Here is a 55373-nt window from a genome sequence, read left to right on the forward strand (position 1 = left end):
GTCGGAGCGCCTCGGCCACCGGACCGTCGCATGACGGCGTACGAGGTGGCGGTGCGCGCCGAGGCCACGCTGGGCGAGGGCCCCACCTGGGACGCGGCGGCCGGGCGGCTGATCTGGATCGACATCCTGGGCGCGCGTGTGTACACGTACGACCCGGTGACCGGCCGTCGCACTGCCCGCGTCACCGACCAGCACGTGGGCGCGGCGAAGCCGAGGGCCGGCGGCGGGCTGGTCCTGAACCTCCGGGACGGAGTCGGCCTCGTCGACCCCGACGGCACCTTCCGCTGGCTGCACCACGAGGTCGTCCCCGGCCGCCGTGCCAACGACGCCGCCGTCGCCCCCGACGGCTCCCTGTGGGCCGGCACCATGCGCTACGACGAGGCGGCGGGCGGCGGCACGCTGTCCCGGATCACCGGGGACGGCGCCGTCGAGCTCGTCCTCGACGACGTGGCCGTGAGCAACGGCACCGGCTGGAGCCCCGACGGCCGCCTGATGTACTACGTCGACTCGCCGACACGGCAGATCGACGTCTTCCACCACCAGGACGGCCGGGTCGCGGACCGCCGCCGGTTCGCGCAGATCGAGGACGGTGCCGGCTTCCCCGACGGGCTGACGGTGGACGCCGACGGCTGCGTGTGGGTGGCGCTGTGGGACGGCGCCGCGGTACGCCGCTACACACCCGACGGCGAACTGGACCGCGTGATCGAACTCCCCACCCCCCGCGTGACCGCCTGCGCCTTCGGCGGCCCGGACCTCACGGACCTGTACATCACCACGGCCCGGGTGGGCCTCACGGCACCCCACCCGGTGGCGGGCTCCCTGCTGGTGGTGCCCGGCGCGGGGAAGGGGTTGGCTTCACCTCCCTTCGCGGGCTGAGCGGCCGAGCGGACCGGCGGCCGGCTCAGGGGCTAGCGCAACCCCGCCTTCTTCAACTCCTCGGCGGTCAAAGGCGGTCCGGTCAACGCAGGCTGCAACGGCCCCACCAGCGCCGCCAGCAGAACCGACGGCGTCAGCAGCACCTCCGCCCGCCGCTCCAGCGACGTCACATCCGTCACACGGCGGGCGATCCGCCCGTTCCCCGTGGCCGTGTACATGAGCCGGGACACGTACGCGGCCACGAGGCGATCCCGCACCGTCGGCCCGTCCTCGGTCGCACCCGGATAGAACACGTCCTGCCCTATGGCGAAGTCCCAGGCCGCCGAGACCGGCCGGGCGACCGCCTTCTGGACGCGCCGGGACAGGCCGGACGCACCGAAGCCGTGACGCCGCGTCAACTCCCGCAGGAGCAGAGCGCTTTGGGCGCCCACGGCGAGTCCGTGACCGTAGACGGGGTTGTACGCGGCCAGCGCGTCGCCGAGGACCGTGAAGTGGTCGGGCCAGGCCGGCATCCGTTCGTAGAAGTACCGGCGGTTGACGGTGGCGCGGGTGAAGGCGACGTCGGACAGCGGCTCGGCCCGCGCGAGCAGGTCGCCGATCAGCGGGTGGCGCAGCCGCTCGCGGGCGAACGGGAGGAAGTCGGCGTTGGCGGAGGTCGGTTCGCCCCCGCGGGTGCCGTTGAGGGTGACGATCCAGCGGCCGTTCTCGATGGGCAGCAGGAAGCCCGCCCGGCCGGGGCTGCCGTCCCGCGGGTCCGGCGCCACGTTGACCACCGGGAAACCGTCGCGGGCCCCGTCGGGCGCGAGATAGAGCCGGCTGGCGTAGGCGAGGCCGGTGTCGACCTGGCGGCGCTCCGGCGCGGGCAGTCCGAGGGCCGCGAGCCAGCGGGGCGCCCCGGAGCCGCGGCCGGTGGCGTCGACGACCATGCCCGCGTCGAGGGTCCGCTCCCGGCCGTCGCGTGCGCGTACCCGGACCCCGGTGACGGCCTTCGCGCTGCCCGCGAGCCCCAGTACCTCCGTGCCCTCCAGCACCTCGACGCGGTCGTCCGCGAGGACGTGCGCCCGTATCGTCGCGTCCAGCAGGTCCCGCCCGGCCAGGACGACATGGTGGGACTCGGGCCAGCGCCTGAACCAGCCGTGCGCCGACAGGGCGACGACGTCCGTGGTGACCGGCGCCCGGCGCGCCCCGGCGTTCAGGAGCGCCCCGGTGACGCCCGGAAGCAGTTCCTCCGCCGCCCGTACCCCGCCCGACCAGAGCATATGGGCGTGCCCGGCCTGCGGAAGTCCCTTGCGGGGCGCGGGTGTCGCGGGCAGTTCATCGCGTTCCACGATGACGACCCGGTCGGCGAGGCCGGCCAGGGCCCCGGCCGCGAGCATGCCGGTGTGGGATCCCCCGAGGACGACGGCGACTCTGGCGGGGGAGGGACGTTCAGTCATGCGTGGACATGCTCTCTGCCGGGGCGGCCGCGAGGGTGCGTACCGCCGTGATCTCGTCGGGGTGGCGCAGGGCTTCGGAAACGGCCTGGATCTCCTGGAGCAGATACGAGGTGTCGGGCCCGTCAGTGCCGCCGTCGCTGTCGCCGTCCGCAGCGTGCCGTCCGGTTCCGACGGCCTGAAGGATCGTCACGGCGGCGGCGAGGGCCTGCGCCCGGCCGCGTTCGTGGCCGAGGGCGAGAGCGGCGTCGTGGGCCCGGCCGCGCAGGTCCTCGTCGAGGAACCTCGACAACTGCAGGAGCGCGTCGCGGATGTAGGTCTCACGGCGGATCAGGCGGATCTCCGCGGTGGCGCGCAGGGCGAGCGGTTCGCGGCTGCCCACGACGGTCCGCATCAGCCGGGCGAGCGGCTTCAGCTCCCGGTGCCGCCGGCGCACCAGCCAGCGGTCCTGAAGGTACTGTCCGGCGTGCGGGACGATGAAGCCGACCGCGACGAGGGTGGCGGCTATGCAGGCGGCCGACGGCGCGATGTTGGCGTTCAGCCAGTCCAGGTCGTGACCGGTCCACCGGGCTGCCACAGCCGTGAACTTGGCCGCGCTGAAGAGCAGGTTCGTCGCGTAACCGATGCCCAGGAACCTGAGCCCCCAGCGCAGCCAGGCGTCGAGGCCGTCGGTGCGGATCCAGTTCCATACGAGCCGGGTCGTGATCGTGCAGGCCACGGTGTGCGCGGTGAGATAGAGCAGGATCTCCTCGCGCATGAACGGTGTGTTGGCGTAGTAGGTGTCCAGGTTCCGGGGCTGTTCCACGGGCACGTCGGCGAGCGCGAACAGCACCCAGAGGGTGATGACCACGGCCGCGTAGACGGAGATCACCCAGCGGGTCGCGCGCCGCGTCTGCTCCCGGCGGTCGGTGGGGCCGTTGCGCCAGTGCACGACCAGCAGGAGCCAGGACGCGGACAGCGCGGTGAGCAGGGAGTACACCCAGGGCGCGGCGATGTTCGGCACGCCGGTGACCCGGTTGGTCCAGACGATGGTGCCCGGGGCCGCGAAGGCGAACACCGCGCAGGCGAACAGCAGCAGTCCGCCGACGGCACGCAGCAGCGGGTCCCGCCACAGCTTGAGGATGCTGGGCAGCTTGATCACCAGTGCGGTGGCCAGGACGACGGCGGGGATCCAGAACGAGATGTACACCTCGCCGAGGAGGCGGGACGGTTCGAGCGCCGACTGCGTGCTCACCCCGCTGCCCTCCCGCCTCTGCGGTAGCCCAGCGAACGCTGCAGCGGGCCCGGCGGCGGGTCCGCGCCATGCCCGGTCAGCAGCGGGCGGAAGGCGCTCGCGAGCCGGTGCCCGAAGTCGTCGGCCTCCGCCTCGTCGGCGACGCGGGAGCCGTCCCGTGCGGCCACCGACAGGGCCATGCCGGTCCACTGCCGCCGGTCGGCCAGCGCCGCCCCCGCCACGTGGTGATGGCTGTGCCCGGCGTGCAGATGCCACAACTCATGGCCGAGGATGACCAGTTGCTGCACCGCCTCGGCCCGCTCCTCGACGATCACCAGGTCGAAGTCCTGGAACTCCACCCACAGCCCGGTGACTTCGATCTCGTCGGGGAACCGCTCGAAGCGCAGCTTCACCGCCCGCCCGTCGCGCAGCATGCCCATCTCCTCGCACAGCGCCCGGCACAGCTCCCGCACATCGGCCGGCGGGCGAGGTCTGGCCCGCATCGCCGCACCGAGGGACTTCGTCAGCTTCCGCATCCGAGAGACCCTCCGTGACCGTCGCAGCCCGGCCGCGATGTCCATCGTTCCCCCTTCCGACGCCGCACGACAGGCCGTCCGAGCCTACGCCGTCGTTCAACCTCGAACCGCCGCCCTGGCTGAAAGTCCTGTCCGAACCATTGACTGGCAAACGCTTCCTCTCTACGGTCCCGTTCGAAGTTACGAGCAAATTTCGAAATGCCGAACGGACCGAACGGACCCGGCCCGGGACCCGAGACGGCTGGCCCAGGGTCTTTCATCACCCACCCCGAAAGGCGCCCATGAGCACCACCGCCCGCTTCACACTCGACCCCGCCTTCACGGTCGGCAAGGTCAACCCCCGTCTCTTCGGCTCGTTCGTGGAACACCTCGGCCGCTGCGTCTACACGGGCATCTTCGAGCCAGGCCACCCCGCCGCCGACGAGGCAGGCCTCCGCACCGACGTCCTGGACCTCGTCCGCGAACTCGGCGTCACCGCCGTCCGCTACCCGGGCGGCAACTTCGTGTCGGGCTACAAGTGGGAGGACTCGGTCGGCCCCGCCGAGGACCGCCCCCGCCGACTCGACCTCGCCTGGCGCTCCACCGAGACCAACCGCTTCGGCCTCTCCGAGTACATCGCCTTCCTGAAGAAGATCGGCCCCCGGGCCGAGCCCATGATGGCCCTCAACCTCGGCACCCGGGGCGTCGCCGAGGCCCTCGAACTCCAGGAGTACGCCAACCACCCCGCCGGCACGGCCCTGTCCGACCTCCGTGCCGCGCACGGCGACAAGGACCCCTTCGGCATCAAGCTGTGGTGCCTGGGCAACGAGATGGACGGCCCCTGGCAGACCGGCCACAAGACCGCCCACGAGTACGGCCGCACCGCCGCCGAGACCGCCCGCGCGATGCGCCAGATCGATCCGGGCGTCGAACTCGTCGCCTGCGGCTCCTCCAGCCAGTCCATGCCGACCTTCGCCGCGTGGGAGGCGACGGTTCTGGAGGAGACGTACGACCTCGTCGACTACATCTCCCTGCACGCCTACTACCAGCCCGAGGACGGTGACCTCGACTCCTTCCTGGCCTCCGCCGTCGACATGGAGTCCTTCATCGAGAACGTGGTCGCCACCGCCGACCACATCGGTGCGAAGCTGAAGTCGAAGAAGAAGATCAACCTCTCCTTCGACGAGTGGAACGTCTGGTACATCTCGAAGTGGCACGAGATCGAGAACTCCGGCGCGCGGGACTGGGCGGAGGCCCCCCGCCTCCTGGAGGACAACTACAGCGTCCTGGACGCCGTGGTCTTCGGTTCCCTCCTCATCGCCCTGCTGCGGCACGCGGACCGCGTCACCGTCGCCTGTCTCGCCCAGCTCGTCAACGTCATCGCCCCGATCATGACCGAGCCCGGCGGCCCCGCCTGGCGCCAGACGACCTTCTTCCCCTTCGCGCAGGCCTCCCGGTACGGCCGCGGCCAGGTCCTCGACGTCCGGGTCGACTCACCGACGTACGAGACGAAGAAGTACGGCGAGACGGACCTCCTGCACGCCACCGCCGTGCGCGCGGGGGACGGCACCGTCACCGTCTTCGCCGTCAACCGCAGCCGGACGGACGCGCTGCCGCTCGAAGTCGCCCTGAACGGTCTGGGCCTGACGGAGGTCGTCGAGCACAGCGCCCTCGCCGACGCCGACCCGGACGCCCGCAACACCCTCGACGACCCCGAGCGGGTGGCCCCGCACACGGTCGAGGGCACCGCGCTGCGGGACGGCACCCTCACCGCCGTGCTGGAACCGCTGTCCTGGAACGTGATCAGGCTCGGCTAGCCGCCGAACGGCCGGGGGAGGGCACAGGTGCCACCGGTACTCCTCCGGCCGCCGCGCCCAGCAGCGTCAGCCGTACGTCCGAGGGTCCCGACGGTGTGGTTCCGTCGGACAGCACGGCCAGGGCGAGTGTGTTGGCGCCACGTGTGCGCAGGATCCCGTTCGGGAGCGCGAAGGTGTGCTGGGGGCCCACGTCGTTGATGTACTGGCCCATGTTCCAGCCGTTCAGGAAGATCTGGACGCGGTAGGCGCGGCCCGGGTCGTCGTCGAGGACCAGCCCCACGGAGGCGTCGGTGCCGGCGTCGACCGCGAGCCGGAAGGACGTCCGGTACCAGGTCACCCCCTGCCGCCGGTCCGCCCGCGGCAGCTGCACCGGCTCCCAGCCGCCGTCGCCGCACCCCGGCAAGTGCCAGCCGCTGCGCTCCCCGTACAGCCCGCCGTTGTTCTGCGGCCCGCGCACGGGGTCCGGCGCCGCCTCGCCCTGCAGCCGCCAGCTCAGCTGCGGGGCGGCCCCCGCGAAGGTGACCGCCGTCAGCCCGCGCGCCACCTTGTGCGTGTCCTCGGACTTGCCGTCCTGGTCGTGCTGCATACGGCGGACGAGGACCGACAGCACATGCGGCTCGTCCGTGCGCAGCTCCTCCGGTACGGAGAAGACGGCCGTGGCGGCCCAACTCCCCTTCCGTACCGTCTTGTTGTCCGGCACGGGCATCCGGTGCGTGCCCAGCGGCCGCCCGTCCAGCCAGGCCATCAGCAGCCCCTGGGTGCCCGTGCTGTAGGCGAGCGACACGGACTCGGCGCCGGTCGCGTCGGTGAAGCGCCCGCGATACCAGACGTCGCCGTAGTGGAAGGAGTAGTCGTCGGCGAAAAGGACCGGCTGTCCGGCGGGCACCGGTGTGGTGCTGTGGGTGGTGGTCCTGTCGGCGGGTGTCCAGGAGGAGTCGTCGAAGGCGGGCGCCGACTCGGGGTTCTCCGTCCTGCGCAGCCAGCCGTTGCTCAGCGCGGGCAGGGCGACCGCCCCGACACCGGCTAGCGGCTGCGCGGCGCGCAGGCTGCCTGAGGAGGTCGCGTGGGCCTTCAACTCACCTCCGTTCCAGGTGAGTTCGTGGATGCCCCGCGGCCCCCACACCTCCAGGTCCGCCGCTTCGATGGTGTCCCCGGTCAGCCGGACCGTCGCCTCGTCGACGGCCGCGGTCCGCAGCAGGGCGGGCCCGTACACGAGAACCGGGCCGGACGGCGTGTCGTGCGGCCACAGTCGTACGGACGTCTCGTCGTCGGCGAGGAGCAGCAGGAGGGGGGTGGAGGTTCCGTCGCCGCTCACCAACACGCGTGTCAGACCGTCCAGTTGGGCTTCGATCCGCAACAGCCCGTCCGCGTACGCATGCTCCGCCTCGCCTTCCAGCACGGTGACCGTCGGCTCGCTCGCGCACTCCAGTGCGGTCACCGTCTCCTCTCCCGACCGCCCGGTGAGCACGGCGATCTGCTGTCGCCCGGCGGTGAGGGCCAGCATGGGCTGGGCGTTGGAGTACCGCAGCTTCCGCAGACCCAGCCTGATCCCGGCGGCCAGCAGCCGCGCGTCCTGCGCCGGGACCGCCACCGGGACGGGGAGTCCCGCGCCGTGCAGCGGAAGTTCGGAGTCGACCGGCACCTCGCCGTCGTTGCGCAGGACGTACACATGGGCGCCGGTGTCGGGGTTGGTCAGGTGGTACACCTTCAGCCCGTCCTCCGCGGCGTCCACCTCGACGTCCTTCGCGCGGTCGAGCTTGGCGAAGTCGGGGAAGTGCCGCAGCAGATGTCCGAGCTGGTGCATCGGGATCAGCTTGGCGGTCGGCTGCCGTCCCTCGTCGATGGCCGCCCCGTAGTCGTACGACGTGTAGACGACCGGCGCGGGCAGCCAGCCCCACGAGGTGCCGCCGAAGGTCATGTAGACGCTGTGCAGGGTGATGCCGTTGGCGAGGTTGGTGAGGTAGAAGCGCCGCTCGTACGCCGCGTCCCGCAGCCGCCGCGACTCCGCGTACCCCTTCCCGTCGAACCAGGCGCCGCCCCACGGATCGAACCAGCCACCCCCGAACTCCGGTACGAAGCCAGGGGTTTGGGGGCTGGCGGTCGCGCCGCCCTGCACCCCGCCGGCCCCGAAGTGCCCCCAGTCCGGCGGGACCAGGGTCGGCGAGGGGTAGCCGTCGAAGCCGTACAGCCAGCGGCCCTGCTCGCCGCCCGTGTCGAAGGAGCCGGGGGTCCAGTACCCGTTCCTGCCCTTGTCGTTGTGGAAGAGCGGTGCGTCGATGCCGTCGGACCGGACCTTGCGGTACAGGTGGGCCATGTAGTCACGGCCGGTGGGCTCGTCGACGTACGCGTCGTACTCGTTCTCGATCTGGTAGAGCAGGACCGTGCCGCCGCCCTTGGTGTACAGGTGCCGGGCGACGATGGCGTTCACCTGGGTCAGCCACTCGTCGACGTACGCCAGATAGGCCGGGTCGGCGGTCCGCGCCCGGCCCTCGGTGGCCGTCAGCCAGCCGGGGAAGCCGCCGCCGTCGATCTCGGCGTTGATGTAGGGGCCGGGGCGGAGGATGACGTACAGGCCGGTCTCGCTCGCCGTCCGCAGGAACAGGTCCAGGTCGCGGACGCCGGTGAAGTCGTAGTGCCCGGGTGCGGGGGAGTGGTAGTTCCAGGACACATAGATGCTGACCGTGTTGTAGCCGTGGGCGCGCATCTTCTGCAGGATGTCGCGCCACAGGGACGGGCTCGGCAGCCGGAAGGGGTGCATCTCGCCCGACCAGACGACCAGCCGTCTGCCGTCGACGAGGAGCGAGTAGCGGTCGAAGCCGATCGTGTGCCGCCGTCCATCGGCGCCCGGCGTGCCGGGTGGCGGGCCGGTGGGGGCGGTCTGGGCGGCGTAGGCGCAGGTCATGGCGCCGCTGCCGCCCAGGGCCAGACCGAGGGCCGTGACGCCGGCGAGGGCGTTGAAGGTACGTCTGCTGAGCCCCAAGGGAGCCTCCCGTCGGGCCGGCCGGTCGGCGGCGCGTGTGAGGTCATTGTGCGAGGTCATTGTGTACGGCCGCACCCAGCACAATGGTCGTATGAGGATCTCGGCACGGGCGGATTACGCGGTACGGGCGGTTCTTGAACTTGCGGTCCGGCAGGACGACGGGCCCGTGAAGGCGGAGGCCATCGCCGCCACGCAGGAGATCCCGCACAAGTTCCTGGAGGGGATCCTCGGCGATCTGCGGCGCGGCGGCATCGTCGACAGCCGGCGCGGGGGAGGCGGCGGCTACCGGCTGGCCCGCGAGGCCGCGCGGATCACGGTCGCGGATGTGATCCGGGCGGTCGACGGCCCGATCGTGTCCGTGCGCGGGGAGCGGCCCACGGGGCTGGAGTACACGGGGTCCGCACAGCCGCTGCTGCCGCTGTGGATCGCGCTGCGGGCCAACGTCCGCCGCATCCTGGAGGGCGTCACCATCGCGGACATCGCGGCGGACGCCCTGCCCGAGCCGGTACGGGAACTGGCGGCGGAGCCGGCGGCCTGGGAGAACCCGTAACCGGCTCAGCTGCGCTTGATGCAGTGGGACGTCTGCTTGACGGAGGCGACCACCCGGGAGAGGTCGATCAGGGCCGCGTCGGTCTGGCTCGATCCGTCGAAGACGACCTGGGTCGCCGGGTCGCGGCCGTAGGTGACGATCACCTTTCTGGTGTCGGTGGACTGCGCCAGGTCCATCACCCAGTCCACGCCGTCGACCGCGAAACACGGGTCGCCGGTGACCCCTGGCGGCGTGACGCCGCAGCGCAGCACGATGTCCCGGTCCCCCCAGACGGCGATCCCGGGAAGACTGCTGTCCCGGCGCGACAGGCCGCCGAGGGAGGCCGGGGCGCTGTCGGCGATGCGGTGGCAGTGCGGTGCGCCGGAGAACCTGGCGGGGCGTACGCCGGCGTCGGCGTCGGTGTAGGCGAAGCCGTAGGCGGCGAGGGCTGCGCCGCCTGCGAGGACGCAGGCGCCCACGGCCAGGGTGAGGCGGGTCGGACGCAGACGTGTCGACGGCATGGACAGAACGTTAGGACAGCCCGCCACGGACCCCGGACCCGGTCCCCGGAGCGCCGGGGAGCACAATGATCGTGTGGCGGGCCGCAGTTGGGGCCCGCCGGCGAAAGGGGGAGTGACGTGACTGTCACTTGGCGGGGCGCAGTCTCGTACGCGCTCACCGTCGTCGTCCTGTCCTGGCTGGTCGGAGCCGGGGTGGACCTGGCCTGGCAGGCCGCGCCCGGCGGGAGCGTCGGGGGCTGGGCCGATTTCTGGTGGAAGAACCCCTGGCACGCGGTCTTCGTGGGCGCCGCGACCATCGCCCTGGTGCTGGCCCGGCGGCTGCTGGCACCCCTGCCGCGCTGGCGCGTGACGCTGGTCGACGCGTCCGTCTACTTGGCGGCGCTGCTGCTCTGCTGGGGGGTGTCGGCGTGGGCCGAAGACGACGGCGCACCTGCGGACTGGGCGTTCGTCATGGCGATCGTCGCGCTGTACACGCTCCAGCTGCCCGCCGCGTGGCTGCTGTGCGCCTGGCGGTCGGGAAGCCTGGAGGTCGTCCTCAGGGGGACGGGAACGGGGACGGACGAACTGCACGGGGGACTGGCCGGACGATGACGAAGACCCGGCACATGTACGTGGCGGTGGCGGCGGCCTGTGCGGCGGTCCTCGCCGGCTGCTCCTCCCCTGCGCCGATCAGCGACACCAGCCCCGGGGATCCGCTGATCAGAACCTGGAAGGAGGGCGAGCGACCCGCCGTGCCGAACCTTTCCGGGCCTTCCCTTGAGGGGGGCACGGTCAGCCTGTCCGACTTCCGGGGCAAGGTCGTCCTGATCAACGCGTGGGCCTCCTACTGCGGCCCCTGCCGGGCGGAGGCGCCCGAGCTCAAGAAGATCCAGAAGAAGTACGGAGCCCGCGGGCTGCGCGTACTCGGGCTCGACAACGACGGCGGCCGGGGTGCCGGTCTCGCCTTCCAGAAGCAGTACCGGCTGGATTACCCCTCCCTGCACGACCCCTCGGGCAAGCAGCTCCTGAGGCTGCCGCGGGGTGTGGTGACCACACAGGGGCTGCCGTTCACGATCGTCGTCGACTCGTCAGGAAAGGTGGCGGCGGTGCGGATGGGAGCGGTGACGGAAGGGCGGCTCGCGAAGATCATCGAGCCGTTGCTGTGAGCGCGGCCGGGCGGCTTTCTGTCGTGTGAAATCCCCACCTGTGAATGGCCTGAGTTCGCCCTGACGGGTTCGCGTGCGCCTCCCTACGATGCGATCGCCTCGCGCCTTCACAGGATCCCCATGGTTTCTTCAAAGGGCTCCGGGCGGGCCGGGGTGAGCCACCCCCCACTCACAGAACCGGAGAGACCATGCCTGGTGCACTCCTTCTGGGCGGCGCCGTAGCCGCTCTGCTCACCACCGCGATACCCGCGCACAACTCGTCCGGGGTGTTCGACAACCCGCCCCCGGACAAGATCGTCATCGATGTGGCGACCGTGAACGGCTCCGGCTGTCCCCAGGGCACCGCGGCCGTCGCCGTCTCCCCGGACAACACGGCCTTCACGGTGACCTACAGCCAGTACCTCGCCCAGGCCGGCGGCAACTCCGACCCCACGGCCTTCCGCAAGAACTGCCAGCTCAACCTGATCGTGCACGTCCCCCAGGGCTTCACCTACGCCATCGCCAGTGCCGACTACCGGGGCTTCCTCTCGCTCCAGCCGGGGGCGTCGGCGACGCAGAAGGCCTCGTACTACTTCCAGGGCTCCTCCAGCACGGTGCCCAAGACCCACCCGTTCAGCGGCTCGTACAACGACGACTGGCAGGCCACCGACTCCACCGACTGGGCCCAACTGGTCTGGGCGCCCTGCGGAGTTCAGCGCAACTTCAACATCAACACCGAACTCAGAGTGAGCGCGGGAACCACGAACCCGGGCAAGGTCAGCTTCATGACCATGGACTCGACCGACGGTGACATCAGCACGGTGTACCACCTGGCGTGGAAGGACTGCCCGGGCAAGTGAGCAAGCGAGTCGTCCGGGTCCCGTGGAGTCGGGACCCGGACGATCGTCCCCGTGCTGGCCGCCGGCGTGCCTTTACCCCTGCTGGATGTCCTCTTTCTGAACCAGATTCCCTGAGTCAGGCGGCCGCTTGATTTTGAGGGTGTCCGTGTAATTGCTGCCTGCGCAGGACACGACGGCCACGGCCTTTACGGTCTTGTTCTTGGGGATATTGCTGAAGGTGACCGTATACGCGCTCGCTGTCGCCACACCCGGATTTGAGTCGGTCAGGGTCACCACCGGGTTTGTCTTTGCGGTTATCGCCACCCTCTGGGGCGGCTGATTGTTGGCGCAGTCATCGAGCGACCCCGTGACCACGACCTCGCCACTTCTCGGGTCGGCCGCTGCCTGGTTCGCAGCCGCGAGCGAGGTGACGGCTGTCAGAGGAAGTATCGCTGTGACGGCGAGAATTGCGACGCGACTACGCATGACTTCTCCTAGCTTGTCGGCTCGCGCTGGGAATGGCTGCGACTGATCCGCTGAAGTTCCCTCTACCAAGGTCTGACCGCGGCCCCTGGTGGTCAAGGGAGACAACTACCCACGAGTGGCGGGGTAGGACGGCCCACAGCAGCTGCCCTCAGCAGCTCTATTCTCGGTACGTCAGCCCGTATTCGATCGCGAGCCGGGTGAGGTCGGAACGGCGCCGGTAACCTGTCTTCTCGCCGATTCGGTCGAGATGCGACTGCACGGTGTGCTTGCTGATGCACAGCTTGTCGGCGATTTCCTGGTCCGTCGCGCCACTGACGACAAGTCTCAGAATGTCCTGCTCGCGGTCCGTGAAGTGCGGGGATTCTTCCAGCAGATAGCCGGCGGGCGCGGACACGTAACTGCGGCCCGAGCCCACGACCCGAATCGCCGTGAGCAGTTCCTCGCCCTCGGCCTGCCGACTCAGATATCCGCCGGCACCCGCCCGGATCGCCTGCGCCGCGTCGATCTGCGCGGCCGACGACGTGACGATGACGGCATGCCCCCGCTCCCGCAGCTCCGCCACGGTCGCGGCGAGCCTCGGGGGCGACTGCTGCAGATCCATCAGGACCACGTCGGCGCGGTGCAGATTGCCGTCCGCGGCCTGGAGCGAGGGCACCGTGGCCACCAGGTGGAGGTCGGGCGCGGTGCCGATCAGTCGCGAGACGCCGTACCGGAAGAGCGGGCAGTCCCCGATGACCGCGACACGCATGAACCGGGTACTCACTGGCCGCGACCGGTGCTGGGCGGAGAGGCGAGCCGGGCCCGTCCGCCCGGCTCGGGCACGACCGTGACCACCGCCTCGGCGCAACCGCCCATGGACATCTCCGATCTTGCGCGGACCTCAGGGCCTGTCCGGCGGATCATGCCGGAGACGCGGGGCAGGCCCTGCCCTCAGCCTCGCCGGGACCGGGGAGTCCAGCGCGCCGGATTAGCCCGTCCGGGGTGCCGTCCAGTCACCATGCCCATGGTGGAGCCAGGTCCGCGCCCCTACGACGATCAGCCGGCTTGTCCCATGCCCGCCGCGTTGGGCCAACTCTGGGCGTTCGGCCAGCCGGTGGCCGGAGCGGGGGTGAGGCCCGGCGCGGGGCCGGTCGTACCCCGTACCTGAGCCGCCGTCAGGCCGCCGCGGGCCGGCACGCCCGGCGGGGTCGGGCCGGGGGCCGGAGGAGGTACCGGCGTGGGCATCGGTGTCGGGGCCGGTACCGGAGCCGGGGCCGGTATCGGCTGCTGCATCGGGGCCGGTGCCGGTATCGGCTGCATCGGAGCCGGTGCCGGTATGGGCTGCATCGGGGCCTGGGCCGGGAAACCGACCGGCTGGGGGGCCGCCTGGGCCGCCGCCGGCATCGGGGCCTGCGCCGCCGCCGGCATCGGGGCCTGCGCCGCCGCCGGCATCGGCATGGGCGTGGGCATGGGCATCCCGCCCCCCACCGAACCGCCGGAGGCCATCGCAGCGAGTGGCATACCGGACCCGTTGGTGGCGCTGACCAGTCGGTCCACGGCCGCCGTACCCGAGCTGTAGCTGGTCCCGGTGCCCAGCTCGGGTACGGCGGCTCCCCTCCTGGTCCCGTAGAGCACCTGTTCCAGGCCGGACACCAGGCGACGCACATCCACCTGGGGGCGCACCACGAGTCGCAGGAAGCGGCTGGACGAACCGATCTTGTTGCCGCAGTCGCGGACCAGGATCCGGTGCTCGGTGAGCATCCGGTCCCGGACCACGGTGCCTTCGGCGCCCACGGGGAGGCGCACGAAGAGGAAGTTGCCCTGGGAGGGGTAGACCGTGAGGCCGGGCAGGACCGAGAGCTGGCTGGCCATGTCCAGGCGGTCACGGCGCACCTGGTGGAGGCTCTGCGCGTACTCGGCGCCGTGCTCCTTGAGCATGAACACCACGTACTCGGCGAAGGAGTTGAGGTTCCACTTCGGGAGCATGGAGCGGACCCGTCCGGCCAGGGCCGGGTTGGCGACCAGGTAGCCGAAACGTATGCCGTGCAGGCCGAAGTTCTTGCCGAGGCTGCGCAGCACGACGACGTTCGGGCGGATCATCGCCTCCTGGACGACCGACGGTTCGGCCTCGGCCTCGGCGTCCGCGAACTCGAGGTACGACTCGTCGATGACGATCAGGTCCAGGTCGGCCATCGCGTCCATGAACTGCACGAGGGACTGCCTGGGCAGAAAGCCGCCGTCGGGGTTGTTCGGGTTGCAGACGACGGCGACGCGGGTGCCGCGGGCCCGGATGAACTCCGCGTACTTGGCGAGGTCCAGGGCGAAGCCGCTGGACTCCTGCAGCGGGAACATGTCGACCCGCTTGCCGGTCTCCATCGGCTGGTCGGTCCAGCGGCCGAAGGTGGGGACGGGGATGGCGAGGGACTCGCGGACCATCAGGTGGTCGATCCAGGTGATCAGCTCGGTCGAGCCGTTGCCCATCGCCACGCACTGCGGCGGGAGCTGCAGCAGGTTGCACAGCTCGGCGGTGATCGTGTCGGCGCTGCTCGGGTAGTACGTGACGATGTCGCGCAGGCGGGCCGACATCTCCTCGAACATGGCCGGGGTGGGGAAGTACGGATTGCAGGGGATGCAGAAGTCCACGGGGCCGGTCCCGTCGCCGCCCTGCCGCGTCAACGCCGCCATCGACGGGCTGTGTGCCGCGTCGCTGCGGAACAGCGAGGTGACGTTGTCGGCCATGGAACCTCCGTATGGGGCGGGCCCGGCAGGGACGACCGGGCCCGTCGCGTTTGGGTGGCCCGCGCGGGGGAGCACGGGCCGCCCCTTCATACGGAGACGGCTGGAGCGCTGTTCAACCAATGTGAAAACAGAGTGAGTTCGGGAACCGGAAGGCGTTGCTCATCGTCCCCATCCGGGTGCCCGGCGTCACGTCCCGAAGGTGTGCACCGTCCTCGTCCGGTACGTCTGACCCGGCCGCAGCACCGTCGACGGGAAGTTCGCCTGGTTCGGCGAGTCCGGGAAGTGCTGCGTCTCCAGGCACAGCGCGTCACCCTGGCGGTAGGTCTTGCCGCCGGTGCCGGTGAGGGTGCCGTCGAGGAAGTTGCCGGAGTAGAACTGCAGGCCCGGCTGGTCGGTGGCGATCTTCAGGGTGCGGCCGGAGCGCGGGTCGCGCAGGGTGGCGACGTGCTCGGGCGTGGACGTGACGCCCTTGTCCAGGACCCAGTTGTGGTCGTAGCCCTTGGCCTGCACCTGCTGGACGTGGCCGTCGCGGATGTCGCGGCCGATCGCCTTGGTCTTGCGGAAGTCGAAGGGGGTGCCGGCCACCGTCGCCAGTTCGCCCGTGGGGATCAGGCCCGAGTCGGTGGGCGTGTATCGGGAGGCCTCGATCGTGAGCTCGTGGTCCTCGATGGTGCCGCTGCCCTCGCCGGCCAGGTTCCAGTAGACGTGGCTGGTGAGGTTGACGACCGTGGCCTGGTCGGTGGTGGCCTCGTAGTCGATGATCCAGTCGCCGTGCTCGGTGAGGGTGTACGTCACCTTCGCCTTGAGGGTGCCGGGGTAGCCCATCTCGCCGTCGCCGCTGGTGCAGTGCAGCACCAGGCCGACGTCGGAGCCCTCGGCGAACGGCTCGACGTCCCAGATGCGCTTGTCGAAGCCCTGCTTGCCGCCGTGCAGGCTGTTGACGTCGTCGTTCACGGACAGCTGGTAGGTCTTGCCGTCCAGGGTGAACCGGCCCTTGGCCAGGCGGTTGCCGTAGCGGCCGATCAGTGCGCCGAAGTACGGGGTCTTGGTGACGTAGTCGTCGATGTTGTCGAAGCCGAGGGAGACGTTGGCGTAGTGGCCGCGCCGGTCCGGGATCTCCAGACCCTGGACCACGCCGCCCCAGTTGAGGACCTTCAGCCGGGTGCCGCCGTTCTCCAGCGACCAGCGGTGGACCTCCGTGCCGTCGGCCAGCTTGCCGAAGAGCGATTTCACCGGTCCTGCCTCTCCTCTCACGGGAAGGGCCCCGCCGTGCGGCGGGGCCCGATCCGGTCACTTTGGTCTACGAGCCGGACTTGCGCTTGTTCCACACGTCGAACCCGACCGCGGCCAGCAGGGCGAGGCCCTTGATGACCTGCTGCCAGTCGGTGCCGACACTGAGGAGGTTCATGCCGTTGTTCAGCACGCCGAGGACGAGACCACCGATGATCGCGCCGAGGACGGTACCGACACCGCCGCTCATGGACGCGCCACCGATGAACGACGAGGCGATCGCCTCGAGTTCGAAGTTCAGGCCCGCCTTCGGAGACGCCGCGTTCAGGCGGGCGGCGACCACCAGACCCGCCAGGGCCGCGAGCACGCCCATGTTCAGGAAGACAAGGAAGGTGACCTTCTTGTCCTTGACGCCGGACAGCTTCGCCGCCGGCAGATTGCCGCCGATGGCGTAGATGTGCCGGCCGAAGACCGCGTTGCGCATGACATAGCCGTAGCCGACCACCAGCACACCGAGGACGATCAGGATGATCGGCGCGCCCTGGTAGCTGGCGAGCAGCATCGTCACCGCGAGGACCGCGGCGGCGATCGCGACCAGCTTCAGCAGGAAGGCGTTGCGCGGCAGCACGTCCAGCGAGAACTCCTGCTGGCGCTTGCGGTCGCGGACCTCCTGGTAGACCACGAAGGCCAGCAGGACGAAGCCCAGCAGCAGCGTGAGGTTGTGGTAGTTGGTGTTCGGGCCGACCTCGGGCAGGAAGCCGTTGCCGATCTTCTGCAGACCGTTCGGGAACGGACCGAGGGTCTGGCCCTGCAGGAAGATCTCCGTCAGACCGCGGAAGAGCAGCATGCCGGCGAGGGTCACGATGAACGACGGGATGCCGAGATACGCGATCAGGAACCCTTGGACGGCGCCCGCGAGCGCGCCCACCAGCAGGCACAGCACCAGCGCGATGGGCCACGCCACACTGTGCTGCACCGTCAGCACGGCCGCGAACGCGCCCACGAAGGCGGTCAGAGAGCCGACCGACAGGTCGATGTGACCCGCGATGATCACCAGCATCATGCCGATCGCGAGGATCAGGATGTAGCTGTTCTGCAGCACCAGGTTGGAGACGTTGCGCGGCAGCAGCAGGTCGCCGCCGGTCCACACCTGGAACAGGACCACGATCAGGCCGAGCGCGATCAGCATGCCGTACTGCCGCATGTTGCGGCGCAGACCGCCCAGCATCAGCTGCAGCAGGTTCTCGCCGGAGGCCGACCCCCCGCTCTTCCCGGGCGGCGCCGCGGCCGGGACCTTGTCCGTCACATCCGTGCTCATCGGGTTACCTCTTTGTCCTTCGTCATCTGGCGCATCAGCACTTCCTGCGTGGCCTCGGCCCGCGGGACCTCACCCGTGAGCCGCCCGGCGGCCATGGTGTAGATGCGGTCGCACATCCCGAGCAGCTCCGGCAGCTCGGAGGAGATGAAGACGACCGCCTTGCCCTCCGCGGCCAGCTGGTCGATGACCGTGTAGATCTCGTACTTGGCACCCACGTCGATACCGCGTGTCGGCTCGTCCAGGATCAGCACCTCGGGACCCGCGAAGATCCACTTGCTGAGGACGACCTTCTGCTGGTTGCCGCCGGAGAGCCTGCCCACCGTCTCGAAGACGGTCGGCGCCTTGATGTTCATGGACTTGCGGAAGCGCTCGGAGACCTTCCGCTCCTCGTGCTCGTCGACCACACCGCGCCTCGCGACCTTGCCCAGGGCGGTCAGCGAGATGTTCCGGTTGATGTTGTCGATGAGGTTGAGGCCGTAGTGCTTGCGGTCCTCGGTGACGTACGCGATGCCGTGCTCGACCGCCTCCGCGACGGTCTTCGTACGGATCTCCTTGCCGTCCTTGAGGACCGTGCCGCCCGCGTGCCGGCCGTAGCTGCGCCCGAAGACGCTCATGGCCAGTTCCGTGCGGCCCGCGCCCATCAGGCCCGCGATGCCGACGATCTCCCCGCGCCGCACGTTGATCGACACGTCGTCGACCACCTTGCGCTGCTGGTCGATCGGGTGGTGCACGGTCCAGTTGCGGATCTCCAGCGCGGGTGCCGCGTCCTCCTCGCCCTCGTACGCGGTGCGTTCGGGGAAGCGGTGGTCGAGGTCGCGGCCGACCATGCCGGAGATGATGCGGTCCTCGGTCGTCTCCGCGGACTTCACATCGAGGGTCTCGATGGACCTGCCGTCGCGGATGATCGTCACCGAGTCGGCGACCCGCCGGATCTCGTTCAGCTTGTGGGAGATGATGATCGAGGTGATGCCCTGCTTCTTCAACTCCCCGATGAGATCCAGGAGTTTGCCGCTGTCCTCGTCGTTCAGAGCCGCGGTCGGCTCGTCGAGGATCAGCAGCTTCACCTTCTTGGACAGCGCTTTGGCGATCTCCACCAGCTGCTGCTTGCCCACGCCGATGTCGGCGATGCGGGTCTCCGGGTGGTCGCTCAGACCGACCCGGCGCAGCAGCTCCGTGGCGTGCTTGAGCGTCTCGTTCCAGTTGATGAACCCGCCCGAGGCGTGTTCGTTGCCGAGGAAGATGTTCTCCGCGATCGACAGGAACGGCACCAGCGCCAGCTCCTGATGGATGATCACGATGCCGCGCTGCTCGCTCGCCCGGATGTCCTTGAACTCGCAGGTCTCACCCTCGAAGAGGATGTCGCCCTCGTAGGTGCCGTGCGGATGGACGCCGGAGAGCACCTTCATCAAGGTGGACTTCCCGGCGCCGTTCTCACCGCAGATGGCATGGACCTCGCCCTGACGGACGGTCAGCGTGACGTCCGACAGCGCTTTGACCCCGGGAAAGGTCTTGACGATCGAGCGCATTTCCAGGACGGGTCCCGCCATGGTGTGCCCTTTCAATCCGTAGGAATGGCCGGTGTGAGTGCCGGTATGCGGCTCCGCCGCGTGGCCGGCTCCACCGACAGGGGGACTACTTCAGCTGGTCCGCCGTGTAGTAGCCGGTGTCGACCAGTTCCTTCGTGTAGTTGGTCTTGTCGACGCTCACCGGCTGCAGCAGGTAGGCGGGGACGGTCTTGACACCGTTGCCATACGACTTGGTGTCGTTGATCTCGGGCTTCTTGCCGTTGAGGACGTCGTCCATCATGGTCGAGGCGACCTTGGCGAGCTTGCGGATGTCCTTGTAGACGGTCTGCGTCTGCTGGCCCGCGATGATCGACTTCACCGAGGCGAGCTCGGCGTCCTGACCGGTGATGACGGGCAGCGGCTTGGCGGCCGAGCCGTAACCGTCCGACTTCAGGGCGGCGATGATGCCGATGGAGATGCCGTCGTACGGCGACAGGACCGCGTCGACCTTGCCGCTGGTGTACGTGGAGGTGAGGATGTCCTCCATGCGCTTCTGCGCGGTGGCGCCGTCCCAGCGCAGCGTGGTGACCTGGTTGAGCGCCGTCTGCTTGGACTTGACGACCAGCTGCTTCTTGTCGATGTACGGCTGGAGCACGCTCATCGCGCCGTTGAAGAAGTACTTGGTGTTGTTGTCGTCGTTGGAGCCGGCGAACAGCTCGATGTTGAACGGGCCCTTCTTGCCGCTGTCCAGGCCGAGCTTCTGCACGATGTACGAGCCCTGGAGCTTGCCGACCTTCTCGTTGTCGAACGAGGCGTAGTAGTCGACGTTCTTGGTGCCGAGGATCAGGCGGTCGTAGGAGATCACCGGGATCTTGGCGTCCGCGGCCTGCTGCAGCACGCTGTTCAGCGACTTGTTGTCGATGGCCGCGATGATCAGGCCCTTGACGCCCTGCGTGATCAGGTTCTCGATCTGCGAGACCTGCTGCTCGGGGTCGTCCTCGCCGTAGACCAGCTTGGTCTTGTAGCCCTTGGCCTGCAGGTCCTTGACGACGTTCTTGCCGTCGGCGATCCAGCGCTCGGAGGACTTGGTGGGCATCGCGATACCGATGGTGCCGCCCTTGGCGCTGCCCTTGTCCTCCTTGCTGCCGCCCGTGCTGTTCTGGCCGCAGGCGGACAGCGTGAGAGCGAGGGAGGCGGCTCCGGCTATGAGGGTGAGGGCGCTTCTACGAGTGCGCATAGTGATCGTTCCTTGTTCTTCTCGTCGTTGAGATGTCGGGCGAGGTCGGTGAGGGCCCCGAAGGGGCGCGGGGTCGGGGTCGATGCGCGGCTCCGCCGCGCGGGCGCGAGCAGCTGCACACGGCCCGCAGACCCCATCGGTCATCCAGTGGCACCTTCGGCGGGGAACCGGTTCAAAACCCCTGGCAGCCGTGACCCGAGGGGTGCCATGTCGCCGTCGGCTCCGTGCCGTGCGAGCAGGTCGAGGGCCAGCCGGCCGCGTCTGACGCGTTCCTTGGCGGTGGCGAGCGTCAGGTCCCGCATGTGGTTGCCGTACGGGTAGATGCCGGGCGCCTTGGACAGCCCGAACTTCAGGTACAGCGGTGCCCCGCGCCGGATCAGCTCGGCGACCTCGTACATCCGAACGTATCCCCCCAGGTCGTCGGGGGCCTCGATGTACATGTCCATGGGGGCGGCGGAGACCCGCCGGATCTCGGTGAGGTGATCCAGCGTCAGATCGCTGGGTACGTTGAGGGAGTCGCCGCCCAGCTGCTCGTACACCGCGTACGCGGCAGGGTTGACCGGACCGATCAGCGCCGAGACCTTCAGGGTGGTGTCGGCCGGGATGATCCCGGCGACGCGTGCGCGGTGCAGCGTCCACAGCACGCCCTCGTCGGCGACCAGGAGGCACTTGACGCCCAACTCCGTGGCGCGGACGGCATCTTCGACGCACCCGGCGACGGCGTCGTAGCCGCGGGCGCGCAGACCGGCCCCCCGCGAGTCGGTGCGCGTGGAACCGCCGATGTCCCAGGTGCCGCGCGGCCCGGTGAACAGGCAGAGTTCGATGTCCCGTTCGCCGGTCGCCTCGACCATCTCGGTGATCTCGGCGTCGGTCAGCATCCATACGCCGCTGCCCTGGCTGATCCGGTGGATCGGCACATCGAGCCGCGAGGCTTCCTTCAGGACGACGGCCAGCGCTTCGGGACCCTCGCACGAGGGGATCTCGGTGCGCCAGCGGCCGCCGCCCGGGAAGGTGTGGGGCGAGGCGTCGGCGGGGGAGAGGTCGGGCGCGCCCAGACCGAGGGCGGCGAGCGCCTGCTCGCCGGGTCGACGGGCTGCCGGGGCGGAAGCGTCGGTCACAAGGTGTCCTTAGTGTTCGAAATTTCGGACAGAGTTCGCGGCTCAAGTCGTGCGGGGCTTGGATGTACGCCGATGCGGGGGCCGTCAGGTCGCCCCCGCACCGGCGTACGGCTAGGGGCGAAGGAGGACCTTGCCGACCTTCGGATCACCGGACCCGACGAGCTCGATGGCCTGCGGGAACTCGGCGAGCGGGAGCTCGTGCGTGACCAGTGGCAGCGGGTCGAGCAATCCGGCCCCGAACACCCGCACGGTGTGCGCCCAGGCGTCAGGCGGCGCCCCGAAGACGGAGTGCACCTCCAGCTGTCGTACGACGAGATCCGTGGGGTCGAGCCCGCTCGCACCGGGGGCCGGGATCCCGGTGAGGACCAGGCGCCCGCCACGCCGCAGCAGAGCGGCGGAGGTCCGCGCGGCGTCGGCGGACCCGGCGGTCTCGATGACGACGTCGAAGTCGTCCGGGAGCGGCTCGTCCTTCGTACGGAAGTCGGTCGCGCCGTACCGCCGAGACAGTGCCTCGCGGTCCCGGCGGGTGCCGACGACCAGCAGCTCCACCGGCGAGACGGCCTTGAGGAACTGCACCGCGAACATCCCGAGGGTGCCGGTGCCGACCACGGCGACCTTCTCGCCCGGCTGCGCGTTCGCCTTGAGGGCGGCGGCCGCGATGCAGGCGGCCGGCTCCAGCAGGGCCGCCGCCGTCAGATCGGCGTCGTCGGGCAGCACGTGCAGCAGCCTCGCCGGGAGGGTCAGGGTGGGCGCCATCGCGCCCGGCTGGGTGAAGCCGGTCTCCTCGTACCCGGCGCTGCACAGCGTGGTCTCACCCGCGTGGCAGCGGTCGCAGACCTGGCAGTTCCGGAAGCCCTCGCCGACGACCTTGCGGCCGACCAGCGTCCCGGTGACCCCGGCGCCGACCCGCTCCACCGTTCCGGACCACTCGTGGCCGGGCGTGAGCGGATAGCGCACGTACCCCTCGGGCCGGTTGCCCTGGAACACCTCCCGGTCGCTGCCGCAGATCCCGCTCGCGTGCACCCGCACCAGCGCCTCGCCCGGACCGGGGTCGCGGGGCGTGTGCTCGGCCAGGTGGAACGTGCCCGGGGCGTCGACGACGACGGCGGCGGAACTCACTGGCCGTCCTTCGGGTTCCGCTTCTCCCAGCCCTCGGCCCACAGGTCGAAGTGCGCCCGCTGCTGGGGGAACTCGGCAGCGGCGTCCACGTCCAGCTCCACACCCAGGCCGGGCGCGTCGGAGAGGTGGAAGCAGCCGTCCTCCGGGTCCACCTGCGGCGCGCCCTTGACCACCTTCTTGATCTCGGCGTCCGCGAAGTCGTTGAAGTGCTCGAGGATCTTGAAGTTCGGGGTGGTGAAGCCGACCTGGAGCGAGGCGGAGGTGAGCACCGGCCCGCCCACGTTGTGCGGGGCGACCAGCATGTAGTGGGTCTCGGCGGTCGCGGCGAGCTTGCGCGTCTCCCAGATGCCGCCGATGTGGCCGACGTCCGGCTGGATGATGTCGACGGCCTGGCTCTCGAAGAGCTCCCGGAACTCGATCCGGTCGTGGATGCGCTCACCCGTGGCCACCGGCATGTCCACCTTCGCGGCGACCTTCTCCAGCGCCTTGAGGTTCTCCGGCGGCACCGGCTCCTCCAGCCAGGCGGGCTTGAAGGGCGCGAGCTCCTTGGCCAGCCGGACGGCGGTGGCGGGGGAGAAGCGGCCGTGCATCTCCAGCATCAGCTCGGACTCGGGGCCGATGGCGTCCCGGACGGCCTCGATCAGCGAGACCGCGTACATGGTCTGCTCGTGGTCGAGCTCGAAGTGTCCGGTCCCGAAGGGGTCGATCTTCAGTGCCCGGTAACCGCGCTCCATGACGCCCTGGGCGGCCTTGTGGTACGCCTCGGGCGTTCGCTCGGTGGTGTACCAGCCGTTGGCATAGGCCTTCACCTTGTCGGTGACCTTGCCGCCGAGCAGCTGCCACACCGGAACGCCGAGGGCCTTGCCCTTGATGTCCCAGCAGGCCATCTCGACCACGGCGATACCGGACATCACGATCTCGCCCGCGCGGCCGTAGTCCCCGTACTTCATGCGGCGGGCCAGGTCCTCGACTGCGAACGGGTCCGAGCCGAGAATGTGGTTCTGCTCGGCCTCTCTCAGGTATCCGATCAGCGCGTCGGTGTGACCCAGCATGCGGGTCTCGCCGACACCCGTGATGCCTTCGTCGGTGTGCACCAGGACGTAGGTCAGGTTGCGCCACGGTGTCCCGACCACGTGCGTGCTGATTCCGGTGATGCGCACGGAAGTTACCCTTCGGCTGTTCGAGATTTCGGCTCATGTTCGAAATGCTGGGCAGACAGTAAGGACGGTGTGAGCGGGGTGTCAATGGGTAGAGCAGCTAACGGTTTCGCCAGTTTCGACGCCTCTTGCGTACGCCGCCCCTCCCCCGTGTGGGCCAGTTCACTCCGGCGGTCGCGCCGATATGGCCGGTTCCCACACAACCTTCACGGCTGTGCCTAGGAACGTGACCCTCCGGGAACTTAATCTTCCCACGTCATGGACTACTGCCACCCGTGCCAACGGCACCTCAACGGCGCCCTCGCCTGTCCGGGGTGCGGGACACGCGTCGAGCAGTTGCGCGCGTACCGGGATGCCTACGAGCCGGAGCCGTACGACGACGCCCTCGCACCCGTCGGCCATGATGCCGCGGTGGCTCACGACGACCATGCCGCCCACCCTGACGACGAAGGTCACGACGGTCACGACGGCCACGACGGTGACGAAGGCGAGAGTGACGAGCCGCACGGCCGCGCCGCGCGCCGCCGCGAGGGGGGCCGCGGTGGCCGACGGAGTCCCGGTGGCGCGGGCGGTGCGCCGGACGCGAGCCGTCGCGACCGCAAGGCCGCGCTCCACCGCCGGCGCCGAAAGCGCACGCTGCTCGTCGCCGCGGGTTTCGTCCTGGCGGCGGGTGGTCTGAGTCTGGCCGAACTCGGCATGGACGCACCGGTGTTCTCCTCGTCCCGCGACCCGTCCGTGGCCGGGAACGAGTCGTCCGAGGTCGACCGGTCGACGGCGGAGCCGAGCAAGTCCGCAGGCCCGCGGGACGGCGCAACGGGTGCCTCCGCCGGCAGGCCCTCCGCCTCCCCGGACGCCTCCGCCTCGCCGTCGGCGTCCAAGTCCACTGACGGCAAGGGCGACGCGTCCCCGACCCCCGGCAAGTCGACCCGGTCGGCAGCCGCCCCCGGCTCCTCCGGCTCGACGCCCCCGCCCGCCTCGGGCTCGACCCCGACTTCGCATCCGACGACCTCCAACCCGTCCCCGCAGCCGTCGCCGTCGGAGACGTGCAAACGCTTCCTGTGGTGGTGCACGTAAGGCTGCCGCCAGGCATCAACTCGGCCTGATGCGACGACGGTTGAGGCGCTGCCCCGGGCGCCCGTCCGGCCGGGCCTCTCCCGGCTCCGTCGGCTCGAGGCTCCGCCCGTCTCGGCTCGACGACCTCGGACCCGCCCCCGCGGCCGTCTCCGTCTCCGTCTTGAGCGTGCGCGGGTTTCCTGTGGTGGTGTGTGCGGCGCTGCCGCTCGGTGACAACTTTGCCCGATGTGGCCATGGTTGGGGTCGTGCCTCAGTGTCCGTTCGGACGGGCGTTTCCCGGCCCCGTCGGGCTCGGTGCTCGCCGGTCTGCCCGCCTCGGGCTCGATCTCGACCGCCGGTCCGGCGGCCCCGGACCCGCCCTCGCGGCCGTCTCCGTCTCCGTATCCGTCTCCGTCGCGAGCGTGCCCGGGTTTCCTGTGGTGGTGTGTGCGGCGCTGCGGCTCGGTGTCAACTTTGCCTGATGTGGCCGTGGTTGAGGAGCTGCCCTGAGGGGCCGCTCGGTCGGGCCTTTTCCGGTCGCGTTATCCAACCGTGACGGCCTTCCGCCTGCAGCCCTCTTGACCGCCACGATTTGTTAGCGCTCACAATGACCTCCGCATTCACCGGTCAACGTCCAACATCAGCATGGGAGTTATGAGCGTCGTGCCCGCAGTGTCCCGACCAGTCGATCCCGCCCGTGCTGTTGGACCTTTCCGGAGACTTGTGTGAAGCCGCCGGGCGGTACTGGCCGCCCACAGCGCGGGCTTTGCCGGCCGACGAGCGCCAAGGAGGTGCGGCCGTGACCAGTGCGCAGCTTCGGCCGCCCACCATGGCCGACGTGGCACGCCTGGCAGGCGTGTCCCACCAGACGGTGTCCCGCGTGCTGGGAAACCACCCCAACGTGCGGGACCAGACACGGGCCAGGGTGCTGCGTGTGATCGAGGAGACGGGCTACCGCCGCAACTCCTCCGCACGGGCCCTGGCGACCCGGCGCACCCGGACGCTGGGGGTGGTGGCCTCCGACACCACCCTCTACGGACCGGCCAGCACTTTGTTCGCGCTGGAGGAGGCGGCGCGGGCCGAGGGATATCTCGTCTCGACGGTCACCTTGCGCAAGCTGACCATGGAGACCCTGTCCGAGGCCCTGGACCACCTCAGTGAGGGCGGGGTGGAAGGAGTGGTCGCCATCGCCCCGCAGCGGTCCGCGGTGGTCGCGCTGGCCGAACAACGCTGTCCCTTCCCGGTGGTGGTCGTGGGCAGCGGTCCGGGCGTGGAGATTCCCGGCGTCAGTGTGGACCAGCACCTCGGAGCCCGGCTGGCCACCGGCCATCTGCTGGCCGCCGGTCACCGTAACGTCTGGCACCTCGCCGGGCCCGAGGACTGGCAGGAGGCGGCCGACCGGGCGGCCGGCTGGCGGGCGACTCTCGAAGCGGCGGGGGTGGAGCCGCCCATGCTGCTGCGCGGGGACTGGAGTCCGCTGTCGGGTTACCGCGCCGGCCAGGAGTTGGCCGGCTGGGTGGGCCGGGGGCTGACCGCCGTCTTCGTCGCCAACGACCAGATGGCGCTCGGGGTGTTGCGGGCGCTGCGGGAGGCCGGGGTCCGGACTCCCCAGGACGTGGCGGTGGTGGGCTTCGACGACATCCCGGAGTCGGAGTTCTTCGCTCCTCCCCTCACCACCGTCCGGCAGGACTTCTCGACCGTCGGAAAGCGCGGCATCGCGATGCTCCTGGAACTGATCGAGGGGCCGCCACCCGCCACCGCGCACAGGATCGCCATCGAACCCCAACTGGTCGTCAGGGCCAGTACTTTCCCGCACGCCGTCCAACCGGAGGGCGTACCTCTCTGACGTACCGACCCACCACACACGCGGTTTCGTGTGGTCGAAATACCGAACAATGATCGACAGGCTGGACGTAGTACGGCCGGTCCCCTTGAGTACCAGCGGTCCGTCCCCGGGCCGGCTCTTCAAAGGAGAAGAACATGCTCAACAGAAGGAACTTCCTCACCGCGGCGGTCGGCGTGGCGGCTGCGGGTGGACTGGCCGCCTGTGCCAAGAAGGACGACAGCGGCTCCGGCTCCGGCTCCGGAGGCGGCAGCAAGGCGATCACGCTCGGCTTCTCCCAGGTCGGCGCCGAGAGCGGCTGGCGCGCCGCCAACACGACCTCGGTGAAGTCCGCGGCCAAGGACGCGGGCATCAACCTCAAGTTCTCCGACGCCCAGCAGAAGCAGGAGAACCAGATCTCCGCGATCCGCAGCTACATCGCGCAGAAGGTGGACGTCATCGCCTTCTCGCCGGTGGTCGTCACCGGCTGGGACGCGGTGCTCAAGGAGGCCAAGGCCGCGAAGATCCCGGTGGTTCTCACCGACCGCTCGGTGGAGACCTCCGACGGCTCCCTGTACGTCACGCTGGTCGGTTCCGACTTCACCGACGAGGGCCGGCGCGCCGCCCGCATGCTGGAGAAGGTCCTCGCGAAGGCCGGACTCAAGGGCCCGGTGAAGATCGCCCAGCTGGAGGGCACCACCGGCGCCGCTCCCGCGATCGAGCGCGGCAAGGGCTTCAAGGAGATCATGGACGCGGAGCACAAGTCCGACTGGAAGATCGTCGCCAGCCAGAGCGGTGACTTCACCCGGGCCGGCGGCAAGCAGGTCATGGCGGCCTTCCTGCAGTCCCACTCGGACATCAACGTGCTCTTCGCGCACAACGACGACATGGCCATCGGCGCCATCCAGTCGATCGAGGCGGCCGGCAAGAAGCCCGGCAAGGACATCCTGATCGTCTCCGTCGACGGCGTCCACGACGGCTTCGTCGCCATGTCCCAGGGCAAGATCAACGGCATCGTCGAGTGCAACCCGCTGCTCGGCCCCCAGCTGATGGAGGTCGTGAAGAAGGTCCACGAAGGCCAGAAGGTCGAGCGCTGGATCAAGACCAAGGAGGGCGACTACACGCAGGACCAGGCCAAGGCCGCGCTCCCGACCCGGAAGTACTGACCGACCGCACCCACCGGCAGGGAGCCTCCGGCCGACCGAGCCATCGGTCCGAGGGGGCTCCCTGCGGGAGTGAACCAATCCCACAAGGAGCGCTGCCATGGCAGAGCCGCGGCCCGTGCTGGAAATGACGGGCATAGTCAAGGAGTTCCCGGGGGTACGGGCTCTGTCGGACGTCGACTTCCGGCTCTTCCCCGGCGAGATCCACGCACTGATGGGCGAGAACGGCGCCGGGAAGTCCACCCTGATCAAGGTGCTGACGGGGGTCTACTCCCTGGACGGCGGCACGATCACCCTGGACGGGAAGTCCGTGCTGTTCGGCAGCCCGCTGCAGGCGCAGCAGGCGGGCATCAGCACCGTCTACCAGGAGGTGAACCTCTGCCCCAACCTGTCGGTGGCGGAGAACATCTTCATCGGACGCGAGCCGACCCGTAGGGGCCGGATCCAGTGGAAGCGGATGCGCAAGGAGGCAGCGGAGCTGGTGGACCGGCTCGGCCTCGACATCGACGTCACCGCACCCCTGTCCTCGTACCCGCTGGCCGTGCAGCAACTGGTCGCCATCGTGCGGTCGGTGGGCACCGGCGACAGCGACGGCCAGGGATCGGGCACCAAGGTGCTGGTCCTGGACGAGCCCACGTCCAGCCTCGACCGTGACGAGGTCCAGGAGTTGTTCCGCCTGATGCGGCGGCTCAAGGACGAGGGCGTGGCGATCCTGTTCGTCTCGCACTTCCTCGACCAGATCTACGAGATCTGCGACCGCATGACCGTCCTGCGCAACGGCACCCTCGTCGGCGAGCACATGGTCGCCGACCTCGACCAGGTCGGGCTGATCCAGCTGATGATCGGCAAGGCCCTGGACCAGCTGGAGGAACTGCACGACCAGCAGCTGCACTCCGACGTCGGCGAGACCCTGCTGAAGGCGGAGAGCCTCGGCAGGACCGGCGGCATCGCCCCCTTCGACCTGGAGATCAAGAAGGGCGAGGTGCTCGGACTCGCCGGCCTGCTGGGATCGGGCCGGACCGAACTCGCCCGGCTGCTCTTCGGCGCCGACCAGCCCGACAGCGGCAAGGTGACCATCGGCGGCAAGCAGGTCTCGATGAGCGCCCCGAACGCCGCGATCGGCGCCGGTGTCGCCTTCTGCTCCGAGAACCGCAAGACCGAGGGCCTGGTGCCCGATCTGACGGTGCGGGAGAACATCATCCTGGCCCTGCAGGCCTCGCGTGGCTGGACGCGGCCCATCCCGGTCGCCCAGCGAGACGAACTCGTCGCCAAGTACATCAAGGCGCTGGACATCCGGCCCGCCAATCCCGAGGCCAGGGTCGGCCAGCTCAGCGGCGGCAACCAGCAGAAGGTGCTGCTGGCCCGCTGGCTGATCACCCAGCCGAAGCTGCTGATCCTGGACGAGCCGACGCGCGGCATCGACGTCGGCGCCAAGGCGGAGATCCAGAAACTCGTGGTCTCGCTCTCCGAGGAGGGCATGTCCGTGCTGTACATCGCGGCCGAGCTGGAGGAGGTACTCCGGCTCAGTCACACCATCGGAGTGCTGCGCGACCGCCGGCTGGTGGCGCAGCTCGCCAACGGGCCGGAGATCACCAGCAGCCGGATCATGGAGACCATCGCGAGCGGAGAACACCAGTGAGCACCAACTCCCGATGGCGAGCACTGACACACCACCACCTGTTCTGGCCGGTCGCGGTCCTTGTCTTCCTGCTGCTCGTCAACCTGCCCTTCACCCCTGACTTCTTCTCGGTCAAGATGACGGACGGCCACCTCTACGGCAGCCTCGTCTCGATCGTGCTGTTCGGATCGCCCCTCATCCTGGTGGCGGTCGGCATGACCGTGGTCATCGCCACCGGCGGCATCGACCTCTCCGTCGGTGCCGTGGTCGCCATCACCGGGGCACTCGCCTGCTCGTACATCAGTCATCAGGCCGACCAGAACGCCCTGTCGGGGGTGCTGCTCGCCATGGGTCTCGGCCTGCTGGCCGCGGTCGTCTGCGGCCTGTGGAACGGCTTCCTGGTCGCCAGGATGGGCATCCAGCCGATCATCGCCACGCTGATCATCATGGTCGCCGGACGCGGTGTCGCCCAGCTGATCACCGACGGCCAGATCATCACCATCGACAGCGACCCGTACAAGCTGATCGGCGGCGGCTACTGGCTGACGCTGCCGTTCTCCATCTTCGTGGTGGCCGTGGTCGTGGCCGTCACCGTGGTGCTGACCCGCCGCACGGCGCTGGGCCTGCTGATCGAGGCGGTCGGCGGCAACGCCGAGGCCAGCCGCCTCGTGGGCATCAGGTCCCGGCGCATCAAGATCATGGTCTACGTCTTCTGTGCGCTGTGTGCAGCCGTCGCGGGCCTGATGATCAGCTCCAACACCTCGGCGGCGGACGGCAACAACGCCGGTCTGTGGATCGAGCTCGACGCGATCCTCGCGGTGGTGATCGGCGGCACCTCGCTGCTCGGCGGCCGGTTCTCCATCGGCGGCACCGTGGTCGGCGCCCTGGTCATCCAGACCCTGACGACCACGATCTACACCATCGGTGTGCCGACCCAGACCACCCTGGTCTTCAAGGCCGTCGTCGTCATCGTCGTCTGCCTGCTCCAGTCCCCGAAGTTCCGCGCCAAGGTCTTCGGTGCCAAGCTCGGCGCCCGGTTCGGCGCGAAGGGCGGCGCCAAGCCGGCCGCGGCTGAGGCGGACACCCCCGCGTCGACCGACGCCGCTCCGAAGATGGAGGTGTCGTGATGAGCGCGACCACCCAGAGCCCCACGGCCGCGGACAGCCGCACCCCGTCCAAGGCCCAGCGTCTGCTGGGCGACCGGCGTCTGCCCGTCGCGGCGACCGCCCTGCTCTTCCTCGTGATGTACGGGGTGGGCCTGGGCCGGTACCAGTACTACGGGTTCGACGACCCGCAGGTCTTCCTGAACCTGTTCATCGACAACAGCTACCTGCTGGTCGCCGCGGTCGGTGCCACCTTCGTCATCCTGTCCGGCGGCATCGACCTGTCCGTCGGCTCGGTGATCGGCTTCACCACGATGCTGACGGCCTGGCTGGTGGAGCGCGAGGGGCTGCCCCTTCTGGTGGTGATCCCCATCGCGCTGGCGGTGGGCGCCTTCGGCGGCTTCCTGATGGGCTATGTGATCCACAACTTCGAGATCCAGCCCTTCATCGTGACCCTCGCCGGCCTCTTCCTCTTCCGCGGCCTGTGCCTGGTCATCAGCAAGGAGTCGATCTCCATCAGCGACTCCTCGGTGAGCAGCATGGCCTCGGCGCAGGTGTCGCTGGGGATGGGGTTCCTGTCGATCGGCGCGGTCGTCGCGCTGGTCGTCCTCGCCGTGGCGTTCTACGTCCTGCACTACACCCGCTTCGGGCGGCGCGTGTACGCCATCGGCGGCAACGAGCAGTCGGCCCTGCTGATGGGTCTCCCGCAGGGCGGCACCAAGATCGCCGTGTACACGGCGAGCGGCTTCTGCTCGGCGCTCGCCGGTCTGCTGTTCACCCTCTACATCCAGTCCGGTGACCCGCTGCACGCGACCGGCATGGAACTCGACGCGATCGCCGCGGTCGTCATCGGCGGCACGCTGCTGACGGGCGGTTCCGGCTATGTGGTGGGCACCCTGTTCGGGGTGCTGGTGCTGGGCCTGATCAAGAGCATCATCCAGTTCGAGGGCACGCTCAGCTCCTGGTGGACGAAGATCGCCACCGGTGTGCTGCTGTGCGTGTTCATCCTGGTCCAGCGCGTCATGACGGCCCGCAAGAAGACATGACCTCGGGTGGCAGGAGCTGAGCCGCCCGGCTCGCTCCCTGTGCGAAGAGGTCCGGCGTACGCATCCCGTGCGCCGGGCCTCTCGCATGTCGGGGCCCTGCCGGCCTCAGGCTCTCAGCTCTCGGGCTGCCCCAGCATCCGCCGCAGCAGGCCCCTCAGCGCCAGCCGTTCCTCCCTGCCGAGCCCCGCCAGCGGTTCGCGCGCGAAGCGCAGGGACTCGCGCAGGTCCTTGGCCACCCGTCGGCCCTCCTGCGTCGCCGCCGCCAGCTTCACGCGGCGGTCGGCCGGGTCGGGGCGGCGTTCCACCAGGCCGCGGGACTCCAGGCGGTCGACGATGCCGGTCACGTTGGACGGCTCGCACTTGAGTTTCTGGGCCAGCTTGCGCATGGCCAGCGGTTCCAGGGAGAGCAGACTCAGCAGACGGGCCTGGGCGCCGGTCAGCGAGTGCTCGGCGGCGGCATGCTCGTAGTCCTCGTGGTAGCGGGCCACGATGTCACCGATGAGCTCGACGACCTCCAGGGTCAGTTCATCGGGACGACGGGTGTTCGGTGGAGTGGCCATGGGTTCAGCGTACCCCGTTACTTGACAACCTGAAATATTCAGGAGCATGGTTGTTTCAGGTACTGAAGTATTTGGTACTCGCAGCATCTGACGTACTTCCCGCACGCTTGAAAGGCACTCGTCATGATCAACCGCGAATGGCACCTGCTCAGCCGTCCCGTCGGCTGGCCGAAGCCCGAGGACTTCGCCCTGGTCGAGACGGAGGTCGCGGCGCCGGGGGAGGGTCAGGTGCTGGTCCGCAACAAGTACCTCTCGGTGGACCCGTACATGCGCGGCCGCATGAGTGACGCGAAGTCGTATGTCGCGCCCTTCGAGCTGGGCAAGGTCATGCAGGGCGGCGCGGTCGGCGAGGTCCTCGAGTCCAACGCCGAGGGCATCGCCGTCGGCGACCACGTGCTGCACTTCCTCGGCTGGCGTGAGTACGCGGTCGTGGACGCGAAGACCGCCGTCAAGGTCGACCCGGAGGCCGCGCCGCTGAGCACGTACCTCGGTGTGCTCGGCATGACGGGTCTGACGGCGTACGCGGGCCTGCTGCGGGTCGGTGCCTTCAAGGAGGGCGACGCGGTCTTCGTGTCCGGCGCCGCGGGTGCCGTCGGCAGCCAGGTGGGCCAGATCGCCAAGCTGAAGGGCGCCTCCCGGGTCATCGGCTCCGCCGGCTCCGACGAGAAGGTCAAGCTCCTCGTCGAGGAGTACGGCTTCGACGCCGCCTTCAACTACAAGAACGGCCCGGTCTGGGAGCAGCTCAAGGAGGCCGCCCCGGACGGCATCGACGTCTACTTCGACAACGTCGGCGGCGAGCACCTCGAGGCCGCGATCGGCGCGCTCAACCTCAAGGGCCGGGCCGTGATCTGCGGCATGATCTCGCAGTACAACTCGACCGAGCCGACGCCCGGCCCGCGCAACATGGTCAAGATCCTGCAGAACCGGCTCCGCGTCGAGGGCGTCCTCGTCGGCGACCACTACGACCTGCAGCCCGAGTTCGTCCGGGAGGTCGGCCCCTGGGTCGCCTCGGGACAGCTGAAGTACCGCGAGACGGTCGTCGAGGGCATCGAGAACAACCTGGAGGCCTTCCTCGGGGTCCTGCGCGGCGACAACACCGGAAAGATGATCGTCAAGCTGTAGGTCAACCCCTGGCCTTTCCTGCTGTTTCCGGAATGCGATAACTTCTTTCCGAAACCGTCGTCGATCGTGGGCGCGAGTCGCGGCGGACCGAGGAGGAAGACAACCGCATGTCCATCCAGCAGACCGACGTCCTCTACACGGCCGTCGCCACCGCCGAGAACGGTCGCGACGGCCGGGTCGCCACCGACGACGGCAAGCTCGACGTCGTCGTGAACCCGCCCGAGGAATTGGGCGGCAGTGGCGCCGGCACCAACCCGGAGCAGCTGTTCGCGGCCGGGTACAGCGCCTGCTTCCAGGGCGCGCTGGGCGTCGTGGCCCGCCAGGAGAAGGCCGACATCTCCGGCTCGACGGTCACCGCGAAGGTCGGCATCGGCAAGAACGACGACGGCTTCGGGATCATCGTCGAGATCTCGGCCCACATCCCGAACGTCGACACGGAAACCGCCGGAGCCCTCCTGGAGAAGGCCCACCAGGTCTGCCCGTACTCGAAGGCAACCCGTGGCAATATCACCGTGACGCTGGTCTGACGACACTCGTTGCGTACGCGAGAGGCCGCATCCTTGGACGTGGGATGCGGCCTCCGCCGTTCCTGCCGGAGTGTTCAGACCTCCAGCGCCGCGCTGTGCACCGCTTTCACCAGCCGCTCGTTCTCCGGCGCAGCCCCGCCCGGATAGGCGATGCGCCGCCGGGTGTAGCCGTACGCCAGCCCGCTGCGCGGGTCCGCGAAGGCCTGCGATCCGCCCGCTCCGGCGTGCCCGAAGGCCCCGGCGCCCAGGAACAGGTACCAGGCCTCACCCGTCGCCTGGAAGCCGAGGCCGAACGCGCGGTGGCCGCGGGCCACCAGGTCGTAGCCGACGGAGTGGACCTGCCCGACCTCGGCGACGGTGTCCGGCTTCAGCAGCGGCGGCCGCCCCGCCACCTCGCTGATCGCCGCCGCGTACATCCCGGCGAGCCCGCGCGCCGCGGCCACACCGCCCGCCGACGCGGGCCCCTTGGCGCGCACCGTGCGGGAGTTGGCGTGGCCGACCAGGTCCACCGGCTCGGGCACATGGGTGTTGGACGCGATCGAGGAGAGCGTGTGCGGTCCTCTGGGTGCCGCGTCCAGCACGGCCTGCTGCTTCGCGGTCGGGGCCATCGGCTGCACGGACCGGAAGCGCGGCTCCAGCGCCTCCGGCAGCCCCAGGAAGAAGTCCAGCCCGTACGGGGCCCGCACCCGCTCCTCGTAGATCTCCTGGAGGGTGTGGCCCGTGGCCCGCCGCACCACCTCTCCGGTGAGCGCGCCGATGACGAGCGCGTGGTAGCCGAACGCCGTGCCCGGGCGCCAGAACGGCCGCTGGTCTGCAAGGCGTTCCGCGATCGCGCGGTCGTCGGCCAGCTCGTCCTCGCTGAACCCGGCGTCGAGCCCGATCAGCCCGGCGCGATGCGTGACCAGGTCCCGCAGGGTCAGCGCACCTTTGCCCTCGGTCCCGAACTCCGGCCAGTAGTACGTCACCTTGCGGTCCAGTTCGAGCGTGCCGTCCTGCACGAGGAGCGCGACGACCAGATGGGCGGCACCCTTGGTCGACGAGAACACGCCGTAGAGGGACTCGGCGTCGTTGCCGTCACCGGCCCACAGGTCGACGACCTTCCGGCCGTGCACATACGCACACAACTGGCCCTCGTAGTCGGGCAGCTCCCCCGCCACGAACGCGGCGAACTCCTCACGCACTGCCTCGAAGCCGTCCGCGACGGTGCCGTGGATCTGCTGCGTCATCCGTTCTCCTCAAGCTCGGCCGCTGGGCGAGGGGGCTTCCTGAGATCGATACGGCGAGATGTATCTGTTCGACTCAACCCCAACAAGAGCCGGTTCATGTCGCGGATGCCCCGTATGACGTATCGCGAATGGGCCGGAGGGGGCGACGGAGTCCGTCGGATGGGGGCATGCTGAGGGGCGACCGTCGGCACCGAGGCTCCATTCGAGGAGAGCCCATGGCAACGATCCCTTCGCTCCCCAGCAGGGACGACGTGCTGCGCATGGCACGCAACACCACCGACATCACCGGCCAGCTCCTGGACACGGCCGGGAACATCACCCGGATCGCGATCAACACCTTCGACCCGCGGGACGGCTCGGGCGCGGAGGTGCTGCGCGTGCTGCGCGAGACCACCGCGGAACTGGCCGAGGCGAGCGCGTCTCCGCAGGCCCAGGAGGCGTTCTACCGGATCGTCGACACCCTGACCCGGCTGGGCACGAGCGGGGCGCCGCTCGCCGTGCACCCGGTGAGCGAACCGGCGCAGGCCCTGCTCACGGCGATCGGCGACAGCCTCCTGCCGGTGCTGGACGCGGTCGAGCCGGCCGTGGAGGAGTTCGCGGACGCCCTCGGCGACCTGGTGGAGGCGACGTCGCCCGTGCTGCCCGCGGCGGCGGGCGTGGCCGCGGGCGCACTTCTCGCGGTGACGCCGGTGCTCCGGGCGGCAGCGGACGTCCTGCGCGACTCGTCCCCCGAACTCCGTCGCGTCGCCGACGCGCTGACCGCCGCCCTCACCCCTCTGATGCCACTCCAGGTCGCCCTCGCGGAACGCGCCGCGGCCGCCGGAGCAGGCGTGGTGCGAGCAACGCTGCCCCCACTGGCCGACCTCGCGGAAGCGGCGGCGGCCACGACAAAGGCGGCCCGTCCGCTCCTGGTGGCAAGCGAGGAGCTCCTGATATCGGGCCTGGAACAACTGCAGCCCCTCCTCCTGACCGCGGCCTACCGAGCGGGGCGGGTGGCACGGGCGGCGGCGACAAGAGTGTCGGCGGCGGTCTCCCCGGCGGCGGAGAGGGGGGTCGTGGTGGCCGTCACCCCGGTGTAGCACCGGGTGTTCGGCGGTGCCGTCCGAGAAATCGGGGCCCGATAGGGTTCCCACATGCGCGATCTAGGGGCGGGCTTCAGCTACCTACTCAAGGGTCAACGATGGGTGGCCAGGCACGGCAAGCAGTACGGCTTCGGTCTGCTGCCGGGCCTGATAACCCTGCTCCTCTACCTGGCCGCGCTGGTCAGCCTGGCCCTCTGGGGTGAAGACGCCGTCACCTGGGCGACCCCCTTCGCAGGCGACTGGTCCAGCCCCTGGCAGGGCCTCTTCCGCGGCTTCCTCACGGTGGTGCTCTTCGCCCTGGCCCTCCTCCTCGCCGTCCTCACCTTCACGGCCGTGACACTCCTCATCGGCCAGCCCTTCTACGAGAGCCTCTCCGAGAAGGTCGACCGTGACGTCTCCCCGGACGGCACGGCCCCCGAGTCCGGCCTCCCCCTCTGGCGTGAGCTGTGGGTCTCGGCCCGCGACAGCCTCCGTATCCTCGTGCGCGCACTGCTCTGGGGCGTCCTGCTCTTCGCCCTGGGCTTCCTCCCGCTCGTCGGCCAGACCGTCGTCCCGGTGATCGGCTTCTTCGTCACCGGCTTCTTCCTGACGGAGGAACTGACCGCCGTCGCCCTCCAGCGCCGCGGCGTCGAACTGCGCGCCCGACTCACCCTGCTCCGCTCCCGCAAGACCCTGGTCTGGGGCTTCGGCACCCCGCTGGGCCTGGCCTTCCTGGTCCCGTTCGTCGCGGTGTTCCTGATGCCGGGCGCGGTCGCGGGCGCGACGCTGCTGGCGCGGGAGCTGCTGGGCGAGGAGACCGACGACGGTGACGAGGACACCGCCGAGGACCCCGAAGGGCAGGACGTCACCCAGCGGTCGTGGCGTTGACCGCGACGGTCAGGATCGCCCGTACCTGAGTGATGATGTCCTGCCGGTTCTGCAGGAACTGCGGGTCCGTGACCGTCCCGGTCGCCGGGTCGGTGTTGCCCGTGCCGAACTGCAGCACCGGTGTGTGCACATGGCCGCCGGGCAGGGTGTCGTGCAGCCCGAGACGGTCCCGCAGCAGGGTGGCCCGGTAGGCGATCTCGTTGGAGAGGTAGTCGCCCCCGCCGCCGGCCCGCGCGGTCGAGCCGGGCGTGGGCCCGTCCGGCCGTACCACCGCATCCGTGCCGCCCGCGGGGATCTCGGTCACCTCGGTGTGGTCGTACACCGGGAAGCGTCCCGTGTTCGCGGCCACGATCTCCTTGTACGGCAGGGTGGTCGTCGTCCACTGCGGCTGTGAGGCGGGATCGGTGACGGGCACGGTCTCCGTCCTGCTGATGTTGTCGTTGTCGGGGAACCCGCCCCGCCAGGCTCCGTTGGTCCGCTCCACGTCGAACCGCCCGACCCGCCCCTGGCTCACGGTCGTGAACAGGTCCACCTGCTTCAGATACGGCCGCAGCGTCCGCTCCACGGTGCCCTCCGCGAAGTCCTGCCAGCGCACCGGGAAGACGACGGTCTCGACCCGCGCGGGCCCCTTCGCCGTCTCGATCACCGTTCCGTCGAGCGCGAGCGCGGTGGCCCCGGAGGGATTGGAGATCCGGATGTCCCGGTCCAGCGTGAACGGGTCGAAGCCGGTGACGAGCACCCGCCTGAGGCCCTTGCCGTGCTGCGGGTAGCGGACGTCGGTCTGCCCGCGCGAGGTGCGCTCCAACGCGTCGATCAGCGCGGCCCGCTGCTGGTCGCTCAGCGCGAACGTGGGCTCCCAGGTGCGCACGTCCCGGGTCATCCCGAGCCGCGCCCAGTAAAGCGGCCGATCGTCGTCGCGGGCCAGGTCCCCGCCCGCCGGCCCACGCCCCTGCGCCCGGTCCACGGCCCGCCGCCACAGCGCCGACCCCTCCTGTACGACGATGCGGCGGGCCTGTGCATAGGAACAAGCCCCTTCCAGCGCGCGGGTGAGCCGTGGCGCCACGTCGTCGAACCCGGACCGTTCGAGGATCTCCTGCGGTACGGCCTTGTCGAGCCGCTGCTCCTCCACGGTGGGGGAGGGGGCGGTCCCGGCGGCGGTCGCCGTGGTGGGGGTCGCGAAACCGGCCAGCAGCGCCAGTCCGAGTGCACCGATCCGAACGCGTATGGAATTCAAGGGAGTTCAGGTCCTTCCGTCGCCGTCGTGGGGGGAGCGTGGTGCGGACGGCCGCAGTATCGCCCGACGGAAGTGGTCTACGCCATGGGGCAGGTGTGTCAGGTGTGCATCGAGTGCGCACCTACCCGGGGACGGGGATACGAGCCACAGCCTCCCGCAGCGCCCCGACGAACGCCTCCACGGCGGGCGTCAGCGCCCGCCCCCGCGCCGTCGCCGCGTACACGGCGCGGGCCGGGGCTCCCTCGTCGAGGACCGGCAGCAGCGCGATGTCCGGGCGTACGGACTCGGCGGCGAGAGCGGGGACCAGAGTGACTCCGAGGCCTGCGGCGACGTACCCCTGCTTGGCGGTCCATTCGCCGACGACGTGCGCCACGCGCGGGCGGAAACCCTGGCGCAGGGCCGCGTCCAGGAGGGTGCCCTCGGGGCGGGAGCTGCCGGAGATCCAGTCGTCCTCGGCGAGTTGACCGAGCCGCACCGGGCCCTCGCGGCCCCCGAGGGGATGGTCGGCCGGGACGGCGACGTACAGCGACTCGTCGAGGAGATGGTGGAGTTCGTACGACTCCAAGGGCGCACGGCCGGTCGTCGAGACGACCGCCAGGTCCAGATGGCCCGCGGCCAGCCGGTCCAGGAGGCGGGGCGTGAGGCCCTCCTCGCGGGAGAGCCGCACCCGGGGGTGGCGGGCCCGGAACGCCGCCAGCGCGTGCGGCACCAGCGCCGCGTCGGCCGTCGCGAACGCCCCGAACCGCAGCCGCCCGCCCGCCACTTCACGCAGGGCCGCCAGTTCGCGTGCGGCGCCGTGCAGCGTCTCGGCGACCGTCTCCGCGTGCGGGACGAGCAGCCGGCCGGCCTCCGTGAGCCGTACGCCGCGCGGCAGCCGGTCGAAGAGCAGGGCCCCTCCGAGCGCCGCCTCCAGCGAGGAGATCTGCCGCGACACCGCCGACTGCGTCCACCCGAGCGCCCGCGCGGCCACGGTGAACGAGCCGTGCCGGGCGACCACCAGGAACACCCGCAGCCAGATGGTGGAGAGGTCGGGCAGCGGTGCGCCTGCTGAGGGATGCTGTTTCGGCATGGCAGCCATGCTAGACATTCGCTTGTCGCACCGCGGCTGACAGGCTTAGCGTCATCCCGTGAAGGTCACCCTGGACAACCCGGTCGACGCCCCCCAGCCCGCCAGCCCCTACTACTCCCAGGTCGCCCGCGTCGAACACGCCGACGGCAGTGCCCTGTTGTTCGTCTCCGGCCAGATCGCCGAGGGTGCCACCCTCGCCGAGCAGACGCGCGGCGTCTTCGAGGCGCTCGACGCCCTGCTCCGCGCCCACGGCGCGGCGCTGTCGGACGTCATCAACATCCGCACCTACCTGACGGACATCACCAAGCTGCAGGAATACGGCGCCGTGCGGCGGGAGTTCCTCACCGGGACACCGCCGACGAGCATGACCTTCGAGGCCTCGCGGCTGTTCCGGCCCGAGGCGCAGATCGAGATCGAGGTCGTCGCCGCCGTGCCCGCACCGGAGTGATCCCTTCCGGGCGATACTGCGGCCCATGAAGGCAATCAAGGCAGTGAACCTCGGCGTCCTGTTCCTCATCGAACTCGGCGCTCTGGTGGCGGTCTCCTACTGGGGCTTCACCCGGGACACGGCCGCCCCGCTCGCCTGGCTCCTCGGCCTCGGCGCCCCGGCCGTACTGATCGTGCTGTGGGCGCTGTTCGGCTCCCAGAAGGCGTCGTACAAGACACGAGGTGCGGTCCGCGTCGGCTTCGAACTGCTCTGGTTCGGGGCCGGTGTGGCCGCGCTGTTCGCGGCCGGAGCCATGGCCTGGGCGATCGCCTTCGCCGCCGTGTGCGCGGTGAGCAAGGCGCTCGCCGTCATCTGGCGCCAGTAGGAGGGGAGTTCAGGCTTCCTCCCCCAGCAGCGCCAGGAAGTCCCGGAACGCCCCAGGCATGTCCACCGACTCGGGGTCCAGCAGCCACTGGTACTGCAAACCGTCCATCACGGCCACCAGCAGCGGAGCCGTCCGTTCCGGGGTCAGCCCGTTCGGCAACCGCTCCCCGTACTCGGCCCGCAACACCGCCGCCATGTTCTCCCGCACCTGCCGGTACCGCCCGGTGAAGTACCCCCGCGCCGGATGGCCCTCCGTCACGCTCTCGCCCAGCAGTGCGGAGAACGTCTGGATGATCCCGGGCCGCATCGCGTTGTACTCGACCAGCGAGGCCAGCAGATCCACCCGCCACTGCGTGGCCGGTACGGCATCCCACTGGTCCCGGTCCTTCAGCACCGCGACCAGCAGCGCGTCCTTGGTCGGGAAGTAGTGCAGCAGCCCCTGCTGGGTGAGCCCGACGCGCTCCGCCACCGCGGCCAGGGACGCGCCCCGGTACCCGCGCTCGGCGATCACCTCCAGCGCCGCCCGCACGATCTCCGCGCGCCGCTCCTCGCTTCTGACCCTGGCGTTCATGGCGTCACCGTACGACATCCCCGTAGAGCAAATATTACGGCACGATAACGAAACCTACCGTGTTACAGGGGACCGGTGCACGATGGAGCGCAGGACGACAGGACTCGATGAGGAGGCACCGCCATGGCGGGAACCCCTGGACCCTCTCCGGCCGACAGCGCGCGCGAGGCCGCCGTCGACGCGGCGCTCGGCAAGCTGGACCTGGACGCCAAGGCCCGGCTGCTGTCCGGACAGGACATGTGGTCCCTGCCCGCCCTGCCGGAGATCGGTCTGAAGTCCCTCGTCATGTCGGACGGACCGATCGGCGTCCGGGGGGTGCGCTGGACCGCCGACGACCCCTCCATCGCCCTGCCGTCCCCGACCGCGCTGGCCGCCACCTGGGACCCGGAACTCGCCCGCCGCGCCGGCACCCTGCTCGCGCAGGAGGCCCGCCGCAAGGGCGTGCACGTACTGCTCGCCCCCACGGTCAATCTGCACCGCTCCCCGCTCGGCGGACGGCACTTCGAGGCCTACAGCGAGGACCCGTATCTGACCGGGCTGATCGGTACGGGTTATGTGCGGGGGGTCCAGTCGGGCGGTGTCGGCACCACGGTCAAGCACTTCGTCGCCAACGACGCCGAGACCGACCGCTTCACCGTCAACAACCTGGTCTCGCCGCGCGCCCTGCGCGAGCTCTACCTGGCCCCCTTCGAGCTCATCGTCGAGAACGCCCGCCCCTGGGGCATCATGACCGCCTACAACACGGTCAACGGCACGACGATGACCGAGCACCGCCACCTGGTGAACGAGGTCCTGCGCGGCGAATGGGGCTTCGACGGCTACAACGTCTCCGACTGGATGGCCGCCCGCTCGACGGTCGGCGCCATCGAGGGCGGCCTCGACGTCGCCATGCCCGGCCCGCAGACCGTGTACGGCGCCCCGCTCGCCCAGGCCGTGCGGGACGGCAAGGTCGAGGAGTCCCTCGTCGACGAGGCCGTACGCAACGTCCTGCGGCTCGCCGCCCGCGTCGGCGCCCTGGAGAGCGCCGAGCCCGCCGTCACCGCACTGCCCGAGCCCGTCGACGGCATCGCGCTGGCCCGTGAGATCGCCCGCCGCGCCTTCGTCCTGGTGAAGAACGAGAACAACGCCCTGCCCCTCAAGCCCGGCACGGTGGCGCTGATCGGCGCCGCCGCCCGCGACGCCCGCGTGCTCGGCGGGGGCTCGGCGACGGTCTTCCCGGCCTGGATCGTCTCCCCGCTCGACGGCCTCACCGCCGCCCTCCCCGAGGGCACCCTCAGCTACGCCGTCGGCGCCGACCCCACCACCGAACTCGCCGTCGCCGACAAGGGCTTCGAGCTGCGGGCGGTGTGCCGGGACACCGAGGGCAACGTCATCGGGACGGGCTCCGCTCCCAACGGCCAGATCCAGTGGATGGGTTCCGACCTCCCCGAGGGCGTCACCCACGACCGCCTGCACACCGTCGAGCTGACCGGCACCTTCACCCCGCGCGAGACCGGCCTGCACACCTTCGGCGCCAAGGGCACCGGCCACTTCACCCTCACCGTCGACGGCACCACGTACTACGACGACCTCCAGGGCCCCGCCGACGACAGCGACCCCTTCGAGGCCTTCTTCGGCGCCCCGGTGCCCCGCGCCCAGGCCGAACTGACCGCGGGCGAAGCGGTGGACGTGTCCCTCACCTACGTCTACGCACTCCCCGAGGAGTTCCCCCTCAAGGTCGTCGCCTTCGCCCTGGCGCACCTGGAGCCGCAGCGCGACGGCGACGAGCTGATCGCCGAGGCCGTCGAGGCCGCCCGCGCCGCCGACACCGCGGTCGTCGTGGTCGCCACCACCGACCGCGTGGAGTCGGAGGGCTTCGACCGCAAGGACCTCGACCTCCCCGGCCGCCAGGACGACCTGGTCCGCGCGGTCGCCGCCGCCAACCCCAACACCGTCGTGGTCGTCAACTCCGGCTCCCCGGTCGAGCTGCCGTGGCGGGAGGAGGTCGCCGCCGTGCTGCTCAGCTGGTTCCCCGGCCAGGAGGGCGGCGCGGCCCTCGCGGACGTGCTGACCGGCGCGTACGAGCCGGGCGGCCGCCTGCCCACCACCTGGGGCTCCCTGTCCGACGCCCCGGTCACCCAGGTGGTGCCCGAGGGCGGCGAACTCGCGTACACCGAGGACGCCTTCATCGGCTACCGGGCCTGGGAGAAGCAGGGGCGTACCCCCTCGTACCCCTTCGGCCACGGCCTCGGCTACACCGACTGGACCTACGAGTCCGTCGAGGTCGACGGCACCACCGCCACGATCCGCGTCCGCAACTCCGGCGAGCGCGCGGGCCGGGAGGTCGTGCAGGTCTACCTGGCGCCGGCCGAGCCCGGACCCGACCGTCCGGCGCGCCGGCTGGCGGGCTTCGCGGGCGTCGAGGCGGCCCCGGGCGAGACGGCGGAAGCGGTCATCGAGATCCCCCGCCGCGCCTTCGAGGTCTGGGACGAGGAAACGAACTCATGGTCATGTGTGAAGGGTTCGTACGAGATCCAGGTGAGCCGCTCGATCACCGACCGCCGCCTCACCGCGACGATTAACGTCTGATCCGGGACAAGTCTCCCCACGAACAGCCCCGGCCCGGGACCTGACCCCTGGGCCGGGGCTCGTGCGTTCCGCCGCCGCTAGCGGTTGGCGAACCCGTACACCGTCTCCGACCTGAACACCCCGCCCGGCCGCAGCACCGTGCTCGGGAAGTCCGGGTGGTTCGGGGAGTCGGGGAAGTGCTGGGTCTCCAGTGCGATGCCGTCGCCGGGGGCGAAGGGGGCGGACAGGTGGTCGGCGGTGTAGATCTGCATGCCGGGTTCGGTGGTGGCCACGGTCAGGACCCTGCCGGAAGCGGGGTCGTGCAGTTCGGCCACCTCACGGGCGGTCTCGGTGACTCCGCCGTCGAGCACGAAGTTGTGGTCGTATCCGGCGCCGACCTTCCGCGCCCGACGGAAGTCGAAGCGGGTGCCCGTCACGTCGGCGAACTCGCCGGTCGGGATCAGATCGGCGTCGACCGGGGTGTAGCGGGAGGCGGCCAGCCGCAGTTCGTGGCCGCCCGCGCCACCCGAGCCGCCGAGGTTGAAGTAGCTGTGGTTCGTCAGGTTCACCACGGTCGGCGCGTCCGTCACCGCCTCGTACGCGATGCGCAGGGCGCCGGACTCGTCGAGCGTGTACGTCGCCGAAACCTCCAGCCGGCCCGGGAAGCCCTCCTCGCCATGCGCGCTGACCCGGCTCAGCCGCACCCCGTGCTCCCCGGCCCGCGTCACCTCCCACACCCGCTTGTCGAAGCCGCGCTCGCCGCCGTGCAGGGAGTTGGGCGGCGTGTTCTGCCCGAGCGCGTACGTCACTCCGTCCAGCGGGAAGCGGCCGCCCGCGATCCGGTTGGCGTACCGGCCGATCAGCGCGCCGAGGTACGGCTCCGGGTGCGTGAGATAGCCGTCCAGGTCCGCGAACCCCAGCACCACGTTCCCGGCCCGCCCGTCCCGGTCCGGGACCTCCAGGGACTGCACGATCCCGCCGTACGACAGGATCCGGACCCGCACGCCGGCCCGCTCCAGGGTCCAGCGGTGGACCGGGGTGCCGTCGGAAAGTGTGCCGAAGAGTTCGTTCATGTGCGGAACTTTAGGTCACGGCCCTGGTCCCGGATCGCAGCACCTCACGCCTTCTTCCCCGTGACCTTGCGGTAGGCGATCTCCGCAAGCCGCGCCTGCCCGTTCACACTGGGATGGAACCAGTCCCACTGGCTCAACTGGGCCGTACCGAACCGGTAGTCGTACACCGCGCCCCCGTCGAACCGGCACCGCCGGTCCTTCGCACAGACCTCCTCCAGCACCTTGTTGTACGCCTCCACCCGCTTCTGCACCGTGTCCCGCCGCAGCGTCGCCGCCGAGTCCAGCGCGTCCGCGTCGCCCAGCATGGACGGGCAGATGCCGAGCTTCCACACCTGCTTGCCCAGCGGATTGGTGCGCCCCTCGGACCACAGCCGCTTCAGGTTCGGCACGCTCGCCACGTACACCTGCGTCTTCGGCAGCGACCTGCGCAGGGTGCTCAGCGCGTCCTGGAAGTCGGCGCGGAAGCTCTCCACCGAGGTCATGGCGGCGATGCTGGCCCGGCAGGCGTCGTTCGCCCCGGCCATCACCGTCACCAACTGCGGCCTGCGCGTCACCGCCTGCGCCATCTGGCCCGGCAGGTCCGCCATCCGCGCCCCGGTCACCGCGTAGTTCCAGCTGCGCTCGGCGGCCTGCGCCTTCCCCAGCAGCCGTACGGCGAGGCTGTCGACCTTGGCGCTGCTGCCGGTGGCCCAGGACACCTCGGGGCAGTCCGACAGGACCGTACAGGCGTCGAAGCCGCGTGTGATGGAGTCGCCGACCGCCGCGATCGAACGGGGGCTCACGTCCCACGCCGGCGCGGGCTTCGCGCTGTGCGCCTTGATGCCCGTCGGCCCGGCGGAGTTGCCACCGACGGCGTCGCAGCCGGCGACGCCCAGGACGGTCGCCGCCACGGCGGCGAGAACGGTCCGTGAACGGTGGCTTGGCTTCCGCATACGCCGGTGATCCCCTCGGTGCAGTCCGTCTACGTACGGATGTGTCACCCCATAACAACGCGCGAGAGTTCCCGATCCACGCACCCTGCAACGGTTCACACCCGTACAAGCGTCCTGCCGGGTGAATGGCGGACGTTTCAGCGCATCGGGACCGACGGTACGTCACACTCCTTGCGCCGCCGCACGGTAGCCTCGCCATCAACGTGGCCGTCCGGCCACGGCGTCCGCCCGTTCGCCAGATTGTCCTGCTCTGCCCGGAGGTCCCGGTGACGACACGTGGGGTTCTGTACGTGCACTCCGCGCCGCGCGCGCTGTGCCCGCACGTCGAGTGGGCCGTCGCCGGTGTGCTCGGCACACGCGTCAACCTCGACTGGATCCGGCAGCCCGCCGCCCCCGGCACCTGGCGCTCGGAGTTCTCCTGGCAGGGCGAGGTCGGCACGGCCTCCAAGCTCGCCTCCGCGCTGCGCGGCTGGCAGCTCCTGCGCTTCGAGGTCACCGCGGAGCCCTGCCCCACCGCGGAGGGCGAACGCTACAGCTGCACCCCCGACCTGGGCATCTTCCACGCCGTCACCGGTATCCACGGCGACATCCTCATCCCCGAAGACCGCCTCCGCGCCGCCCTGACCCGTTCACAGCAGGGCGAAACGGAACTGGAGTCGGAGCTCACCAAGCTGCTCGGCAAGCCGTGGGACGACGAGTTGGAGCCGTTCAGGTATGCGGGCGAGGGCGCTCCGGTGCGCTGGCTCCACCAGGTGGTCTGAAGCGCCCCTTTAGGGGCGCGGGGCTGTGTCGATATGCGGCTCCGCCGCGTGGGCGCGAACAACCCCCACCGGCCCGCAGTCGGCCGACAACAGCCAGCAAAACGGCGAATGGCCCGCCCCAACCGGGAGTACGGGCCATTCGCCGTTCACGGCAATTCTCAGACCGTCCGGAACGCAAGTACCACGTTGTGCCCACCAAACCCAAAGGAGTCATTGAGGGCCGCAATACGGCCCTCAACAGGCAGCTTCCGCGCCTCACCGCGGACGATGTCCGCAGCTGCCTCCGCCTCGGGGTCGAGGTTCTCGACGTTGATGGTCGGCGGAGCAATCCGGTGGTACAGCGCCAGGATCGTGGCGACGGACTCGACCCCGCCCGCACCGCCCAGCAGATGACCGGTCATCGACTTGGTGGCCGAGACCGCCATGTGGTCGGCCTCGTCGCCGAACACCTTCCGCAGCGCCTTCAGCTCGGCCACGTCACCGGCAGGCGTAGAGGTGGCGTGCGCGTTGACGTGCACGATCTCCGCCGGGTCCAGGTCCGTGCGCTCCAGCAGGTTCTGCAGCGCGTGCGAGATGCCGCGGCCCTCGGGCTCCGGCTGCACGATGTCGTGGCTGTCGGCGGAGATGCCCTGGCCGACCGCCTCCGCGTACACGCGGGCGCCGCGTTTGGCGGCGTGCTCGGCGGACTCCAGGACGAGGACGCCGGCGCCCTCGCCGAGGACGAAGCCGTCACGGGCGACGTCGTAGGGACGCGAGGCGCCCTGCGGGTCGTCGTTGTTCTTGGACATCGCCATCATGTTGCCGAACGCGGCGATGGGGAGCGGGTGGATGGCCGCCTCCGTGCCACCCGCGACGACGACGTCGGCGCGGCCGGTGCGGATCATCTCGATGGCGTAGCCGATGGCCTCGGCGCCCGACGCGCAGGCGGAGACCGGGGTGTGCACGCCCGCACGGGCGCCCACGAGCAGACCCACGTTGGCGGAGGGGCTGTTCGGCATCAGCATGGGGACGGTGTGCGGGGAGACGCGGCGTACGCCCTTCTCCTTGAGCACGTCGTACTGGTCGAGGAGGGTCGTCACACCGCCGATGCCGGAGGCGATGACGGCGCCGAGACGGTCCGGGTCGATGGCGGCGTCGTCGCCGGCTTTGTCGGTGAAACCTGCGTCCGCCCAGGCCTCCTTGGCCGCGATCAGCGCGAACTGCGCCGAGCGGTCCAGGCGGCGGGCCTGCGGCCGGGGGATGACCTCGGTGGGCTCCACGGCGACCGGCGCGGCGATACGGACCGCCTGCTCGGCGGCCCACTCCTGCTCCAGGGGCTTCACGCCGGACTTGCCGGCGATCAGGCCCTCCCAGGTAGAGGCTGCGTCGCCACCCAGCGGTGTGGTTGCGCCGATACCGGTGACGACCACGGTGCGATTGGTCGGGCTCACGGGAATTCTTTCTCCAACGGATCGGGATTCAACGGCGCCACCGCCGGGTGGCGGGGCAAAACAGCCGGGGCCTAGAAGGCTCAGGCCTGGTGCTTGAGGATGTAGTTGGTCGCGTCGCCGACCGTCTTGAGGTTCTTGACATCCTCGTCCGGGATCTTGACGTCGAAGCGCTCTTCGGCGGCGACGACGACCTCGACCATGGACAGCGAGTCGACGTCCAGGTCGTCGGTGAAGGACTTGTCCAGCTGGACGTCCTCAACCGGGATGCCGGCGATCTCGTTCACGATGTCGGCGAGACCGGCGACGATCTCTTCCTGAGTGGCGGCCATGTCAGGCGCTCCTTCGTAGTAATCCAGAGGGTGTGGCGCCCGCCGCGTCAGCGGCAGGTGTTGCAGTGCTTTCCGCACCGGATCCGATGATGATCCGGCACGAAGTGCCTAGGGGAGGGTAACGACCGTCGCGGCGTACACGAGACCCGCCCCGAAGCCGATGACGAGCGCGGTGTCGCCGCTCTTCGCCTCACCGGTCGCCAGAAGCCGCTCCATGGCGAGCGGAATCGAGGCGGCCGAGGTGTTGCCGGTGGTGCGTACGTCACGCGCGACCGTGACGTGCTCCGGCAGTTTCAGCGTCTTCACCATCGAGTCGATGATCCGCTCGTTGGCCTGGTGGGGAATGAAGACGTCCAGGTCGTCCGGGGTGATCCCGGCCGCGTCCAGCGCCTGCTGGGCGACCTTCGCCATCTCGAACACGGCCCAGCGGAACACCGCCTGGCCCTCCTGCGTGATCGCAGGGAACTTGGCGACCGAGCCCTCGCGGTAGTCGGTCCACGGCACGGTCTGCTTGATCGTCTCGGACTTGTCGCCCTCCGAGCCCCACACCGTCGGGCCGATCGCCGGCTCCTTGGAGGGGCCGACCACGACCGCGCCCGCGCCGTCGCCGAACAGGAAGGCCGTCGCACGGTCCTCCAGGTCGGTGAGGTCGGACAGCCGCTCCACGCCGATGACCAGGACGTACTCCGCGGAGCCCTCGATGATCATGCCCTTGGCGAGGGTGAGGCCGTAGCCGAAGCCGGCGCAGCCCGCCGAGATGTCGAAGGCGGCGGCCTTGTTCGTGCCGAGCTTGTCGGCGATCTCCGTTGCGACGGCCGGGGTCTGCTTGAAGTGCGAGACCGTCGAGACGATCACGCCGCCGATCTGCTCGGCGGAGATCCCGGCGTCGGCGATCGCCTTGCCGGACGCCTCGATCGACATCGCGGCGACGGTCTCCTCGTCGGAGGCCCAGTGCCGGGTCTCGATGCCGGAGCGCGAACGGATCCACTCGTCGGACGAGTCGATCGTCTCGAGGATCACCTCGTTGGGCACGACCCGGGTCGGGCGGTAGCCGCCGACACCGAGGATGCGCGCGTACGGGGCGCCCTTGCTGGGCTTGATCTTCGACATGTTCGTACGGCTCCTTGGATGTCAGGCGTTGGCGCCCGCTGCGTCAGCAGCAGAATCCGACACTGTAGCGATGAGCTCGCGGGCCGCGTCGAGGTCGTCGGGGGTCTTGAGCGCGAGCGTCTTCACGCCCGGCAGCGCGCGCTTGGCGAGGCCGACCAGCGTGCCGCCGGGGGAGACCTCGATGAGGGCGGTCACGCCGAGTTCCTTGAAGGTCTCCATGCACAGGTCCCAGCGGACCGGGTTGGCGACCTGGCCGACCAGGCGCTCCAGCACCTCGGCGCCGGTCGCGACCGCCTGCCCGTCCTTGTTGGACACGTACGTGAACTTCGGGTCGGCGGGGGCCAGTTCGGCGGCGGCCTTCGCCAGCGCGTCGACGGCGGGCGCCATGTGGTGCGTGTGGAAGGCGCCGGCGACCTTCAGCGGGACGACCTTGCGGACGCCCTCGGGCTTGTCCTCGTTCAGCACGGCGAGCTGCTCCAGCGTGCCCGCGGCGACGATCTGGCCCGCGCCGTTCACGTTCGCCGGGGTCAGGCCCAGCTTCTCCAGGTGCGCCACGGACACCTCGGGGTCGCCGCCGAGCAGCGCCGACATCCCGGTCTCGGTGATCGCGGCGGCGTCGGCCATGGCCAGACCCCGCTTGCGTACGAGGGTGAGCGCGGAGGTGTCGTCGAGGATGCCCGCGAAGGCGGCCGCGGTGATCTCGCCGACGCTGTGACCCGCGACGGCGCCGGGCGCGACGGCACCGAGTGCCGCGGCGGACAGGATGCCGGCCGCGACCAGCAGCGGCTGGGCCACCGCGGTGTCGCGAATGGCATCGGCGTCGGCCTGCGTGCCGTAGTGGGCGAGGTCCAGTCCGATGGCGTCCGACCAGGCGGCGACGCGGTCAGCGGCACCGGGCAGTTCGAGCCAGGGAGTCAGGAAGCCGGGCGTCTGGGCGCCCTGGCCGGGAGCGACGAGTACGAGCACTCTCACACTCTCTCTTGTGGACGGCCAAGGCCGCCCGTGGGGACAGGGACGAAGAACACGAGGGGGTTTTGTGGACCCCCGACAAAAGACTAGGCGGGGAGATCCCCGTCGACCAGACGGCCCAGGATCAGCGCAATCCGTAGCGTGAAGGCGGAGCGTACATCCGAAGGCGACCAGCCGGTGACGTCAGTCACACGTCGGAGCCGGTAGCGCACGGTGTTCGGGTGAACGAAGAGCATCCGGGCGGCGCCTTCCAGACTGCTCGCCTGCTCGAGATAGACGGAGAGCGTCTCCAGAAGCGCCGACCCGGCCTCCTCCAGCGGTCTGTAGATCTCCTCCACCAGCTGCTCGCGTGCGCTCGGGTCACCGGCGATCGCGCGCTCCGGCAGCAGATCGTCCGCCAGTACCGGCCGCGGGGCGTCCTGCCAGGCGGAACACGCTTTGAGGCCGGCGGCCGCGGCCTGCGCGGACCGGGTGGCGGCGAGCAGATCGGCCACCACGGGCCCGGCCACCACGGGGCCGGCCGCGTACGGCCCGATCAGCGACTTGGCCACGCCGATCGGGTTGTCGCTGCCACCGGCGATGACGACGAGCCGGTCCCCGAGCACCCCGGTGAGCACCTGCAGCTTGGCGTGCCGGGCGGCCCGCCGGATCGCCTCCACCGTCAGCTCGGAGTCCCCGTCGGGGGCGGTCCCGAGGACGACACACACATGCTCGGGGGCGTTCCACCCCAGGGCGGCGGCCCGGCTGACGGCGCCCTCGTCGGCCTCCCCGCTGAGCACGGCATTGACGACGAGGGACTCCAGGCGCGCGTCCCAGGCACCGCGTGCCTCAGCGGCCTGGGCGTACACCTGGGCGGTGGCGAAGGCGATCTCCCGGGCGTACACGAGCAGCGCCTCGCGCAGCACGCTCTCGTCACCGGGTGCCGCCACCTCGTCGATCGCGGACTCCATGACCTCGATGGTGGTGCGCACCATCTCCACGGTCTGCCGCAGCGTGATCGCCCTGGTCAGCTCGCGCGGCGCGGTCCCGAACACATCCGTGGAGATGGCCTGCGGGGCGTCGGGATGCCGGAACCACTCGGTGAAGGCGGCGATACCGGCCTGGGCGACCAACCCGATCCAGGAACGGTTCTCCGGGGGCATCGCCCGGTACCACGGCAGCGTCTCGTCCATGCGCGCGATGGCCTGCTGGGCGAGGGAGCCGGAGGACTTCTCCAGTCGCTTCAGGGTCGCTGCATGCGGGTGGACTCGGGGCGCGGCGGCTTCGGGCTTGCTCGTTTCGGGTTCGGGCACGGGGACAAGACTGCCTTATCCGGACGGGAGCGTGCGTCGCCGGGTGCGGACCGAGGGCTACCGTGGAGTTCGTGATGGACGTACGGCGCGCTGCGGAGCGCTACCCAGGGGGCGACCCGGCAGCCGGCATCGAGTCGTGGCACGCCTTCTCCTTCGGCCCGCACTACGACCCCGGCAACCTCCGCTTCGGCGCGGTGATCGCCTGCAACGAGGAGCGCCTCGCGCCCGGGGCCGGCTTCGACGAACACCCGCACAGCCACACCGAGATCGTGACGTGGGTGGTCGAGGGCGAGCTGACCCACCGTGACTCCTTCGGCCACGAGACGACCGTCCGGCCCGGCGACGTCCAGCGGCTGAGCTCCGCCGCGGGCGTACGACACGTGGAGCGCAACGACGGCGACGTCCCCCTGACCTTCGTCCAGATGTGGCTGGCCCCCCGCGACCCCGGCGGCGACCCCGCCTACGAGATCGTCCACGGCATCGCGGACTCGACCCCGTACGCGGTCCCGGAGGCGGGCGCGATGCTCCATGTACGGCGCCTGGGGGCGGGGGAGCGGACGGCGGTGCCGGACGGGCGATACGTCTACCTCCACGTCGTACGTGGTGAAGTGCGGCTGGACGGCGAGGAGTTGGGGCCGGGTGATGCGGCCCGCATCACGGACGCCAAGGACCTGGAGGCACTGGCCGCGACGGACGCGGAGCTGCTGATCTGGGCACTGGAGAACGAGGCGGAACGCTGGTGACCGCGTGCCCGTACCGGGGGCCGGCCCCCGGGCCCCCGCTCCTCAAACTCCCCTACTGCCTTAAGGGCGTGGGGGGCCCAAGGGGCTGATTTTTGGCCGGCCGGGGCTTGATCTTTTCAGCCCGTCGTGGGGGTCCCCCCGCTCGAGCGAAGCCGAGAGTGGGGGAGTTTGAGGACGAGGCCGTTCAGGCCGAAGGCGGGGGTCTGGGGGCGCAGCCCCCAGGGACGGGAAGGGTAGGGGCGGCGGGGGCGAATAACCCGGGGTGCCCCGACCTCAGCCCCGCAGCTCCGCGAGCACCGCGTCCGTGAACGTCGGCCACGCCTCCACCGCCCAGGGCCCGAAGGCCCGGTCGGTCAGGGCGACTCCCGCCACTCCCGCGTCCGGGTCGATCCACAGGAACGTACCCGACTGCCCGAAGTGCCCGAAGGTCCGCGGGGAGGACGAAGAGCCCGTCCAGTGCGGCGACTTGGAGTCACGGATCTCGAAGCCGAGGCCCCAGTCGTTCGGGTTCTGGTGGCCGTAGCCGGGCAGCACGCCCTTCGTGCCCGGGTACTGCACCGTCATCGCCTGCGCCACCGTCCGCGGATCCAGCAGCCGCGGCGCCTGCACCTCGGCGGCGAACCGCAGCAGGTCCTCGACCGTCGAGACGCCGTCCTTGGCGGGGGAGCCCTCCAGTGAGGTACCGGTCATCCCCAGCGGCTCCAGCACCGCCTGCCGCAGATACTCCGCGAAGGGGATGTCGGTCGCCTTGGCGATGTGGTCGCCGAGCTGCTCGAACCCGGCGTTCGAGTACAGCCGCCGCTCCCCGGCCGGCGCGGTCACCCGGTGCTCGTCGAACGCGAGCCCGGAGGTGTGGGCCAGCAGATGGCGGACCGTCGAGCCGGGCGGGCCCGCCGGTTCGTCGAGCTCGATCGCGCCCTCCTCGTACGCGACGAGGGCGGCGTACGCGGCGAGCGGCTTGGTGACCGAGGCGAGCGGGAAGCGGTGGCCGGCCGGGCCATGGGTGCCGAGGACCGTGCCGTCGCCCCGCACCACACCCGCCGCGGCGGTGGGAACCGGCCAGTTTTCGATCAGCGCAAGGCTCTTCAGCGACATGCCGTCGAGCCTAAGCGCTCACAGCGTGAGCTCCAGCAACGGGTCTGGCTTGGGCTTGAACCCGAGCGACACATAGAGCGGCTCGGCCTCAGCAGAGGCGGTCAGGTGCACGCGCGCGGCACCGCGCTCCCGGAACCAGTCCAGCAGCACGTCCATGCACGCGCGCGCGTACCCGCGACGGCGGGTGTCCGGATCGGTCGCCACGCTGAAGACGTAGCCGACCGCCCCGTGCGGATCGCCCGCCTTCCCGATCCGGTAGTCGACGGTCCCGGCCACCAGCGCGGCCAGCGCCCCCGGCCGCTCGGGATGGTCGACGACGAACGCGGCGAAGTTCCCCTCCGTCTCGCCCAGCCTCTCCCGCAGCCCCGGCAGTGACTGCTCGTGCCAGTCCGTGGCAGGATCCGACCCCGGCAGCGCATCGATCATCACCTGGCGCAGCCGCAGCACTTCCCGCGCGTCCTCGGGCACGGCCCGGCGTACAAGACTCATGCCCCGCACGCTAGTCACCACCGCGGCCCCATGTCCCGCCGATTTCTGCGGTGCTTATTTCTTACGGGTTCCGCTTGCTTGGAGTGCACTCGAAGGCCATAGCGTTGAGGGCATGACGGTGATGGAGACCACGCCCACCAGGACCGACAGCTGCGGTGCCCCGCCCCACGCCCATCGACGCCCCGAAGGCCAGGACAGTTACACGATCAGCGAGGTCGTCGCGTTCACCGGCCTGACCGCGCACACCCTGCGCTGGTACGAGCGCATCGGCCTGATGCCGCACGTGGACCGCTCGCACACGGGCCAGCGCCGCTACAGCAACCGCGACCTCGACTGGCTCGACCTCGTCGGCAAGCTGCGGCTCACCGGTATGCCGGTCGCCGACATGGTGCGGTACGCGGAGCTGGTGCGCGAGGGCGACCACACGTTCGGCGAGCGCTTCGAACTGCTCGAGCAGACCCGCCGGGACGTGCTGTCCCGGATGGCGGAGCTCCAGGACACCCTCGCGGTGCTCGACCGGAAGATCAGTTTCTACGCGGAGAAGGTGCGATGACGGACAGCAGGATCCCGACCGTACGACTGGGCGCCGACGGACCCGAGGTCGGCGTACAGGGCCTCGGTTGCATGGGCATGAGCTGGGCGTACGGCCCCTCCGACGCGGAGGAGTCGCGGGCCACCCTGGAGCGGGCACTGGAGCTGGGCGTCACGCTGTACGACACGGCGGAGGGCTACGGCGACGGCGACAACGAGCGCTTCCTGTCGCCCTTCTTCAAGGCGCACCGGGACGAGGTCGTCATCGCGACCAAGTTCGGCGTACGTGTCCCGGCGGGCGACCGCACCAAGCGGATCATCCGCGGCGACGCCCCGTACGTCCGCCAGGCCGCCGAGGGCAGCCTGCGCCGCCTCGACGTCGACGTCATCGACCTCTACTACATGCATCGGCGCGATGTGAACGTCCCGATCGAGGAGACCGTCGGCGCCATGGCCGAGCTGGTCCGCGAGGGCAAGGTCAAACACCTCGGCCTCAGCGAGGTCACCGCCGACGAACTGCGCGCCGCGCAGGCCGTGCACCCGATCGCCGCCGTGCAGTCGGAGTGGTCCCTGTTCAGCCGGGACATCGAGACCAACGTGGTGCCGGCCGCCCGCGAACTGGGCGTGGCCCTGGTCCCCTACTCCCCGCTCGGCCGCGGCTTCCTCGCCGGTTCCTTCTCCAACGCGGACAAGGACCTCACCGACGGCGACGTCCGCCGTACGATGCCCCGTTTCCAGGGCGACAACGCGGCCGCCAACGCGACCCTCCTCGACCCCATCCGCGCGGTGGCCGAGGCCCACGACGCCTCCCCGGCCCAGATCGCCCTGGCCTGGGTCCAGCAGCGAGCAACGGTCCACCACCTGGCGGTGGCCCAGATCCCGGGCACCACAAAGGTCAAAAGGGTGGAGGAAAACGCGGCGGCGACGGCAATCGTCCTGACGGAAGACGAGCTGGCCACACTGGAACCGATCGCGTCAAAGGTGGCGGGGACGCGTTACCCGGACATGTCCTTCGCTTCTGCAGGCAGGGAGTAGGGCACGAGCCCACAGACCGAACCCCGCACCCCCTAAAGCTCCGCCAACAACTCCGCCTTCTTGACGGAGAACTCCTCATCCGTCACCAGCCCCGCCTGATGCAACTCCCCCAGGTGACGGATCCTCTCGGCAATATCCGCAGGATCCCGCCGCGGCCCGGCGGCCGACATCGCAGCCGCCGGCCCGGCATCCCGCACCGCGGCCAGCACAGCCGCCGCGAACGGCAGTGATTCGTGCACAGGCCCATACCCCAGCCCGAACACCACAGCCGCCGGATCCTGATCCACCTGCACAGCCTGCGCAGCACCCCGCAGCAATCGCAGATGCCCCTCGAACACCTCTGGCGACCGCCACTCCACGCCGCTCAGCTCAGCGACCGGAAAGCTCTGGTCCCCGGCCTTCCACTTGGCGGAGGACGCCCCCGTCCA

General features: G+C 70.2%; 54 protein-coding genes (2 of these 54 only partly in view). 24 read left to right on the forward strand and 30 right to left on the reverse strand.

Going from position 1 to position 55373, the window contains the following annotated elements; all coding sequences use genetic code 11:
• Together ACFY1U_RS01395 and ACFY1U_RS01400 are read left to right on the forward strand one after the other, a co-directional pair.
• Nucleotides 1-34, forward strand: the final stretch of a protein-coding gene (locus tag ACFY1U_RS01395) for an IclR family transcriptional regulator (RefSeq protein WP_390692095.1). Its footprint begins 740 nt before the window's first position; the window shows 34 of its 774 coding nt (coding positions 741-774); its start codon lies beyond the left edge, outside the window; the stop codon is at nucleotides 32-34.
• Nucleotides 31-876 (forward strand): SMP-30/gluconolactonase/LRE family protein, encoded by an 846-nt coding sequence (locus ACFY1U_RS01400; protein ID WP_390692096.1) that lies wholly within the window; start codon nucleotides 31-33, stop codon nucleotides 874-876. The genes ACFY1U_RS01395 and ACFY1U_RS01400 overlap by 4 nt, the downstream gene beginning before the upstream one ends.
• A gap of 32 nt (nucleotides 877-908) precedes the next feature.
• Here the strand turns inward: ACFY1U_RS01400 and ACFY1U_RS01405 are convergent, their stop codons facing one another.
• Genes ACFY1U_RS01405 through ACFY1U_RS01415 form a run of 3 tightly spaced genes read right to left on the reverse strand, consistent with a single transcriptional unit; the run spans nucleotide 909 to nucleotide 4058 of the window.
• Nucleotides 909-2312 carry an NAD(P)/FAD-dependent oxidoreductase gene (locus ACFY1U_RS01405; protein WP_390692097.1) on the reverse strand — a complete coding sequence of 468 codons (1404 nt, stop codon included), beginning with the start codon at nucleotides 2310-2312 and terminating at the stop codon, nucleotides 909-911.
• Nucleotides 2305-3498 carry an MAB_1171c family putative transporter gene (locus ACFY1U_RS01410; RefSeq protein WP_390692820.1) on the reverse strand — a complete coding sequence of 398 codons (1194 nt, stop codon included), beginning with the start codon at nucleotides 3496-3498 and terminating at the stop codon, nucleotides 2305-2307. Before ACFY1U_RS01410 ends, ACFY1U_RS01405 begins: the two co-directional genes overlap by 8 nt.
• A gap of 41 nt (nucleotides 3499-3539) precedes the next feature.
• Nucleotides 3540-4058 (reverse strand): toxin-antitoxin system, toxin component family protein, encoded by a 519-nt coding sequence (locus tag ACFY1U_RS01415; protein WP_390692098.1) that lies wholly within the window; start codon nucleotides 4056-4058, stop codon nucleotides 3540-3542.
• 281 nt (nucleotides 4059-4339) lie between these two features.
• On the opposite strand from ACFY1U_RS01415, the gene ACFY1U_RS01420 reads away from it, so the two are divergent.
• On the forward strand, nucleotides 4340-5854 hold the full coding sequence (locus ACFY1U_RS01420) for an alpha-N-arabinofuranosidase (RefSeq protein WP_390692099.1): 1515 nt from the start codon (nucleotides 4340-4342) through the stop codon (nucleotides 5852-5854).
• Here the strand turns inward: ACFY1U_RS01420 and ACFY1U_RS01425 are convergent.
• On the reverse strand, nucleotides 5841-8834 hold the full coding sequence (locus ACFY1U_RS01425; protein WP_390692100.1) for a beta-galactosidase: 2994 nt from the start codon (nucleotides 8832-8834) through the stop codon (nucleotides 5841-5843). The genes ACFY1U_RS01420 and ACFY1U_RS01425 overlap by 14 nt on opposite strands.
• A gap of 91 nt (nucleotides 8835-8925) precedes the next feature.
• On the opposite strand from ACFY1U_RS01425, the gene ACFY1U_RS01430 reads away from it, so the two are divergent.
• A complete protein-coding gene (locus tag ACFY1U_RS01430; RefSeq protein ID WP_115908355.1) occupies nucleotides 8926-9384 on the forward strand; it encodes an Rrf2 family transcriptional regulator in 459 nt (152 codons plus the stop codon).
• 5 nt (nucleotides 9385-9389) lie between these two features.
• On the opposite strand, the gene ACFY1U_RS01435 is transcribed toward ACFY1U_RS01430, so the two are convergent.
• Nucleotides 9390-9884: a DUF3515 family protein gene (locus ACFY1U_RS01435; protein WP_390692101.1), complete on the reverse strand. Its 495-nt coding sequence runs from the start codon at nucleotides 9882-9884 to the stop codon at nucleotides 9390-9392.
• Nucleotides 9885-10001: 117 nt separating this feature from the next.
• Between ACFY1U_RS01435 and ACFY1U_RS01440 the strand changes: the two genes are divergently transcribed.
• The 3 genes from ACFY1U_RS01440 to ACFY1U_RS01450 all read left to right on the forward strand — a co-directional run bounded on the left by ACFY1U_RS01440 (nucleotide 10002) and on the right by ACFY1U_RS01450 (nucleotide 11868).
• Nucleotides 10002-10475 (forward strand): hypothetical protein, encoded by a 474-nt coding sequence (locus tag ACFY1U_RS01440; protein ID WP_390692102.1) that lies wholly within the window; start codon nucleotides 10002-10004, stop codon nucleotides 10473-10475.
• On the forward strand, nucleotides 10472-11029 hold the full coding sequence (locus tag ACFY1U_RS01445; RefSeq protein ID WP_390692103.1) for a TlpA family protein disulfide reductase: 558 nt from the start codon (nucleotides 10472-10474) through the stop codon (nucleotides 11027-11029). The genes ACFY1U_RS01440 and ACFY1U_RS01445 overlap by 4 nt, the downstream gene beginning before the upstream one ends.
• 188 nt (nucleotides 11030-11217) lie before the next feature.
• The gene (locus tag ACFY1U_RS01450; protein WP_390692104.1) at nucleotides 11218-11868 is read left to right on the forward strand and encodes a DUF4360 domain-containing protein; all 651 of its coding nucleotides are present in this window, start codon (nucleotides 11218-11220) and stop codon (nucleotides 11866-11868) included.
• A 72-nt stretch (nucleotides 11869-11940) separates the two neighbouring features.
• Here ACFY1U_RS01450 and ACFY1U_RS01455 read toward each other — a convergent pair whose 3' ends face one another.
• The 10 genes from ACFY1U_RS01455 to ACFY1U_RS01500 form a co-directional block, all read right to left on the reverse strand.
• A complete protein-coding gene (locus tag ACFY1U_RS01455) occupies nucleotides 11941-12333 on the reverse strand; it encodes a hypothetical protein (protein WP_390692105.1) in 393 nt (130 codons plus the stop codon).
• Nucleotides 12334-12490: 157 nt separating this feature from the next.
• Entirely contained in the window at nucleotides 12491-13081 is a 591-nt protein-coding gene (locus ACFY1U_RS01460) for a response regulator transcription factor (protein WP_390692106.1), read from the reverse strand.
• Between the two features lie 287 nt (nucleotides 13082-13368).
• On the reverse strand, nucleotides 13369-15051 hold the full coding sequence (locus ACFY1U_RS01465) for a pyridoxal phosphate-dependent aminotransferase (protein WP_390692107.1): 1683 nt from the start codon (nucleotides 15049-15051) through the stop codon (nucleotides 13369-13371).
• A gap of 186 nt (nucleotides 15052-15237) precedes the next feature.
• Complete coding sequence (locus ACFY1U_RS01470) at nucleotides 15238-16305, reverse strand: aldose epimerase family protein (RefSeq protein WP_390692108.1); 1068 nt, start codon at nucleotides 16303-16305, stop codon at nucleotides 15238-15240.
• 46 nt (nucleotides 16306-16351) lie between these two features.
• Entirely contained in the window at nucleotides 16352-17599 is a 1248-nt protein-coding gene (mmsB, locus tag ACFY1U_RS01475; RefSeq protein WP_390692109.1) for a multiple monosaccharide ABC transporter permease, read from the reverse strand.
• Complete coding sequence (gene mmsA / locus ACFY1U_RS01480) at nucleotides 17596-19146, reverse strand: multiple monosaccharide ABC transporter ATP-binding protein (protein WP_390692110.1); 1551 nt, start codon at nucleotides 19144-19146, stop codon at nucleotides 17596-17598. Before mmsA ends, mmsB begins: the two co-directional genes overlap by 4 nt.
• Before the next feature lie 85 nt (nucleotides 19147-19231).
• Nucleotides 19232-20341, reverse strand: coding sequence for a multiple monosaccharide ABC transporter substrate-binding protein (gene chvE / locus ACFY1U_RS01485; RefSeq protein WP_390692111.1), 1110 nt, complete (start codon nucleotides 20339-20341; stop codon nucleotides 19232-19234).
• A gap of 140 nt (nucleotides 20342-20481) precedes the next feature.
• Complete coding sequence (locus ACFY1U_RS01490) at nucleotides 20482-21459, reverse strand: hypothetical protein (RefSeq protein ID WP_390692112.1); 978 nt, start codon at nucleotides 21457-21459, stop codon at nucleotides 20482-20484.
• A gap of 111 nt (nucleotides 21460-21570) precedes the next feature.
• Entirely contained in the window at nucleotides 21571-22578 is a 1008-nt protein-coding gene (locus tag ACFY1U_RS01495) for a zinc-binding dehydrogenase (protein ID WP_390692113.1), read from the reverse strand.
• The gene (locus tag ACFY1U_RS01500) at nucleotides 22575-23738 is read right to left on the reverse strand and encodes a mandelate racemase/muconate lactonizing enzyme family protein (RefSeq protein WP_390692114.1); all 1164 of its coding nucleotides are present in this window, start codon (nucleotides 23736-23738) and stop codon (nucleotides 22575-22577) included. The genes ACFY1U_RS01495 and ACFY1U_RS01500 overlap by 4 nt, the downstream gene beginning before the upstream one ends.
• A 255-nt stretch (nucleotides 23739-23993) precedes the next feature.
• Between ACFY1U_RS01500 and ACFY1U_RS01505 the strand changes: the two genes are divergently transcribed.
• The 6 genes from ACFY1U_RS01505 to yjfF all read left to right on the forward strand — a co-directional run bounded on the left by ACFY1U_RS01505 (nucleotide 23994) and on the right by yjfF (nucleotide 31540).
• Complete coding sequence (locus tag ACFY1U_RS01505) at nucleotides 23994-24809, forward strand: hypothetical protein (protein WP_390692115.1); 816 nt, start codon at nucleotides 23994-23996, stop codon at nucleotides 24807-24809.
• Between the two features lie 778 nt (nucleotides 24810-25587).
• Entirely contained in the window at nucleotides 25588-26634 is a 1047-nt protein-coding gene (locus tag ACFY1U_RS01510; protein ID WP_390692116.1) for a LacI family DNA-binding transcriptional regulator, read from the forward strand.
• Between the two features lie 134 nt (nucleotides 26635-26768).
• The gene (locus ACFY1U_RS01515) at nucleotides 26769-27776 is read left to right on the forward strand and encodes an ABC transporter substrate-binding protein (RefSeq protein WP_390692117.1); all 1008 of its coding nucleotides are present in this window, start codon (nucleotides 26769-26771) and stop codon (nucleotides 27774-27776) included.
• A 97-nt stretch (nucleotides 27777-27873) separates the two neighbouring features.
• Nucleotides 27874-29412, forward strand: a complete 1539-nt coding sequence (locus tag ACFY1U_RS01520; protein WP_390692118.1) for a sugar ABC transporter ATP-binding protein — start codon at nucleotides 27874-27876, stop codon at nucleotides 29410-29412.
• Complete coding sequence (locus ACFY1U_RS01525) at nucleotides 29409-30518, forward strand: ABC transporter permease (RefSeq protein ID WP_390692119.1); 1110 nt, start codon at nucleotides 29409-29411, stop codon at nucleotides 30516-30518. Before ACFY1U_RS01520 ends, ACFY1U_RS01525 begins: the two co-directional genes overlap by 4 nt.
• Complete coding sequence (gene yjfF, locus ACFY1U_RS01530) at nucleotides 30518-31540, forward strand: galactofuranose ABC transporter, permease protein YjfF (RefSeq protein ID WP_390692120.1); 1023 nt, start codon at nucleotides 30518-30520, stop codon at nucleotides 31538-31540. Before ACFY1U_RS01525 ends, yjfF begins: the two co-directional genes overlap by 1 nt.
• 113 nt (nucleotides 31541-31653) lie before the next feature.
• Here yjfF and ACFY1U_RS01535 read toward each other — a convergent pair whose 3' ends face one another.
• Nucleotides 31654-32100 carry a MarR family winged helix-turn-helix transcriptional regulator gene (locus ACFY1U_RS01535; RefSeq protein ID WP_390692121.1) on the reverse strand — a complete coding sequence of 149 codons (447 nt, stop codon included), beginning with the start codon at nucleotides 32098-32100 and terminating at the stop codon, nucleotides 31654-31656.
• A gap of 123 nt (nucleotides 32101-32223) precedes the next feature.
• On the opposite strand from ACFY1U_RS01535, the gene ACFY1U_RS01540 reads away from it, so the two are divergent.
• Complete coding sequence (locus tag ACFY1U_RS01540; RefSeq protein WP_390692122.1) at nucleotides 32224-33222, forward strand: NADP-dependent oxidoreductase; 999 nt, start codon at nucleotides 32224-32226, stop codon at nucleotides 33220-33222.
• Nucleotides 33223-33329: 107 nt separating this feature from the next.
• The gene (locus ACFY1U_RS01545; protein WP_390692123.1) at nucleotides 33330-33749 is read left to right on the forward strand and encodes an organic hydroperoxide resistance protein; all 420 of its coding nucleotides are present in this window, start codon (nucleotides 33330-33332) and stop codon (nucleotides 33747-33749) included.
• A 74-nt stretch (nucleotides 33750-33823) separates the two neighbouring features.
• Here ACFY1U_RS01545 and ACFY1U_RS01550 read toward each other — a convergent pair whose 3' ends face one another.
• On the reverse strand, nucleotides 33824-34975 hold the full coding sequence (locus ACFY1U_RS01550) for a serine hydrolase domain-containing protein (protein WP_390692124.1): 1152 nt from the start codon (nucleotides 34973-34975) through the stop codon (nucleotides 33824-33826).
• Nucleotides 34976-35190: 215 nt separating this feature from the next.
• Here ACFY1U_RS01550 and ACFY1U_RS01555 point away from each other — a divergent pair, with 215 nt between their 5' ends.
• Together ACFY1U_RS01555 and ACFY1U_RS01560 are read left to right on the forward strand one after the other, a co-directional pair.
• On the forward strand, nucleotides 35191-36054 hold the full coding sequence (locus ACFY1U_RS01555) for a hypothetical protein (RefSeq protein ID WP_390692125.1): 864 nt from the start codon (nucleotides 35191-35193) through the stop codon (nucleotides 36052-36054).
• A gap of 54 nt (nucleotides 36055-36108) precedes the next feature.
• The gene (locus ACFY1U_RS01560; protein ID WP_390692126.1) at nucleotides 36109-36924 is read left to right on the forward strand and encodes an EI24 domain-containing protein; all 816 of its coding nucleotides are present in this window, start codon (nucleotides 36109-36111) and stop codon (nucleotides 36922-36924) included.
• On the opposite strand, the gene ACFY1U_RS01565 is transcribed toward ACFY1U_RS01560, so the two are convergent.
• A complete protein-coding gene (locus ACFY1U_RS01565) occupies nucleotides 36902-38158 on the reverse strand; it encodes a pyroglutamyl peptidase (protein WP_390692127.1) in 1257 nt (418 codons plus the stop codon). The two genes, ACFY1U_RS01560 and ACFY1U_RS01565, sit on opposite strands and share 23 nt — an antisense overlap.
• 121 nt (nucleotides 38159-38279) lie before the next feature.
• Entirely contained in the window at nucleotides 38280-39236 is a 957-nt protein-coding gene (locus tag ACFY1U_RS01570; RefSeq protein ID WP_390692128.1) for a LysR family transcriptional regulator, read from the reverse strand.
• 49 nt (nucleotides 39237-39285) lie between these two features.
• Here ACFY1U_RS01570 and ACFY1U_RS01575 point away from each other — a divergent pair, with 49 nt between their 5' ends.
• On the forward strand, nucleotides 39286-39675 hold the full coding sequence (locus tag ACFY1U_RS01575; RefSeq protein WP_390692129.1) for a RidA family protein: 390 nt from the start codon (nucleotides 39286-39288) through the stop codon (nucleotides 39673-39675).
• Nucleotides 39676-39700: 25 nt separating this feature from the next.
• Nucleotides 39701-40039 carry a YrdB family protein gene (locus ACFY1U_RS01580; protein WP_390692130.1) on the forward strand — a complete coding sequence of 113 codons (339 nt, stop codon included), beginning with the start codon at nucleotides 39701-39703 and terminating at the stop codon, nucleotides 40037-40039.
• 9 nt (nucleotides 40040-40048) lie between these two features.
• On the opposite strand, the gene ACFY1U_RS01585 is transcribed toward ACFY1U_RS01580, so the two are convergent.
• Entirely contained in the window at nucleotides 40049-40627 is a 579-nt protein-coding gene (locus ACFY1U_RS01585; RefSeq protein WP_390692131.1) for a TetR/AcrR family transcriptional regulator, read from the reverse strand.
• 105 nt (nucleotides 40628-40732) lie between these two features.
• On the opposite strand from ACFY1U_RS01585, the gene ACFY1U_RS01590 reads away from it, so the two are divergent.
• Nucleotides 40733-43177 (forward strand): glycoside hydrolase family 3 C-terminal domain-containing protein, encoded by a 2445-nt coding sequence (locus tag ACFY1U_RS01590; protein ID WP_390692132.1) that lies wholly within the window; start codon nucleotides 40733-40735, stop codon nucleotides 43175-43177.
• 77 nt (nucleotides 43178-43254) lie between these two features.
• On the opposite strand, the gene ACFY1U_RS01595 is transcribed toward ACFY1U_RS01590, so the two are convergent.
• Together ACFY1U_RS01595 and ACFY1U_RS01600 are read right to left on the reverse strand one after the other, a co-directional pair.
• On the reverse strand, nucleotides 43255-44229 hold the full coding sequence (locus ACFY1U_RS01595; protein ID WP_390692133.1) for an aldose epimerase family protein: 975 nt from the start codon (nucleotides 44227-44229) through the stop codon (nucleotides 43255-43257).
• Between the two features lie 44 nt (nucleotides 44230-44273).
• Nucleotides 44274-45161 carry an SGNH/GDSL hydrolase family protein gene (locus ACFY1U_RS01600; RefSeq protein ID WP_390692134.1) on the reverse strand — a complete coding sequence of 296 codons (888 nt, stop codon included), beginning with the start codon at nucleotides 45159-45161 and terminating at the stop codon, nucleotides 44274-44276.
• Between the two features lie 266 nt (nucleotides 45162-45427).
• On the opposite strand from ACFY1U_RS01600, the gene ACFY1U_RS01605 reads away from it, so the two are divergent.
• Nucleotides 45428-45922, forward strand: a complete 495-nt coding sequence (locus tag ACFY1U_RS01605; protein WP_390692135.1) for a DUF3145 domain-containing protein — start codon at nucleotides 45428-45430, stop codon at nucleotides 45920-45922.
• Nucleotides 45923-46080: 158 nt separating this feature from the next.
• On the opposite strand, the gene fabF is transcribed toward ACFY1U_RS01605, so the two are convergent.
• The 5 genes from fabF to fasR form a co-directional block, all read right to left on the reverse strand.
• The gene (gene fabF, locus ACFY1U_RS01610; RefSeq protein ID WP_390692136.1) at nucleotides 46081-47352 is read right to left on the reverse strand and encodes a beta-ketoacyl-ACP synthase II; all 1272 of its coding nucleotides are present in this window, start codon (nucleotides 47350-47352) and stop codon (nucleotides 46081-46083) included.
• Between the two features lie 80 nt (nucleotides 47353-47432).
• Nucleotides 47433-47681 carry an acyl carrier protein gene (locus ACFY1U_RS01615; protein WP_030931809.1) on the reverse strand — a complete coding sequence of 83 codons (249 nt, stop codon included), beginning with the start codon at nucleotides 47679-47681 and terminating at the stop codon, nucleotides 47433-47435.
• Between the two features lie 108 nt (nucleotides 47682-47789).
• Nucleotides 47790-48791 (reverse strand): ketoacyl-ACP synthase III, encoded by a 1002-nt coding sequence (locus ACFY1U_RS01620; RefSeq protein ID WP_390692137.1) that lies wholly within the window; start codon nucleotides 48789-48791, stop codon nucleotides 47790-47792.
• A 21-nt stretch (nucleotides 48792-48812) separates the two neighbouring features.
• A complete protein-coding gene (locus tag ACFY1U_RS01625) occupies nucleotides 48813-49757 on the reverse strand; it encodes an ACP S-malonyltransferase (protein ID WP_390692138.1) in 945 nt (314 codons plus the stop codon).
• An 89-nt stretch (nucleotides 49758-49846) separates the two neighbouring features.
• A complete protein-coding gene (fasR, locus tag ACFY1U_RS01630; protein ID WP_390692139.1) occupies nucleotides 49847-51052 on the reverse strand; it encodes a fatty acid biosynthesis transcriptional regulator FasR in 1206 nt (401 codons plus the stop codon).
• 74 nt (nucleotides 51053-51126) lie between these two features.
• On the opposite strand from fasR, the gene ACFY1U_RS01635 reads away from it, so the two are divergent.
• Nucleotides 51127-51795 (forward strand): pirin family protein, encoded by a 669-nt coding sequence (locus ACFY1U_RS01635; protein ID WP_390692140.1) that lies wholly within the window; start codon nucleotides 51127-51129, stop codon nucleotides 51793-51795.
• Nucleotides 51796-52068: 273 nt separating this feature from the next.
• Here the strand turns inward: ACFY1U_RS01635 and ACFY1U_RS01640 are convergent, their stop codons facing one another.
• Nucleotides 52069-52890, reverse strand: a complete 822-nt coding sequence (locus ACFY1U_RS01640) for a serine hydrolase domain-containing protein (protein WP_390692141.1) — start codon at nucleotides 52888-52890, stop codon at nucleotides 52069-52071.
• Nucleotides 52891-52908: 18 nt separating this feature from the next.
• A complete protein-coding gene (locus ACFY1U_RS01645) occupies nucleotides 52909-53379 on the reverse strand; it encodes a GNAT family N-acetyltransferase (RefSeq protein ID WP_390692142.1) in 471 nt (156 codons plus the stop codon).
• A gap of 112 nt (nucleotides 53380-53491) precedes the next feature.
• Between ACFY1U_RS01645 and ACFY1U_RS01650 the strand changes: the two genes are divergently transcribed.
• Both ACFY1U_RS01650 and ACFY1U_RS01655 read left to right on the forward strand, forming a co-directional pair.
• Entirely contained in the window at nucleotides 53492-53932 is a 441-nt protein-coding gene (locus tag ACFY1U_RS01650; protein WP_390692143.1) for a MerR family transcriptional regulator, read from the forward strand.
• Nucleotides 53929-54945, forward strand: a complete 1017-nt coding sequence (locus ACFY1U_RS01655; RefSeq protein ID WP_390692144.1) for an aldo/keto reductase — start codon at nucleotides 53929-53931, stop codon at nucleotides 54943-54945. The genes ACFY1U_RS01650 and ACFY1U_RS01655 overlap by 4 nt, the downstream gene beginning before the upstream one ends.
• Nucleotides 54946-54977: 32 nt before the next feature.
• Here ACFY1U_RS01655 and ACFY1U_RS01660 read toward each other — a convergent pair whose 3' ends face one another.
• On the reverse strand, nucleotides 54978-55373 hold the final stretch of the coding sequence (locus ACFY1U_RS01660) for a DUF4429 domain-containing protein (RefSeq protein WP_390692821.1). The gene runs 459 nt beyond the window's last position; the window shows 396 of its 855 coding nt (coding positions 460-855); the start codon falls outside the window, past its right edge; it ends in the stop codon at nucleotides 54978-54980.

The organism is Streptomyces sp. NPDC001351, from assembly GCF_042896045.1.
Taxonomy (GTDB): domain Bacteria; phylum Actinomycetota; class Actinomycetes; order Streptomycetales; family Streptomycetaceae; genus Streptomyces.

Bases quoted from the DNA above. Each gene is read 5' to 3' on its own strand.
- ACFY1U_RS01595 (WP_390692133.1), bottom strand. From the start codon at position 44,229: ATGAACGAACTCTTCGGCACACTTTCCGACGGCACCCCGGTCCACCGC.
- ACFY1U_RS01560 (WP_390692126.1), top strand. From the start codon at position 36,109: ATGCGCGATCTAGGGGCGGGCTTCAGCTACCTACTCAAGGGTCAACGA.
- ACFY1U_RS01420 (WP_390692099.1), top strand. From the start codon at position 4,340: ATGAGCACCACCGCCCGCTTCACACTCGACCCCGCCTTCACGGTCGGC.
- ACFY1U_RS01650 (WP_390692143.1), top strand. From the start codon at position 53,492: ATGACGGTGATGGAGACCACGCCCACCAGGACCGACAGCTGCGGTGCC.
- ACFY1U_RS01435 (WP_390692101.1), bottom strand. From the start codon at position 9,884: ATGCCGTCGACACGTCTGCGTCCGACCCGCCTCACCCTGGCCGTGGGC.
- ACFY1U_RS01515 (WP_390692117.1), top strand. From the start codon at position 26,769: ATGCTCAACAGAAGGAACTTCCTCACCGCGGCGGTCGGCGTGGCGGCT.
- ACFY1U_RS01585 (WP_390692131.1), bottom strand. From the start codon at position 40,627: ATGTCGTACGGTGACGCCATGAACGCCAGGGTCAGAAGCGAGGAGCGG.
- ACFY1U_RS01555 (WP_390692125.1), top strand. From the start codon at position 35,191: ATGGCAACGATCCCTTCGCTCCCCAGCAGGGACGACGTGCTGCGCATG.
- ACFY1U_RS01450 (WP_390692104.1), top strand. From the start codon at position 11,218: ATGCCTGGTGCACTCCTTCTGGGCGGCGCCGTAGCCGCTCTGCTCACC.
- ACFY1U_RS01640 (WP_390692141.1), bottom strand. From the start codon at position 52,890: ATGTCGCTGAAGAGCCTTGCGCTGATCGAAAACTGGCCGGTTCCCACC.
- ACFY1U_RS01400 (WP_390692096.1), top strand. From the start codon at position 31: ATGACGGCGTACGAGGTGGCGGTGCGCGCCGAGGCCACGCTGGGCGAG.
- ACFY1U_RS01580 (WP_390692130.1), top strand. From the start codon at position 39,701: ATGAAGGCAATCAAGGCAGTGAACCTCGGCGTCCTGTTCCTCATCGAA.
- mmsB (WP_390692109.1), bottom strand. From the start codon at position 17,599: ATGAGCACGGATGTGACGGACAAGGTCCCGGCCGCGGCGCCGCCCGGG.
- ACFY1U_RS01570 (WP_390692128.1), bottom strand. From the start codon at position 39,236: ATGGCTGCCATGCCGAAACAGCATCCCTCAGCAGGCGCACCGCTGCCC.
- ACFY1U_RS01455 (WP_390692105.1), bottom strand. From the start codon at position 12,333: ATGCGTAGTCGCGTCGCAATTCTCGCCGTCACAGCGATACTTCCTCTG.
- ACFY1U_RS01645 (WP_390692142.1), bottom strand. From the start codon at position 53,379: ATGAGTCTTGTACGCCGGGCCGTGCCCGAGGACGCGCGGGAAGTGCTG.
- ACFY1U_RS01545 (WP_390692123.1), top strand. From the start codon at position 33,330: ATGTCCATCCAGCAGACCGACGTCCTCTACACGGCCGTCGCCACCGCC.
- ACFY1U_RS01445 (WP_390692103.1), top strand. From the start codon at position 10,472: ATGACGAAGACCCGGCACATGTACGTGGCGGTGGCGGCGGCCTGTGCG.
- ACFY1U_RS01655 (WP_390692144.1), top strand. From the start codon at position 53,929: ATGACGGACAGCAGGATCCCGACCGTACGACTGGGCGCCGACGGACCC.
- chvE (WP_390692111.1), bottom strand. From the start codon at position 20,341: ATGCGCACTCGTAGAAGCGCCCTCACCCTCATAGCCGGAGCCGCCTCC.
- ACFY1U_RS01520 (WP_390692118.1), top strand. From the start codon at position 27,874: ATGGCAGAGCCGCGGCCCGTGCTGGAAATGACGGGCATAGTCAAGGAG.
- ACFY1U_RS01535 (WP_390692121.1), bottom strand. From the start codon at position 32,100: ATGGCCACTCCACCGAACACCCGTCGTCCCGATGAACTGACCCTGGAG.
- yjfF (WP_390692120.1), top strand. From the start codon at position 30,518: ATGAGCGCGACCACCCAGAGCCCCACGGCCGCGGACAGCCGCACCCCG.
- ACFY1U_RS01415 (WP_390692098.1), bottom strand. From the start codon at position 4,058: ATGCGGAAGCTGACGAAGTCCCTCGGTGCGGCGATGCGGGCCAGACCT.
- ACFY1U_RS01465 (WP_390692107.1), bottom strand. From the start codon at position 15,051: ATGGCCGACAACGTCACCTCGCTGTTCCGCAGCGACGCGGCACACAGC.
- ACFY1U_RS01600 (WP_390692134.1), bottom strand. From the start codon at position 45,161: ATGCGGAAGCCAAGCCACCGTTCACGGACCGTTCTCGCCGCCGTGGCG.
- ACFY1U_RS01550 (WP_390692124.1), bottom strand. From the start codon at position 34,975: ATGACGCAGCAGATCCACGGCACCGTCGCGGACGGCTTCGAGGCAGTG.
- ACFY1U_RS01405 (WP_390692097.1), bottom strand. From the start codon at position 2,312: ATGACTGAACGTCCCTCCCCCGCCAGAGTCGCCGTCGTCCTCGGGGGA.
- ACFY1U_RS01505 (WP_390692115.1), top strand. From the start codon at position 23,994: ATGGACTACTGCCACCCGTGCCAACGGCACCTCAACGGCGCCCTCGCC.
- ACFY1U_RS01540 (WP_390692122.1), top strand. From the start codon at position 32,224: ATGATCAACCGCGAATGGCACCTGCTCAGCCGTCCCGTCGGCTGGCCG.
- ACFY1U_RS01430 (WP_115908355.1), top strand. From the start codon at position 8,926: ATGAGGATCTCGGCACGGGCGGATTACGCGGTACGGGCGGTTCTTGAA.
- ACFY1U_RS01635 (WP_390692140.1), top strand. From the start codon at position 51,127: ATGGACGTACGGCGCGCTGCGGAGCGCTACCCAGGGGGCGACCCGGCA.
- ACFY1U_RS01620 (WP_390692137.1), bottom strand. From the start codon at position 48,791: ATGTCGAAGATCAAGCCCAGCAAGGGCGCCCCGTACGCGCGCATCCTC.
- ACFY1U_RS01615 (WP_030931809.1), bottom strand. From the start codon at position 47,681: ATGGCCGCCACTCAGGAAGAGATCGTCGCCGGTCTCGCCGACATCGTG.
- mmsA (WP_390692110.1), bottom strand. From the start codon at position 19,146: ATGGCGGGACCCGTCCTGGAAATGCGCTCGATCGTCAAGACCTTTCCC.
- ACFY1U_RS01590 (WP_390692132.1), top strand. From the start codon at position 40,733: ATGGCGGGAACCCCTGGACCCTCTCCGGCCGACAGCGCGCGCGAGGCC.
- ACFY1U_RS01460 (WP_390692106.1), bottom strand. From the start codon at position 13,081: ATGCGTGTCGCGGTCATCGGGGACTGCCCGCTCTTCCGGTACGGCGTC.